The sequence below is a fragment of the Actinocrinis puniceicyclus genome, from assembly GCF_018283645.1.
Taxonomy (GTDB): Bacteria; Actinomycetota; Actinomycetes; order Streptomycetales; family Catenulisporaceae; genus Actinocrinis; species Actinocrinis puniceicyclus.
On sequence record NZ_JAGSXH010000044.1, the window covers coordinates 1 to 46,474 of the forward strand.

The following is a 46,474-nucleotide window of genomic DNA, read 5'->3' on the forward strand; positions in this document are numbered from 1 at the left end:
GGGCAGCCGAGGGTGGGAATCGCGGTGCTGGTGGTCACATGGAACAGCGCGAAGGTGATCGACGGTCTGCTGGAGTCGCTGCGCCCGGGACTGGACGGCCTGGACTGGCAGTTGATCGTCGCGGACAACGATTCCGCGGACGATACGGTCGCGCGCGTGGAGAGTTGGGCGGCGCGTAATTGCGACGCGGTTTGCCGGGTGGTGCACACCGGCGGAAATCTCGGTTACGCCGCCGGAATCAACGCGGCTTTGACGAAGGCTGATAAATACGACGCGGCTTTGGTACTGAACCCGGATATCCGGTTGCATGAGGGTTCTGTTCGAAGCATGTATGAATTCATCGACGACGGCGAAGGCACGGCGGGTGAACCGGGGCCGCGCACCGGGATCGTCGTCCCGCGCATCGTCGACGAGGAAGGCGCGCTGGCGTACTCGCTGCGCCGGGAGCCGACCCTGCTGCGCGCGCTGGGCGAGGCCACGCTGGGCGCCCGCGCCGGGCGTTTCGCCCCTCTCGGCGAACTGGTCATGGACGAGCAGGCGTATCAGCACCCTGTGGTGGCGGACTGGGCCACCGGCGCCGTCATGCTGATCTCCGCGGCCTGCCTGGCCGCATGCGGCCCGTGGGACGAGTCCTTCTTCCTGTATTCGGAGGAGACCGAGTTCTCGCTGCGGGCCCGCGACCGCGGTTTCCTGACCCGACTGGCGCCGCGGGCGGTGGCGACGCACATCGGCGGGGAGTCGAGGGTCTCGCCCGAACTGTGGACGCTGCTGATGAGCAACCGGGTCAAGCTCTACCGCCGCCGGCACGCGCTGGCGCCCTCGGTCGCGTACTGGGGTGCGGCGCTGCTGCGCGAGGCGCCCCGGGCCGCCCTCGGGCAGCAGCGCAGCCGCAGCGCCGTCAAAGCCCTGCTGAGCAGGAAGATGCTGGACTGAAAGGCCGGGTTCGCGCCGGGGCCGTGACGCCGATCCGGCGCTGCTTCCCAAACGCGGCCGAGCCGGTCGGGGCTCGCGGCTACGCGATGCGCCCTCGGGACGCCTCCAACAGGGCCGCGACTTCGAGCGGGTTGCCGTAGTCGCGCGATGAGACGATCAGCCCGTCGCGCACACGCGTGACCGTGATGTACGACAGCGAGAACGGCTGTCCGCCGTCGGTCACGCGCCCGGTGATCCGGTACTCGGCGACGATCACCTCCGGATCGGCGGTTTCGTGCAGCCGCACGTCCGAGACGGCGTCGAACTCGAACAGGGCCGCCGCGGCGTTCATCCGTGCCCGCATGCTCTCGCGGCCTTCGGTGACGGCTGCGATTCCGTTCGGAGCGAAGGGGATCTCGATCACCACGTCGGGCGCGTAGAGGTCGGCGATCTGGTCGCGGGTACCCTCCGCGGTGGTGCGCAGCAAGAGCTCGACCGTCTCGCGCGGGCCGCGGGGGTGAGCGGCGGCGGGCGACTTCGCGGACATGTTTGACTCCCGGATAGGATGGCGCGGCGCAGTAAGCGGAACGATGACCCCGCTTACCCGACTATACGGAACGCGCGCCCCGTTTGTCGACGCCGCGCGCGGAGGAAGGACGGCTCGTGACGCCGGAAGCCCAGGCCGGGCGCCCGCCGCGGGCGGATGCCCGACGCAACCGGGCCCGCGTGCTGGCGGCCGCCCATGCGGCCTTCGCGGCGCAGGGACTGGCGGTGCCGCTGGACGAGATCGCCCGCCGGGCCGGGGTCGGAGCCGGCACGGTGTACCGGCATTTCCCCACCAAGGAGGCGTTGTTCGAGGCGGTGATCGTGGCCAGGCTGGAGTCCCTGGCCGAGCAGGCGCAGGCCGCGCTCGAGGTGCCGGCGCGGCAAGCCGGCGCGGCGTTCTTCGACTTCCTGTACGTGATGCTGGCGGACGCGGACTCGAAGAAGGACCTGGCCGACGCGCTCGCCGGCGCCGGGATCGACCTGCGCGCGATCACCGTGGTCGCGGCCGCGCGGCTGAACGCGAGCCTGGCCGAGCTTCTCGCCCGTGCGCAGGCCGCCGGCGCAGTGCGTCATGGTATTGATGCATCCGATCTGCACGCGGTCATCGTCGGCGCCCTCGCGGCCGAGCGGCGCCGGGCGGATCCGCAACGCCCCGGCCGTATCGCGCGGATGGTCTGCGACGCGCTGCGCCCGGCCACACCGCTCAGCCGCTGAGTCACCGCACCGCTGGGCCGGCGGGCCGGCCGGTCACAGCGCAGCCAAATCAGCCTTCTTCGCCAATATCGGACATCAGTGCGAGACGCCGCGCCATACGTCTGCCACAGTGACGGGCATGAATACGATTCCCCGCCGGGCACGCGGTTTCAGGGTCACCACCATATCTGCGGCAACTACTGTAACAGTGTTGCTACTCACCGTGAGCGGTTGTAAGTCAGGCGTCATATCCACGCTCAGCGCCAGCGGTTCGCCGAGCGGCGCGGCCGGCGCGGCGCCGTCGATCCAGCCGCGCTCGGCCGGTCTGCTCGCGGTGCACGACCCGAAGCAGGTCACATACTCACTGAAGATCACCAGCTGTCACTTCCAGTCCGGCCCCAGGCCCGACCCGCACTGCACTCCCGGCTCGTTCGACCCGTCGGTGACCCAGGCGAACATCCACAGCACCATCTGCCGCAGCGGCTACACCGCCACCGTGCGCCCGGCGGTCAGCCAGACGAACGCGGCCAAGCACACCCTCTACGCCGACTACGGCGTGCCGAGCAGCACCACTTCGGAACTGGACCACCTGGTCTCCCTGGAGCTCGGCGGCTCCAACGACGTGGCCAACCTCTGGCCGGAGATCGGCAAGATACCCAATCCCAAGGACTCGGTGGAGAACCGCCTGCACGAGGCCGTGTGCACCGGAAAGGTGACGCTGGCCGCGGCGCAACAGGCGATCGCCACCGACTGGACCACCGCCGAGCAGCGCCTCGGCGTGAAGTGAGCCTTCAGAGGGACGTTTGGTTTGGTTCTGGGGTAGATCGTCACGACAGGTGGACGTTCGATTCGCCCGAGAAGTCGGGTACCCGACAGCGAATCGGCCAAGCGGCGGCGCTCGCAAGGCGCCGGAGCGTCCTCGCGGTGTTCGAATTCAACACAGTGGGTCGTCTGTGGGCGCTTCGGCAACGCAGCGAGCGTCGTCGATCGGCCGATTCGCCCCCAGAATCAGACCAAACGTCCGCTCAGCTCCCGCCCGCGATGGCCGCGGCGAGAAGCTCGCGCAACCGTCCGGGCGTGTGCCCGGTGTGTTCTCGCACGGTTCTGATGAAGTGCGCCTGGTCGGCGAAGCCGAGGTCCGCGGCCAATCCGGCGAGGTCGCGCTCGCCGGCCTCGATCCGCTCCAGCGCGCGGCTGACCCGGGCCCGATTGCGGTAGCGCGTCAGCGAAGTCCCGGTCTCCCGGCGAAAGACGCGGCTCAGGTGGTAGGGGGAGACCTCGAGCAGCCCGGCCAGAGTGGTCAGGCGGTCGGCGGCGGGGTGCCCGGCGGCGACCGCCTCCCGCGCGCCGTCGGCCAGAGCCCGCGCCGCATGGCTCGGCACCTGGGCGCGGCGTTGCGCCGCGCCCGACCCGAACACGGGCGCCGAGAGCGCGAGCACGTCCAGAAGCTGCTCGGGAACGGCGAAGCCGGTATCGCCGCCGGCGATGGCGCGCGCCAGCCGGCGATGCGCCAACTCCAGCCGCCCGTCGACGTGCAGCCACGGCCGCGACGGCCGCCCGCCGTCTCCGGCGAGCGACCTCCACCACCGGTCGCTGACGCCGATGGAAGTGCAGACGTCGCCCCCCGCGGGGTGCGCGAACCGCTGCTGCGCGCCGGGCAGCTGCAGGTAGCCGGTCGTGGGATCGACCACGCCTTCGCGCCCCATCGTGCGCAGCCGGAAGCGGCCGGATCTGACGAGCACGATGCGCCGGCCGGCGCCCGGTTCGGCCGGAGACCAGCCCGCGTGCTCGTCGCTGCACGTGACCACGCTGATCGCGAACCCGTCGCCTTCGATATGGGCCTTGACGTACCGCACGGGAACCACGGTACCGGGGGTCGCCGACACGGGCCGCGGGCAAGAATCTTCAATCCGGACCCTGGTGCGCGCGCCGACACTGGCCGGGTGGAAACGAGAGAACTGATCGGGAAGCGCCGAACCGGCACGGTCCCGAAGGCGCCGCCGCGCGGCCGCGCCCTGCTGGCGGTGCTGTTGGGCGGGCAGGCGATGGCGACCATGGACGCCTCCATCGTCAACGTCGCCGCGCCGAGCATCCGCACCGGTCTGCACGCCTCGGGCGGTGCGCTCCAGCTGATCGTGACGGGGTATGTCCTGTCCTTCGCCGTGGTGCTGGTCATCGGTGCGCGCCTGGGCGACCGGCGAGGGCACGCGCGGATGTTCCGCCTGGGGCTCGCCTCGTTCATGGCCGCATCGCTGGCCTGCGGACTGGCGCCGTCGGCCGCGGCGCTGACGGGGTTGCGGGTCGTGCAGGGCGCGGCGGCGGCGCTGCTCGTGCCGCAGGTTTTGTCGGTGATCCAGTTGCGCTTCGAGGGCCGGGCGCTGGCCCGGGCGATCGGCTGGTACTCGATGGTGCTGGCCCTCGGGGTCGCCGCCGGCCAGCTCGCCGGCGGCCTGATCGTCGGCGCCGACCTGCTGTCGGCGGGTTGGCGTCCGGTCTTCCTCGTCAACGTCCTCGTCGGTGCCGTCCTGCTGGCCGTGTGCTCGCGAGTACTGCCGATGGACCGCGGCACCGGTGCGGGGCGGCTCGACGCGCCCGGTTCGTCGCTGCTGGCGTTCGCGATGGTCGCGGTGGTGCTGCCGGCGGCTCTGGGGCGTGAGCACGGCTGGCCGCCGTGGACCTGGTGCTCGTTCGGCGCCGGCTGCGCCGCGATGGCCGGGTTCGGCTGGTGGGAGACCAGGCTGCAAAGGTCCGGCGCGGAGCCGCTGCTGGATCTCACGGTGCTCACACGGGTCGGCGTCCGGCCGGGCTTGGCCGCCTGCTGCGTCGTGATGGGGTGCTACGCGGCGGTGTTCTTCACCCTCACCCTGCACCTGCAGTCCGGCCTGGGTTTCACGCCGCTGCGCGCCGCGCTGACCTTGCTGCCTTACCCGGCCGGGTTCGCGGCGATGGGACTGACCTGGACCAGGATGCCCGTCCCGGTGCGATCGGCGTTGCCGGTCGCGGGGCCCGTCGCGTTCGCGGGCGCGTTTCTCGCGCTGGCCGCGCCGGGGTACGGCAGGTGGCCGGTCGTCGCGGCGGTGCCATTGCTCGCCGTCGCGGGCGCCGGCCACGCGGCCGGTTTCAGCCCGCTGCTTTCCAGGATCACCGAAGCCGCCGGTCCCGGCCGCGCCTCGGCCGTCTCCGCGCTGGCCAACACGGGTTCGCTGCTGGCCAACGTCCTGGGCGTGGCCGGCCTCGGCGGTCTCTATCTGTCCGCGGCCGGTCCCCGGGCGACGCAATCCGCTGACGCACTGACCCGTGTCGCCTGGTCCACCGCACTTCTGCTCGCCTTCGGTGCCGCCTGCGCGGCGCGGGCGCAGCGGGCACGGCACAGCCCGCATCCTGCCGTCGCACGGCACCGTGACCACGTGGGTTGTGGATGAACTCTGTCTCAGGTCCGGATGCCGAACTTCGACAGCCGCCGGTCGGCCAGCGCAGTACCGCCGGTCTGGCAGGTCGGGCAGTACTGCAACGACGAGTCGGAGAAGCTGACCTCGCGGATCGTGTCGCCGCACACCGGACACGGCTCCCCGGTGCGGCCGTGCACACGCAGCCCGGTCTTCTTCTCCGCCTTGAGGGTCGCGGCGCGCTGCCCCACGCAGCGCTCGACCGCGTCAGTGAGCACCGAGCGCATCGCCCCGTGAAGTCGCTCGACCTCCTGCGGGCTCAACCCCGTGGCGAGCTTGAACGGGGAGAGCTTGGCCGTGTGCAGAATCTCGTCGCTGTACGCGTTGCCGATGCCCGCGATCGCGCTCTGGTCGGTCAGCAGCCCCTTGATCTGCTTGCGCCGCTCGGCGAGCACGGCGCCGAGCGCCGCCGCGTCGAACCGGGGGTCGAGCGCGTCCGGGCCGAGCCGGGCGATACCCGGCACTTCTTCGAGATCCCGCACGACGTAGACGGCCAGCCGCTTCTGGGTTCCGGCCTCGGTCAGATCCCAGCCGCAGCCGCCCTCAAGGTGCACACGCAGCGCCAGCGGACCCTTGCCCGCCCGAGGGGGAGCGGACGGCAGCGTGTCGCGCCACTGCAACCAGCCCCCGCGGGACAGATGGCAGACCAGGTACGTGCCGTCGAGGTCGACCGTCAGGAACTTGCCGCGCCGCCCCGCCGCGCGCACGGCGGCCCCGGCCAGCGCCGAAACCGCCGGGTCGAAGGTCTTGAGCGCGCTGAACGCGACCACGTCGATCCGCAGGACCGTCAGCCCGCGCGCGCGTTCGGTCAGGAACGCGGCCAGTGCTTCGACTTCCGGCAGTTCGGGCACCAGTCCAGTCTGCGTGCGCGGCGGCGCCCGGTCCACTCGGCGCCGCCAAGGCACTGTCGGTGGATTGCGGAAGAATCTTGAAGCAGGAGTACAGCAGCACGTGAGTGATTGCGAGGGACCAACGTGGGTGTCATACCCGAGAGCGTGAGCGGAACCGTCGATGTGGGTGAGGTCGCGCTCGCGTACGACGAGACGGGCCGGGGCCCGGCCGTCGTCTACGCGCACGGCCTGACCGGCAGCCGCGCGAACGACCGCTATTACATGCTCAACGACTGGTCGCCGCTCGTCGCCGCGGGCCGCCGCCTGATCCGCTACGACGCGCGCGGCCACGGCGAGTCCGGCGGCCGGCCGCAGCACACCGACTACACGTGGCGGCATTTGGCGCAGGACCTGCTCGCGGTGCTCGACCGGCTGGCCGGGCCGCGACCGGCGGACGTGATCGGCGCCTCGATGGGGTGTGGCACGCTGCTGCACGCGGCGCTCTCCCGTCCCGATCGCTTCGCGCGCCTGGTGCTGCTCATCCCGCCGACCGCGTGGGACACCCGGCCCGAGGCCGCGCGCATCAACAACGAGCTCGCCGATCTGGTGGACCGCCGCGGGCTGGACTTCGTGCTGGCGGCCATCGAGGACGCTCCGCTGCCTCCGGTGCTGGCACAGGCACCGGACAAGCCCCGACCTGCGGCCATCGACGAGAGGCTGTATCCGCACGTGATGCGCGGGGCTGCGGCCTCCGATCTGCCGGCGCCGGAGGCGCTGCGCGCGCTCACCCACCCCACGCTGATCCTGACCTGGGTCGGGGACCCGACACACCCGCAGTCCACCGCCGAGAAGCTCAGCGAACTGCTACCGCACGCCCGCTTGCACGTCTCGTCCGACTACGCGGACGTGCTCACGTGGGGCGAGCGCGTGTCCGCGTTCCTCGACGACACCGAGCCGAGGCCGCTGTGAGCGCGGATCCCCGCCGGCCCGCAACCGGCCCGCAACCGGCCCGCAACCGGCCTAGGCGGTGTTGGGGAATGTATCAAGGCAACGATTCGACCGCCGCTTTGTCGGATTCGCCCCTTGAGGCATTCCCCAACACCGCCTAGAACTCGTAGGTTTCCAGCCGCCCGCACATCCCGAATCTGCGGTCCTCCGGCACCGGCGCCTGCTCGACCCGGGCCGCCGCGCGCAGCAGGTGGTCGATGTCGCCCAGCTTGAGCTGCGAGAGCTGCTCCCCGGTGCGCTGCGCGGCGAGCGCCGCCCCACCGCGCCACAGCTCCTCCCACTGTGCGAGCCGGTCCGCGCGCAAGGCGAGCGCCTGCCGATAGAACTCCTCCAGCGCGCCGACGTCGCCGGACTGCACGCGCTCGACCAGCACGCGGAACCCGGAGACGGCCAAGTCCCGGCGCCTTCTCGCGGCCTGCTCGCTGGACGCGTGCGAGGAGTGCGCGTCCAGCAGGGAGGCGGCCGCGGCATACGCGTCCGGGTCATCGAGCACCGGAGGCGGGAAAGTCAGCACGGCGTCCCCGGCCTCGGGTAGACCGCCGTTCTGCATCACGACCACGACGCGCAACGCGCCGTCACCGTTGACGGCCCGGTGGATCGTGCCGGGGCCGAACCACGCCACGGTGCCGGGCCGCAGCGGCAGCTCCTGGAATCCGTGCGCGGTCAGGGTCTGCAGCGAGCCCTCGCCGCCGACCACGACATAAGCCTCCGTGCATACCAGGTGCGCGTGCGGCGAGCCGCCGCAGCAGCCGTCCGCGGCCGGCCAGTCGTAAACCCGCAGCCCCGAGACGGCAGCGCCGCCGGGAAAGATCGGCGTCTGCGCGCCGTCCGGGGTCCCGAGCCCGTCAACAGTCATGACCCGCGCCTCACCAGGGATGAGCATTGATATACGACTCGATGCGTTCGTGGTCCCATCGCCCGTCGGCGACGACGACCCGGTAGCGGCGCCGCAGCGTCTCGCCGGCCGGCAGTTCGAGCCCTTCGAAGAAGGCGAGCGAGGGGTTCACCGCGGCGAACGGTTCGCTGCGCACGAACCAGACCGGTTCCCCTCCCGGGTTCTGCGGATCGGGCACGAACAGCAGCGTCGCGAAGCCGTCGCGCTCGTCGAACTCGCCGCCGAAGGCCAGCCAGGGCGAGGTGTGGCCCATCGCGGCGCTCTCCCCTTGCCGTCCCCCGGATGTAAGTACCCTGCCGCCCCGGAACGCGCGCGGGCCGCGCCAGAAGAAGCCGCAGTAGCCGGCCAGTTCCCGGCCGAACACGGTCGGGCTGCCGAAGTCGAGGCTCTGCCCGCGCACGTTGAGCAGTTCGGTGCCGAACTCCAGGGTCCAGCAGCCGGCCTCGACGTCCACGTCCCGCACGCCGATGGTGCGCTGCTCCCGGATCCACAGCTCACCGTCCGCGTTGATCCAGTCAAGCGTCTCGGCCACACCCGGCCGCGCGCCGTCCGCGTCGCCCTGCCCGATCGTCGCGAACCCGGTGTGGTCCATGCGGCCCACGTTCGGCAGGTCCTGGTAGCCGCCTCCCGCGGGCCCGGACACGTACGTGCCGCCGCCCCAGAAGTTCTGTCCGGACAGGTGCGACGCGGTCATCGCCAGGCCCTTGTGCCAGCGGTGGTCGTTGGGCCGGTTGTCCGTCACCACACCGCCGGAAAGGGTCCGCAACGGGTGGAAATAAGGGGACGGACACTCGAAGGGGTCGAGTTCGGGCCGGTAGTGATAGCGCAGCAGTTCCCGGCCGGCCGCCGCCGCGGTCAGCTCCGAGACGTCCTCGTGCCGGGTCAGCCGCGGCGCCGCCGCGGCCTTGCCGGGCGCCGCGGCCGTGGCACCCGGTGCCCAGCCGGGCACGTCGCCGTGCAGCCGGTGGTAGAACGGATCGCGCGGCCCGATCTGCCCGCGCAGCACCGGCGCTCCCGTCAACGCCGAGCGGTAGAGCGCCGTGACCAGCTCCAGCGTCTCGCGTCCCGCCGGGCCACTCGTCGGCGGCCGTTCGCCGCGCTCCATCGCGTCCAGGACGTAAGGCAGCTGAGCCGTGTGCGAGCTGCCCACGCCGCCGCCCGCCGCCGCCGGCCCGTCCCCGGTCCAGCCCGCGATCCGTTCCCCGTCCTGGGCCACGTGCGGAGCCGGCGTGTAGACCCAGTCAGAGTCCGAATATCCGTAGAGGTGTTTGACCTCGACCGTCGCGTCGGTGAAGTCGAAACGCAGCCGGCTCTCCTCGCGCGGCGACAGGATGCTGTTGACGATGGTGGCCAGCGCGCCGGAAGTGAAGCGCACCAGCGCCATGGACACGTCCTCGGGCTCCATCCGGCGCTCGAGCCGCCCGGCCATCGCCCGCACCTCGGCCCAGTCGCCGAGCACCGCCAGCAGCAGATCCATCTGATGGATGCCGTGCCCCATCGTCGGGCCGCCGCCCTCGGTGGCCCACTTTCCGCGCCATGGCACGTCGAAGTACGCCTGCGGGCGGAACCAGCTGGTGTCGCACTGCGCGACCAGGGCCCGTCCCAGTTCGCCCGAGGCGGCCTGGCGGGCCAGGCGCAGCGCGCCCGAACCGAAGCGGTGCTGGAAGACGACGCTCGCGTACGGGCCGCCCTCCCGCTCGGCCTGCTCGATCCGGTCGAACTCGGCCAGCGACAGCACCGGGGGCTTCTCCACCAGCGCCCAGGCGCCGGATTCGAGGATCCGCACGACCGCGTCGGCGTGCGCGGCCGGCGGCGTGCACACGTGGACCAGGTCAGGCCGCTGCTCGGCGAGCATCGCGTCCAGCGACGTGTAGCCCGCCGGGATCTCGTGCTTACTCTGGAAGTTTTCAAGCCGTTCCGGGTCGATATCGACGGCGGCGATGACCTCGACTCGGTGGGATTGTGATCGTAGAGCGGGGAGATGGGCGATCTCGGCGATACCCCCGGTGCCGAGGATCGCGGCCCGGAAGCGACGGGAAACGCTCAACGCGACGCCTTCTTTCGAAAGTCTCTGAAATTCTTTCGAACTGTCTCCGGAACGCTACGGCCGCGGGGCAGCCCCGTCAACGCCTTTCGCCCGCCGCGCGGCGGGCGAAAGGCCTCAGCTCATCGTCGCGGCCGGGGGCGCGGTGCTGCTGCGCTCGACCAGGCGCGTGGCCAGATCCGCGCGCAGCGCGTTCGGCCGCTTGCCCCGGCTCAGGTCGATCACCAGGCGCGCGGCGGCCTCGGCCATCTCGGTCAACGGCTGGCGCACCGTGGTCAGCGGCGGCCCTATCCAGCGGGTGATCGGCAGGTCGTCGAAGCCGACCACGCTCAGGTCCCGCGGGATCACCAGGCCCAGCTCGCGCGCGGCCTCGTACAGCCCCAGCGCCTGAAGGTCGTTTCCGGTGAAGATCGCGCTCGGCCGGTCGCGCATCCGCAGCAGCTCAAGGCCCAGCGAGTAGCCGGACTCGTGGTGGAAGTCGCCCTCGCGGATCAGCTGCGGGTCGATGGGCAGGCCCGCGGTGTCCATCGCGGCGCGGTACCCGTCGATCCTGGCGCGGCTGCACATCATCCGGCCCGGCCCGCCGATCACGCCGATGCGCCGGTGGCCGAGCTCGATCAGGTGCCGGGTCGCGGCCAGCCCGCCGTGCCAGTTGGTCGCGCCGACCGAGGGCACGTCCTCGCCCGGGTCTCCCGCCGGGTCCATCACCACGAACGGGATGTCGCGGCTGGTCAGCTGCGCGCGCTGGCCCGGGTCGAGATTGCTGAGCACCAGGATCACGCCGGTGGGCCGCCGGGCGAGCACCCCGTCCACCCAGGTCTGCCCGGGACTGAGCCGCCCCGCGGATTCGGAGAGCACCACGTGCAGCCCGGTATCCCGCGCCACGTTCTCCACACCGCGGATCACTTCCATCGCCCACGGGCTCTCCAGCTCGTGGAAGACGAGGTCGAGCAGCGCGGACGGCTGCCCGCTGCCGCGGCGGCGGCTGTATCCGTGCTGGCGCAGCAGTTCCTCGACGCGCACACGTGTCGCGGGCGCGACGTCGGCGCGTCCGTTGAGCACTTTCGAAACTGTCGGAGTCGACACCCCCGCGGCGCGGGCGATCTCCGCGAGGGTCGCCGCGCCGTCGCCGGACGGGCCACCCTGCTGGGACGTGACCTCTGGTGGGCTCATGGCACGCATGGTAACGCCAACAGCGGCCGCGAGGGCCAGGCGGTGGGGTACTTGTGGCCCCTTGACGCCGATGATGGCGCACCGTAAGTTGGCGATAACATTCGAAGTGGATCCCGAATGTTGCGAAATATCCGGGAACCACTCAGTGCCCGAGGAGGGGCGCCGATCCGCACATCGGCCAGCCTCACGGCCGGGGCCGCAGAGCCCCGCCGAACCCGGGGTCCGGCCGGTTGGCGCGTCGTAGCCGCACTCTACGACGCGCCAGCTCGTCGGGATCAGGGATCGCCCGCCCCCGGCCGGGCGGCGAGAGTTGAATTCGAATACGAATCCCCCTCCATAAGTTCGTTGAGCTGCTGATAGCCGAGAGGCTCGCGGATCGACTCATATGTCCCCGCCGTGAAAGCTTCATGCGCGGCCCGCCGCACGAGCGCGTACGCGGCCGCGGCGATCGACGAGCCGAGACTGATCCGCGCGACGCCCAGGGCCGCCAGTTCGCGGATCGGGGCAGCGCCCGGCCCGGCCAGGATGTTGAGCGGCGCGTCGATTCCGTCGACGAGTGCTGACACCGTCTCCGGGTCGGTGACCGAGGGCACGAAGATCCCGCTCGCCCCCGCCGCGATGAAAGCCCTCGCGCGGTCAAGTGTCGCGTCGAGCCGCGTGGCGGGCTCGCCGGCGCCGTTGAGGTACGTGTCGATCCGCGCGTTGATGTAGAGGCGCACGCCGGCCGAAGAGGCCGCCTGCCGCGCCGCCGCGAGCCGCTGTGCCTGATCGTCCACGGGCCGCAGTTCGCGGCCCGAACCGGTCTTCGCATGGACGCTGTCCTCGATGTTCACACCCACGGCGCCGGCCGCCAGCACGCCGCGGATCGTCTCCGCGACCTGCGCGGGCGTCCTGCCGAAGCCCTCCTCGATGTCGGCCGTGACCGGGACGTCCATCACCCGCGCGATCCGCGCGATCACGGCCAGCGCGCCGGCGCGGTCCACCCGGTCGCCGTCCGGGTAACCCAGGCTCCACGCGACCGCGGCGCTCGTCGTCGCGATCGCTTTCGCCCCGGCATCCCGCACCACGCGCGCGCTGGCCACGTCCCAGGCGTTCGCCAGAATCACGGGCTCGCCGCGCCGGTGCAGCGCGTGGAAAAGCTCGGCGTTCTCGTTGATCGTCGTCATGCCGCCAGTCCATCAACCGGTGGCTTCGGTGTCCAGCGAAAGTCCGGCGCCGCGCCGGGCCACGCCCGACCGCCTGCCCGGCGCGGCGCGGTCCGGCCGTCAGAACGCCTCGCCGCGGGCGGCCTTCTCACGCAGCAGGCGCGGCGGCCGGAAGCGCTCGCCGTACAGGTCGGCCAGGTAGTCGGCGCGCGCTGCGAACTCCTCGACGCCGTATGCGTTCACGAACTGCACCGTGCCGCCGGTCCACACCGGGAATCCGATGCCGAAGACGGAACCCAGGTTCGCGTCCCGGATCGAAGTCAGCACGTTCTCCTCCAAGCAGCGGATCGTCTCCAGCGACTGGATGAACAGCAGCCGGTCGCGCAGATCCCGCTCCCCGACCCCGCCGCCGTCCGGGCGCGCGTAACGCTGGGCCAGTCCCGGCCACAGGCGCTTGGGACCGTCGGCCGGGTAGTCGTAGAACCCCGCGCCGCCCGCCTTCCCCGGCCTGCCGTGCTCCCGGATGAGCTCCTCGATGATCCGGAACGCCGGGTCGTCCTCCAGCTGCTTGATCCTCGCCGCCGTCTGCTCGGTCGGCGGCGAGGCGGCCAGATCGGCGAGGGCCTGGTCGCGCACCTTCAGCGACAGGGTCAGCGTCACCTCGTCGTGCACGGCCAGCGGGCCGACCGGCATGCCCGCCTTCTTCGCCACGTTCTCGATCAGCGCCGCGGGCACGCCCTCGGCCAGCAGCCTGACCCCCTCGCCGATGTAAGTGCCGAAGGTGCGCGAGGTGTAGAAACCGCGCGAGTCGTTGACCACGATCGGGCTCTTGCCGATCTGCTGCACGTAGTCGTAGGCGCGCGCGAGCGTCGCGTCCGAGGTCTTCGCGCCGCGGATGATCTCGACCAGCTTCATCTTCGCCACGGGGGAGAAGAAGTGCAGCCCGATGAACCGGCCCTGGTCCGTCACCGCCTCGGCCAGGCCGGTGATCGGCAGCGTCGAGGTGTTCGACGCGATCACCGCGTCCGGGCGCGCGGCGGCCTCGGCCGCGGCGTTCACCTCGTTCTTCACCGCGCGCTGCTCGAATACGGCCTCGATGACCAGGTCGCAGCCTTCGAGGTCGGCGTACCGGCTCGTGGTGGCGATCCTGGCGAGCGCGGCGTCGCGCTGCCGCTCGGTCAGCCGGCCGCGGGCCACCTGCGCGTCGAGCTGCTCGGCGACCGCGGCCCTGCCCTTCTCGGCGGCCTGCGCGTCCACGTCCTTGAGCACGACATCGATGCCTGCGACCGCGCTGACCTGAGCGATGCCCGAGCCCATCATCCCGGCCCCCAGCACGCCCACCTTCGTGGTCTGATGTTTCTCCTGCCCGGAGGGCCGCGACCCGCCGGCCTTGATCTCGTTCAACTGGAAGAAGAACGTGCCGATCAGGTTCTTGGCGATCTGCCCGGTGGCCAGTTCGGTGAAGTACCTGCCCTCCACCTGCAGTGCCGTGTCGAAGTCCACCAGCGCGCCCTCGACCATGGCGGCCAGGGCCTTCTCCGGCGCGGGCAGCGTGCCGTGGGTCTGCTTGCGCAGCGCGGCGGGCGCCGCGGCCAGCAGGCCGTAGGAGGCCGGGTCGAGGGGTTTGAGGTCCTTGACACCGACGGCCCCCGGCGCGGCGTCCCACGGCTGCCGCGCGTCCGGGTGCGCCAGGGCCCACGCTCGCGCCTTCGCCAGCAGTTCCCCGCCGTCCGAGGCCAGCTCGTCCGCCCAGCCGGCCTTCAGCGCCGCGGCCGGGCGCAACCGCCTGCCCTCCGTGATCAGCGGCAGCGCGGCCTGCACGCCCATCATCCGCACCGTGCGCACGATTCCGCCCGCTCCGGGGATCAGCCCGAGCGTGACCTCGGGGAAGCCGAGCCGCACGTCCGTCTGGTCCAGCACGACGCGGTGGTGGCAGGCCAGCGCGATCTCCAGGCCGCCGCCCAGCGCGCTGCCGTTGACCGCCGCCACGACCGGACGGCCGAGCCGCTCAAGCCGGCGCTGACAGGTCTTGACCTGCTCCACCTCGGCCGCGAACGCCTCGGCGTCGGCCTTGGACACCGCCACCAGTTCGCGCAGGTCCGCGCCCGCGAAGAAGGTCTTCTTGGCCGAGGTGACGATCACCGCGCGGATCGAGTCGCGCTGCGCCTCAAGGCGGTCCACGGCGGCGGCGAACGCCGCGCGGAACCCGGCGTTCATGGTGTTGACCGGGCCGTCCTGATCGATCGTCAGCGTCACCACGCCCTCGGCGTCGAGGCTGTAGCGGATGCCGCCGGGCAGGTCGGCGCGCTCCTCGGCGCACTGGTTCACGCCGCCCGCCTCCTTCGTGTCGCGGTCCTGTCGCATCGCTTCCTGACTCACAGTCACACCCGCTCGATGATCGTCGCCACGCCCATGCCGCCGCCGACGCACAGCGTCGCCAGCCCCCGCCGCAGATCGCGGCGTTCCAGCTCGTCCAACAGGGTGCCCAGGATGACCGCCCCGGTCGCGCCGAGCGGATGCCCGAGCGCGATCGCCCCGCCGTTGACGTTGACCCGCTCCTCGTCCACGCCCAGGTCGCGGCAGAACTTCAGCACCACGGCCGCGAACGCCTCGTTCACCTCGAACAGGTCGATCTCGTCCACCGAGAGCCCGGCGCGGTCCAGCGCCTTGCGCGCCGACGGACCCGGGCCGGTGAGCATGATCGTCGGTTCGGTGCCGACCGAGGCGGCCGCGACGATCCGGGCCCGCGGCCGCAGGCCCAGGCGCCGGCCGGCCTGCGCCGAGCCGATCAGGATCGCGGCCGCCCCGTCCACGATCTGCGAGGAGTTGCCGGCGTGGTGCACGTGCTCGATCCGCTCGACGTGCGGGTAGCGGTCGATCGCGACCGCGTCGAAACCGAACTGCCCGGGCGCGGTGAACGAGGGCTTGAGCGCCGCCAGCCCGGACAGCGTCGTCTCCGGCCGGATCGTCTCGTCCGCGGCCAGCAGCACCCGGCCGTTGCGGTCCGCCACCGGCACTACCGAGCGCTCGAAGTAACCCTTTTCGCGCGCGTTCGCCGCCTTCTGATGGCTGCGCACCGCGAACTCGTCCACGTCGGTGCGGCTGAAGCCCTCCAGCGTCGCGATCAGGTCCGCGGACACGCCCTGCGGCACGAAACTCACCGCGAGGCTCGTCTCCGGGTCGGCCATCCACGCCCCGCCGTCCGAGCCCATCGGCACCCGCGACATCGACTCGACCCCGCCCGCCACGACGAGGTCCTCGAACCCGCAGCCCACCTTCGCGGCGGCCGTGTTGACCGCTTCGAGGCCGGAGGCGCAGAACCGGTTGAGCTGCACGCCGGCCACGCTCTGGTCCCAGCCCGCGGCGAGCACGGCGATGCGGGCGATGTCCGCGCCCTGTTCGCCGACGGGGGAGACGACGCCGAACACAACGTCGTCCACGGCCGAGGTGTCGAGGTCGGTGCGCTCGGCCAGCGCCCGCAGCAAGCCGGAGGCGAGAGACACCGGCTTGACGCTGTGCAGCGAGCCGCGCTTGCCCCTGCCGCGCGGTGTACGTACCGCATCGAAGATCAGTGCATCGGTCATACCTGCCACGTTAGGCGCGGCCACGTCGAAAGTCGCATGACCGGGGCGCTCAGTGTTCTTGACCGCAACGCTGCGCGGCAGCCGGCGGGCCGCAACCGCGCGTGGCTCTTCGTCACGCGGAACGCGATGCCTGGCGGCCGGACGCGGTCGCGTCTCGATTCGCCTCTTGATAGGAGCCCTGGTAGGAGCGCGGCGTCGCTCCGGTCCACCGGCGAAACGCCCGGTGGAACGCGCTCGGTTCGGAGAAACCGAGCCGCGCCGACAGCTCCTCGATCGACGTGTCGCCGCGCGCCAGCGCCGAGACCGCCACGTCGCGGCGCAACTGGTCGCGCACCTGCTGGAAACTGGTGCGTTCCGCGGACAGCCGGCGACGCAGCGTCTGCGGGCTGACGGCCAGCCGGGCCGCGACCTGCTCCGGGCCGGGCAGCGGCGCTTCGGCGCCTGCGCCAAGGGCCTGGTTCAGCAGTCTGCGTACCTGCGCGGAGACCTCCTGGCCGTAGTCCATCCGGGCCAGGATGTCCCAGGGCGCGCGCCGCAGGAACGCGCGCAGCGCGGCCTCGTCCTGCACCACCGGTTGGTCCAGGAGCGCGCGGTCGAAGCTCACCGCGGTGGCGGCGGCGCCGAAACGGCAGGTCGTGCCGTACAGCAGCCCGTACTCGAGCGCATGCGGGGGAGCGGGATACCCGAGCTCCACCTCGTCCAACCCGATCCGGCGGCGGATCAGCCAGGACGCGGAGCGGTGCCAGACGATCAGCAGCGACTCGGCCGCGAACCGGTCCGGATCGTCGTAGTCGGACAGGTCGAACTCCACGCGCGCGACCGAGTCCCGCTCGGTCAATGAGAACCGAGGGCCGGCCGGGAACAGTCGGTAGAACCGGTCCGCGCGGCGCACCGCGGTACGCAGGTCCGGGCTGCAATGCACCACCGCGTGCGTCATCATCGCGAAGGTGCCGAGCCGCAGCGGCGCCGAACACAGGCCGAGCAGTTCGTCGTCGAGGGCGCTCCACAGCGCCTTGGTCAGTGCCACGAACTGCGCAGCGGGCACCCTTCCGTGCTCATCGGCCAGCGCGTGCTCCTCAATGCCTGCGCGTTCCAGCAGCGGCGCGACGTCCACACCCCGCCGCCGCGCGCCGACCAGCGCGGCACGCACGTGGTGCGCGGCGGCCCACCGGGTGAACCCCATCGGCTCCGTCACAGTCCGCATCGTACGTAACCCGCGGCCGCCGGGCTTCAGCGCGTGCAAGACCTGGCCAGGCCTCACGGCATGACGACACTTAAGCTCACAGCGTGACGACACTTGGGCGCGACGACGACGCATATGACAACCCAGGCGATGCGTACACCGCACATGCCGCTGCCGGTCCGCTGTCCGGCATTCGCGTGCTGGAGTTCGCGTCCCTGGCACCGGCACCTTTCGCGTGCACGCTGCTGTGCGATCTCGGCGCCGACGTGCTGCGGATCGTGAACCCGGCGGACCGGGGACCGACCGCCCGGCCGCATCCCGGAGATCCGCTGGACCGCGGCCGGGCGGTCGCGGCGCTCGACCTCAAGCAGCCGGGCGCCGCGAGCACCGCCCTCGACCTGGCCGCGCGGGCGGATGTGCTGGTGGAGGGCCTGCGGCCCGGGGTCATGGAACGGCTGGGGCTCGGCCCGCAGGTGTGCCTGGAACACAACCCGCGGCTGGTTTACGCGCGGATGACCGGCTGGGGGCAGGACGGGCCGCTGTCCGCGCGGGCCGGACACGACCTGAACTATCTGGCGCTCTCCGGGGCGCTGGAACACCTCGGGCCGTTCGACGGGCCGCCCGCACCGCCGCTCAACTATGTCGCGGACTTCGGCGGCGGCGGGATGCTGCTCGCGGTCGGTGTGCTCGCGGCGCTCGTCGAACGGGAGCGCTCCGGGCGCGGGCAGGTCGTGGACGCGGCGATGAGCGACGGCGCCGCGCTGCTCGGCGGCGTCGTGCACGGCTTGCGGGCGCGCGGCCTGTGGGGTGAGCAGCGCGGCGGAAACCTGCTCGATGGATCAGCGCCCTTCTACACGACGTATACGTGCGCGGACGGCCGGTTCGTCGCGGTCGGGGCGATCGAGCCGCAGTTCTACGCGCAGCTGATCGACTTGCTGGGCCTGGGGGATCGGATCGATCCGGCGGGCCAGCACGACCGCGGCGCCTGGCCGGAGACGAGGCGGCTGCTCGCGCGGACCTTCGCCACGCGCCCCCGCGACGAGTGGAGCTGGCTGTTCGCGGGTTCAGACGCCTGCGTCACGCCGGTGCTGACGCCGTGGGAGGCGCCGGACCATCCGCACAACGAGGCCCGCGGCACGTTCACGACCGTGGCAGGGTATGTACAGCCGTCGCCCGCGCCGCGCTTCTCCCGCACCCCGGCGGCCGTGCCGCTGCCGCCGCACACGGTGGATCCGGACGAACACTGGCCGCGCACCGGGTCCGCGGGCGCGTCCGGGTCGCCTTCGGTCGGGTAAACCACCCCCGGCACGGCGGTCACGGCCCCCGGCCGGCCCGGCCGCGCGTCAACTCGGGTCGGGCGCTTCCACCTCGACGTCCGCGTCGTCGCCCGCAGGTTCGGAACGCAGTTCGCGCACCACGGACCAGGCGATCGAGACCATCGGGACCGCCACGACCGCGCCCACCACGCCCGCGACGATGCTGCCCGCGATCACCGAGACCGCGACCATCACCGGGTGCAGCCGGACCGCCCAGCCCATGACCAGCGGTTGCAGCACGTGGCCCTCGATCTGCCCGAAGACCACGATCAGCACCAGCACGATCAGCGCGGTGACCACGCCCCGCCCGGCCAGCGCCACGACCGTGGCCACCGCCATCGCCACGGGCGAGCCGACCAGCGGCACGAAGGAGGCGATGAACTCCAGGATCGTCAGCGGCAGCGCCAGCGGGACCTTGAGCAAGTACAGCGAGATGCCGACCATCACCGCGTTCGTGCCCGCGACGATGATCACACCGCGGGTGTAGCCGGAGAAGGTGCTCCACGCCGCACGCCCGGCCCGATCCCAGGTGGAGCCCGAGTCGCCCGGCAACTGCGTGGTGAACCAGCGCCACATCTGATCGCCCGACTTCGTGAAGAAGATCGAGCAGAACACCGCCAGCGCCACCACCGTCAGGACCTCCACCGCCCGGCTGGCTCCGCTCAGCGCCTGGCTGATCAGGGTGGAGCGGTGGCTGGCGACGAAGGAGCTGACCTTGCCCTGCAAACCCGAGAGCGTCGAGGGGCTCACGTGGAAAGGCGAGCCCTCCAGCCACTGCTCGATGCGGCCGAGCCCGCCGCTGAACTCCTTGCCCAGTTCGCCGCTCTCGTTCGCGACCGTCGTGCCGACCAGGGTGAACACCCCGCCGATCACGGCGATGCTGCCGAGCATGGACACCAGCACGGCCAGCGGGCGCGGCATCCGCCGGGACAACACGTTCACCGGCGGCCGCAGCAGCGCGGTGAAGACCAGGGCGAGGAACAGCGCGATGCCGACCAGCTCGAACCGCAGCAGCAGCAGGTAAGCGACGTAGACGGCCGCGCCGACGATCAGGATCCGCCAGGAGTAGGCGGCGGCCATGCGCAGCCGCAGATTCACCAGGGCGTCCGCGTTGTTCTCGGCCAGCGCCCGCTGCCGGGCCAGGCCGCTGCGCGTGCCGGCCAGCGAACCGGCCGCCCGGGACTTGGAACCCGCCGTACCGGAGACCCGCCCGTTGCTCGGCGGGGAGGCCGCAGCCGTACCCGAGTCAGGGGGTTGCGGCGCGCCGCCGCGCCGCGGGCGAAGAGGCCGGCTACTCAACCTGCGCACCGCCACTTCGCCACTCGCGTGATCCGTCCGGATAGCCGTCTCGATCGTTTCGCGGCGAGTATCCCCGCCGGACCTGTTCAAACAACCGCGCGCGCGCAGCGCGCCGCCCGGTCACGGCCCGAAGGAGATCGAGCCGACGTCCCGGGCCTGCACGACGTTCCCGCTCACGGTCGCGCCGCCGGTGATCACATTGGTCGTGGTCCCGCCGTCGACGGCGGCCGCCGCGGCCCCGCTCAGCCACTGCCGCAGCGCCGCCTCGAACTGCGCGTCGCCGCGCGCCAGGGTCACCAGCTCGGCACTCAGGTCGATCACAGAGCCCTCATCGTCTCGGCCGCCCGCGCTCAACTGCTCGACGGCCCGCGCGGCGGCGGCCCGCTGCGGGAAGGCCGAGCGCACCAGCTTCACCAGGGCGGCCCAGGCGCTCTTTCCGGCATCGGCGGCGGCGGCACCGAGGGCGGAGTCGATCGCCGTCGCGACGGCCGATACCGTCAACGGATCCATCGCCCACTCCTGCCCGCTCGCCGCACCCTCTTGCGCCAGGATAACCAGCGCGCCACGTAAGCGGCGGGAACACGCGAGACATCCCGCCGGAAAGCCGTGGAGGGGCGATCGCCGAGGCTCGAGTCCCGGCGGCGCCTCGGCCCGGCGAACCGGGGCTCACAAAGCACGCCGGAACAGCACGCCGGATTCCGGAGAACCTGTGCTACACGCTCAGCCGCAGCGCGTAGTAGCAGAGTTCTGCCGTTGTGCGCACGCGGCGCAAGCCGTTCTTCTCCAGCACGCGCTGTGAGCCGATGTCGGCCGGGTCGGTGTCGGCATTGACCGCCGTCACCCCGCCGTGCGCGCGGCAGATGTCGATCAGCCCGGCCACGGCCTCGGTGCCGTAGCCCTTGCCCCACTCCGGTTCGACCATGCCGTAGCCGATGGTCACCTCGCCGGATGCGTCCGGGGGGCCGTGGAAGCCGGCTGTGCCGATCGTGCGCCCGTGTGCCAGCGGCACGATCCGGTAGACCCCGAACGCGCCGAGGTCCTGTGCGGCCTGCGCAAGCCTGGCGCATGGAGCGCGGTCCTCATCACGCGGAAAGCCCACGGCCCACCTGTCGCCGTGGCCCGGTTCTCCGCCGGCGACCGCGGTTGCCTCGGATCTGGTGAGCGGCAGCAGGTCGATGGTGCGGGCAGGCCAGTTCCCCATAGTGCGGACGATCGAAGCAGATCCCTTCCGCCCGTGCCACCGAGTTTTCGCCGGCCGGTACGAGCGCCTCATCGCGTCCGCCGCCCGCGCGACGGCGAACCATGAAAAGCCCGCACGTCGCAAGAAAGCTGGCTGCCTGGCCGTCGCATCGTCACAACTCTGTGAAAGGCACATGTGATGGCATTGACGAGCGTGTCAGCCAGGATTCGACGAGGTGCCGGCGTACGCCTCGCTGCCGTTCTCGCAGCCGGCTCCCTCAGCGCCGCCGTGTTCCCGCTCACCCCTGCGCCGCCGCGTCGGGTGGGGAGTGTGTCCGGGCCGAGTGGTCTACACCTCCCCGGCGCGGGACACTAGGGGCTGTTCGGGGTTCGGATCATGATCAGCCCCTAGGCGGTGTTGGGGAATGCCTCAAGGGGCGAATCCGGTGATTGACTTCGCCTGGACGCACGGCCGAAACGTCCACAGACGACCGCTGTGTTGAATCATGAACGCGCGAGGACGCTCCGGCCGCGCGCCCATGCTCGTCGCTGACCGGATTCGCCATGACGATTCCGACAAAGCGGCGGTCGAATCGTTGCCTTGATACATTCCCCAACACCGCCTAGCCGACGCCGGGGCGCGGGAATGCCTCGGCGGCGACCAGGCCGTCGCGCACCGCCTCGCGCTGCACCGCGTGAACCGTGCGGCCGTGCAGGTCGGAGATGCGCTGCCAGCCGAAGCCCGAGCCGACCTCGTCCGCCAGGCGCCCGCGCTCCTCCGGCGACCAGCGGGTGTGCGAGTTCGGGTACTGCTTGCGTCGCGCGCGCAGCCACTCGCCGAAGGTCGGCCGGTCCACGAACCAGGTCAAAGCACTGAAATAGCGGCGGTCCAGCCGGAAGACCACCTCTTCGGCGCACAGGAACACCAACTGCTCCTCATCCACCGCCACCCGGTCGGCGCGCAGCACCAGTTCGCCCTCGGTCAGGGAAACCCCGCGCGGCCCGCTCGTCGTCTCCACCGGTGCGGTCAGCCGCACCCGCACCCACCCGGCCTTCTGTGCCGTCGCGCGTCCACTGTCCCCGAAATCCTTGCCGGTCACGGAAGCTACCTCCCCGACGGTTCCGTTCGCTGACTCCTGATACCTACCCGGCACGGTTTCGAACAAACGTTCTCGGGCGCGAAAAACGGGGTTTGGCCTGCGGAAATCAACGCGCGGACAGCCCGCGCGGCGCCAGTTCCACACCGCTTCGTGGGCCGGCTCGACCGGCTCGCCGGTCCGTACGCCCGTACCCGCCGGATGCGTCGCTTCGCCGGCCTGTGTACGGAAACGGAAAGGAGCCCCGCCGCCCGAAGGCCGCGGGGCTCCCGTCCTCACGTCGGCCGCTTTTCGCGGCCGGGGTTCATCCTCAGCTCGCGCGCCGCCGGTCGGTGCGATCCTGCTCCGGGCGCTTGTAGCCCTGGTGCCGGCTGTCGCGGCCGAACCGCTCGGCGCCGCGGTTGCGGTCGAAACCGCCGCGCTCGCCGTGCCGATCGTCGCGCCGCGCGAAGCCGCCGCGCTCCTCGGAACGGCGCCCGTCGGCGCCGCCCGTCTCGGTGCCCGGCTGGCGCGGGCCCGCCGCGGCCGGGCGCTGGAAACCGCCTTCGCGCCGCTCGCCGCGCCCGAAACGGTCCGCGTCGCGTCCGCCTTCGAAGCGCCGGCCCTGATAACCGTCGCGCTTCCCGTCGCGCCACTCGCCGCGGTCCCGGCCGCCCGTCTCGGGCCGGTCGGACCGTGTCGTGGCGCCGACGCCACCGGGCGCCCCGTCGCGCGTGCCGCCTCCAAAGCGGTCGCGCCCGTACCGCTCGTTGCCGTACCGCTCGTTGTCGGATCGCTCGGTGCCGGGCCGGTCAGTGCTGGGCCGGTCAGTGCTGGGCCGCTGCGCGCCGAACCGCTCCGTCGCGGGCCGGTCCGTGCCGGGCCGATCGGCGCCCCGTCGGTCGAAATCGCGTCCGCGCCGCTCGAACGAGCCCGTGCGGTACTCGCGTCCGGGCCGCGCGTACCGGTCGCCACGGTCCCGGTTCCAGTCACGCCCATCGCGCGGCCGCGCGACACGCTCGCGCACCGGCAGCGTGAACACCGGCACGTCGCCGGGCTCCGGAACCTCGCGGGCCCCGGTCAGGTCGGCGAGCGCGACGCCCGCGGCCTCCCACCTGCCCCCGGAACCCAGCGGGGCGGTGTCCAGCTCCTCGGCGGTGACCCCGGCCTCGTTCATCAGCCGCTGCGCCTGCTTGCGCTGCTTCGGCAGGATCAACGACGCGACCACACCGGCCTGTCCCGCGCGCGCCGTACGGCCCGCCCGGTGCAGGTAGTCCTTCGAGTCGCGCGGCGGGTCGAGATGCACCACCAGGTCGATGCCGTTCACGTGGATGCCCCTCGCCGCCACGTCGGTGGCGACCAGGACCGGGGTGAGGCCCTCCTTGAAGTCCTCCAGCGTCTTCGTGCGCGCCACCTGCGTCATCCCGCCGTGCAACCCGGCGGCCGGCAGCCCGCGCTCGCGCAGCTGCTCGGTGACCCGGTCCACCGCCATCTGCGTGCGCACGAAGAAGAGCGAACGGGACTCGCCGGGCTTCTCGGCCGCGTGCCGCCCCGCGATCTGCGCCGCGACCTTCGCCTTGTGCTGCGGGGCGACCATCAGCAGGTGGTGGCTCATCGTGGAGACCGCGCCCGCGTGCGGGTCCACCTCATGCAGCGCCGGGTCGTTCATGTACTTCTTGACGATCTCGTCGACCGCGCCGTCGAGCGTGGCCGAGAACAACAGCCGCTGGCCGCCCTCGGCGACCTGGTCCATCAGCTCGCAGACATGCGGCAGGAAACCCATGTCGCACATCTGGTCGGCCTCGTCGAGGATCGCGATGTCCACCTGGCCGAGCTCGCACTCGCCCTGCTCGATCAGGTCGGACAGGCGGCCGGGGGTGGCCACCAGCATCTCGACGCCGTACCGCAGGTTCTCGATCTGCTTACGCATCGGAGCGCCGCCGTAGACCGAGCGGATCCGCAGACGCAGCGCTCTGGCATACGGCCGCAGCGCCTCCTCGACCTGCATCGCCAGTTCCCGCGTGGGCACCAGCACCAGCGCGAGCGGCTTGCGCGACTGGGCGCGCAACCCCTCGAGCCGGGCGAGCGTCGGCAACCCGAACGCGAGCGTTTTGCCGGAGCCGGTGCGCCCGCGGCCGAGCACGTCCCGGCCGATCAGCGCGTCCGGGATGGTGGCAGCCTGGATGGGGAACGCGGTGGTGAGGCCGGCTTCGGCGAGCACGCCCAGAAGCGGGGTCGGCAGTTCGAGCGAGGCGAAGGTCACCTCGGTGCCGGTGTCGAGCACGGCCGCGGTCTCGGGCGCGGCTTCGGGAGTCGTGGTGGTGTCCACGGACATGGTGGTACTGACCTCCTGGTCGGAACGGCACGTGCCAAGGAGGCTTCAGGGAACGCGGGAGCGCGCCGCCGAGCCAATCACAAGTACGGGCCCTACATCGGGGCAATGCCGCGCCTGTGTTGGCCTCTGATCCCCAGTCAGCCGACCGCTGTACGCGGTCGTCCTGTGATCGTGAGCCGGAGGTCTTCCCTCCGTGGGGTGCGGGCCGGATTCCCGCCACGCGGGCGGCATCCAGGCGCCGAATAGCGCGCGGGCATCACATGAGTACCTGGTCAGTGTAACCGGGCTGCCCGTGTGGCACGAAACCGGCAGGCCAGCGGGGGAGAAATGGCCGTCGCGCAGCCGTGTTCGTCAGCATTCGGCCATCCGAGCACCGCGGCCGCGAGTAAGCTTTGAGGCACACAGGGGGAACGTACATACCTCCGGGAATCGACCGAGTGGCCGGTATCCGACCGTGGCGCCGCTCGTTGACCCAGGGCGGTCCCTTCATCCGGGGTGTGGCGGGAAGGAGGCGGGCCGAGCATGACAGCGACAGGCGCCGACAGAGCGGTGTCCCGCGGCCGGATTCCCGGGATGCGCCGCAAACGCGAGGAACCGGACCTGGTGGCGGCTTTCGTCGCGCGCGGACTCGCGGTGGTCCCGGCCGCCGCGCCGCTGGGCCCGGGCTGCTCCTGCAGCCGTGTCGGCTGTCCCGACCCCGGTGCCCACCCGCTCTCGTACGGCTGGCAGACCGAGGCCAGCGCCGACCCCGCCCAGCTGCGCCGCTGGCGCTCGCGGTTGCCGGACGTGAACTTCGCCAGCCCCACCGGCCGCACCCACGACGTGCTCGACGTCCCGATCGGCGCCGGCCGGATCGCCTTCCGCTCGCTGACCGCCGCCGGTGTGCAGCTCGGCCCCGTAGCCGTGTCCGCGCAGGGAGACCGCTGCCTGTTCTTCACCACTGCCCGCCCGGGCGGCCAGGAGGAACGCGCCGGCGACGAGTGGTGGCACTGCGACCTGGATGCGGCCCCGGAGACGGGGCTGGGCGGCCCCGGCCTGCGCTGGCACACCCGCGGCTCCTATGTGCTCGTGCCGCCCGCCCGTGCCCTCAACGGCGGGCGCGCCCGCTGGATCCACGCGCTGGACGCGCCGCTGCCGGACCCGCTGCGACTGCTGGGCGCCCTCGCCGACGCCTGCGAAGCCGTCGCCGCGACGGGCGAGATCGCACAGTGGTAACGACAGGGGCTGCGGCGATAGCGAGGGGCTGCGCGGTCGGCAGGGCTGCGCGGCGTTGTTGAGCGGTTCCGCACGGTGAGGCGGTATCGCCTGTGCGACGGCGCCGGCGGAAAGATCAGGCGACGGTGAGCAGCTGCGCGCCCTCGTCCGTGACCACCATCGTGTGCTCGAACTGAGCCGTCAGCTTCCCGTCCGCCGTCACCGCGGTCCAGTTGTCGTCCCACATCCGGTGCTCGATCGTGCCGAGCGTCAGCATCGGCTCGATCGTGAACGTCATCCCCGGCTCAAGCAGCTTCGTCCCCCGCGGATCGTCATAATGCGGGATGATCAGTCCGCTGTGGAACGCGGTGGCGATGCCGTGCCCGGTGAACACGCGCACCACCCCGTACCCGAAGCGCTTCGCGTACGACTCGATGACCCGCCCGATCACGTTGATCTGACGACCCGGCCGCACAGCCTTGACCGCGCGGTTCAGCGCCTCGCGGGTGCGCTCGACCAGCAGGTGCGCCTCCTCGGAGACCTCCCCGACCTCGAAGGTCGCGTTCGTGTCCCCGTGCACGCCGTTGATGAACGCGGTGATGTCGACGTTGACGATGTCGCCCTCGTTCAGCACCGTGGAGTCCGGGATGCCGTGGCAGATCACCTCGTTGATCGACGTGCACAGCGACTTCGGGTAGCCCTTGTAGCCCAGCGTGGAGGGGTAGGCTCCGTGGTCGCACAGGAACTCGTGCCCGACCCGGTCCAACTCGTCCGTGGTGACCCCGGCCTTGACCGCGTTGCCGACCTCGGTGAGTGCCTGCGCCGCGATGCGTCCCGCGATCCGCATCTTCTCGATCGTCTCGGCGCTCTGCACGTCCGGACCGTTGTACGGCTTAGGTCGCGGTTTGCCGACGTATTCCGGTCGGGCGATGTGTGCGGGGACGGACCGTGTCGGGGACAGAACGCCGGGAACAAGGGAAGGCATGCGCACGAGTCTAAGACGTCGATGCGGGGAAGTAGCCCTCTGCCTATCGCCAGCGGCCCCATGGCTGAAGTCCCGAAAGGAACGCGGATGACCGACGAGGAGCCTCAGTGGTTCTACTGCATCAAGCATCACACCGTCGAAGGTCCGGTCGGATGCAGGGCCCAGGACCGGCTCGGCCCGTACCACACGCGTGAGGAAGCGGAACAGGCGCTGGAAAAGGTGAAGGAACGCAACCAGGCATGGGGTGATGATCGCGCCTGAGTTCCGGGGCCGCGCCTACCAGCGCTCCACCCGAGGTCCGCTGACCGCCTCGATCCAGCGGCCCAGCCGCGCTCGCAAACCGCCCGGCGCCGCTTCCCGCGTCGCGGCGGCCAGCGAGACGAGGTGCTGCGCGCTGTCGAAGGTCAGCGGGCCCGGTCCGGACGGAACGATCAGCTTCTCGTGCGCCAGGGACCGCAACTGGCCGGCGCTCTGATCGACGGTCAGGATCCGCGCCCCGCGCCGTCGCGCGTCGTCCACCCGCTCCAGCAGTTGATCGGCGGGATCCCGCTGCGCCACGACCAGCAGGGCCTCGCCGCGGCCGGTCGATTCCAGCCGCCGCAGGCCGGCTGCCAGGTGCGGAGGAGCGTCCGGCGGCGGATCGTGCCGCAGCAGCACCGGCGCCAGCTGCGGCAGGTTGGCCCACTGCGACTCATCGGTCAGGTGCGCCGCGAGGTGCCACGGCTCGTCGTCCGCGGGCCCGGCCAGCAGCAGCCCGCCGGCCCGGTGCGGTGCCCGGCGCAGCGCGCAGCCGAACTCGTCGCTGGCCTCGAGCCAGTCCGCGCTGCCGCCGGTGGCGTCCAGCAGGTCGCGCAGGGCGGCCGCCTGCACTCTGTCCATGGACACCATCGTGCCAGCTGAATGCCTGGGTCGTGGCATCTTGCGCAAAACGGACGGTTCGGAGGGCGTTCAGTCCCGTTTCGGACTTACAGACGGTTACGTTAGGGCCTGCACTCCTGCGTCTCAGGCACCGCAGGACGAGGACCCGGCCGGATCTGCGGCCGGGCCCTCATCATCGGCTCAGTGGAACGTGTGCTCCGGGGCCGGGAAGGCCCCGCTGACCACGTCCGCGGCGTAGGCGCGGGCGGCGTCGCCGAGAACGGCGCGCATATCGGCGTACTTCTTCGCGAAGCGCGGCGCTTGTCCGGCCGTCATCCCCGCCATGTCCGTCCACACCAGCACCTGCGCGTCGGTGCCCGGGCCGGCGCCTATGCCGATCGTCGGGATGTTCAGCAGCTCGGTGACCCGCGTGGCCAGTTCCCCGGGCACCAGTTCCAGGACCACCGCGAAGGCCCCGGCGGCCTCCAGCGACTTGGCGTCCGCGAGCAGCCGCTCCGCCTCCTCGTCGCCGCGTCCCTGCACCCGGTAGCCGCCGAGCACGTTGACGGACTGCGGAGTGAGCCCGACGTGCGCCATCACCGGGATTCCGGCCTGGACCAGCGCCTCGACCTGGGGCACGACCCGGCGGCCGCCTTCCAGCTTGACCGCGCCGGCCCCCGCCTCCTTCAGGAACCGGGTACCGGTCGCCAGCGCCTGAGTCGCCGAAGCCTGGTACGAGCCGAACGGCATGTCGGCCACGATCAGCGACCGTTTCGTGCCGCGGACCACGGCCGCGGTCAACGTGATCAGTTCGTCCACCGTCACGGGCACCGTGTTCGGGTAGCCGAGATGATTGTCCGCCGCCGAGTCTCCGACCAGCAGCACCGGGATCCCGGCCTCGTCGAACACGCCGGCGGTCAGCGCGTCATAGGCGGTGAGCATCGGCCAGCGCTCGCCGCGGCGTTTGGCCAGCGCGAGATCGCGTACGGTGACCCGGCGGCCCACGCCGTCCGAGCCGCCGTAGAGCGTCAGCCTGGACTCGGCGGCGGGTTTGGGTTCCACCTGCGCCGCCGGGGCTCCTTGCGCGCAGGCGGCGGCGGGCTCGGGTTGCGGAGACATGCCTGGGACTGACATGAAAGTGCGACTCCTCGGAAAAAAGATCTCGTGGCGCCCTGCGGGCGTCCCCGGACTGAGAGGGATCGTCTCACCTCCGGCGCGCCGCCGCCAGGGTGCGGCTGCGCCCCGACGCCGCGCGGTCAGTGCTGCCAGAACATGAACGCGTCGCGGCCCTGGCCCGGTCCGTAGTAGGGCTGGCCGAACGTGCTCATGATCGACTCGACCGCGTGCGAGAAGCCGTCGCGCACCGGCGGGAAGGCGACCAGCAACAGCAGCACCAGCAGGATTCCGTAGGGCCTGATCGGCTCCAGCCCGCGGCGGGTCTCCGGGCGCAGATACGGCTCGATGATCCCGAAGCCGTCGAGCCCGGGAACCGGGATCAGGTTCAGCAGCGCCACGGCGACCTGGATGTAGGCGAAGAAGGAAACGCCCTGCCAGAAAACCTGATGCGGCCCGAAGATCGCCGACCCGCCCACGATGAACGGGGCGCCCACGGTCGGCGCGGCCAGCGCGATGGCCACCATGGCGATCACCGCGAACTGGATGTTGAACAGCGGCCCGCTCGCCGAGATCATGGCGGCCTGCCAGCGTTTGCGCGCCACCGTGCGGTCGACGAGCACCGCGCCGCCGGGCAGCGGAAGGCCGCCGAGCGCCAGGTAGATCGCCGGGAGCAGCAGGCTGAGTACCGGATTGAGGTAGCGCAGGGGGTTGAGGTCGAGATAGCCGCGCGCGGCCACCCCGCTGTCCCCGGCCAGGTGCGCGGCGTATGCGTGCCCGAACTCGTGCAGGCACAGCACGACGAAGTAGGCGCCGAAGACGAACACGAACACCGCGAACTTCGCGTCGCCGTAACCGGTCCAGGACGCCACCGCCCCGGTCACCGTCACCGCCACGATGGCCAGGAAGACCGAGCTCACCTTGATTCTCTCGCGCCGCTTCCACGGCGCCGCGGTGCGCCTCGGCACCCCCGTGCGCTGGCCGAAAACACCCATGTTCGCTGAGCACTCGCTTCTGCAGGTCGGGTGCCCGGCGCCGGACCGGTCGGCCGGGACGGGCGGTGGTCAGAGGTGCCGGTCGGCGCCTCGCCGCCCATGGTATGGCCCGATACTGAGCGTGCGATGTGAACGCCCGCGATGGTGGGAGCAGCTCATGAGCTTATGGGCCGGTTTTGGTGCGTAACGCAATATCGGCCCGGCTGTGGAACGCCGCGTTCTGAGGCCGGTGGAACTGAGGGCTGCGGCCGTATGCCCCGCTCCGGCACACAACGGGCCGGCCTGCGGTTCGCACCCGCAAGCGGCCGGAAGACCCTCGTTCAGAAGACCGCGTGCGCGTTCTGCTCCGGCATGGCCGGCTGTTCCTCTTCTTCGCCGGCGACGATCAGCTCGCCGACCCGGTCCGCCAGCGCGGTCCGCCCGTCCTGCCCGAGGCCCGAATCGGTCACCAACGCCGCGGCGCCCTCCAACCCGGCGATCGCGCACAGGCCGACCACGCCCCACTTGGTGTGGTCCGCCAGCACTATCAGCCGCCGCGCCGTCGACATCAGCGCGCGGTTGGTCTCGGCCTCCATCAGGTTCGGCGAGGTGAACCCGGCGACCTCATCCATGCCGTGCACGCCCATGAACACGCAGTCCAGATGCAGGGCACGGATAGACTGGATGGCGACCGGCCCTACCAGAGCATCTGACGGTGTCCGCACCCCGCCGGTGAGAATCACCGTCTGACTCGCGACGGCGTGCGTATGCAGCACCTCGGCGACACGTAGGGAATTGGTGACGACGGTCACGTCCGGAACCCTCGCCATCGCACGGGCGAACGCGTGCGTCGTCGTTCCCGCAGTGACCCCGATCGCGGTTCCGGGCCGGACCAGTTCCGCCGCGCGCCGGGCGATGGCGTCCTTGGCCGCGCGTTCCCTGCCGACCTTCGCCTCGAAACCCGGTTCGTCCGTCGAGCCGGGGTGGCGGGCCGTCGCGCCGCCGTGCACCTTCTCGATCAATCCCTTGCGGGCGAGGGTGTCGAGGTCCCGGCGCACGGTCATGTCCGAGACGCCGAGCGCCTGGGTCAGATCACTGACCCGTACCCCGCCGATGCGGCGGACCTCCTCCAGGATCCAACTTTGCCGCTGCGCCGCCAACATCTCCGGGCTCCTTCTCGCCGAGGACGGCCCGCTGCGCGCAACCGTCCCGCACACCGTTGCGCAGCGAACCACCAGCCGACACAGAAACACACTCGATCCAACACGGACCGGCCTTACGTGGGTGGGAAGAACCCAGAACGCAACAGTAACGACAGCGCGGCTGGCACACCAGCCCCAACAACAGCCGGTATGGATGTTTCATTTTGAGCAAGAACCCTTGACATCAGTGCCGATACGGCGGTTTGCTCTGCGCCAGATTGTTTGTTCACGTTCGATTGGGGTCAGTTAGCGTTCCTCTTCGCTCGCGACTCCACACCAGTAAGGTTCTCCCTGCTCCACTGACGTCTCACATGGAGGTGCGATGTCCCCAGAGTCCCCCAGGGTGTTCCATGGCCCTGATGTCGACCGGCGGATCATGCTCAAGGGCTTGCTCGGGGCGGCCGGCGTCGCCGCGCTGCCGACCCTCGCGGCGTGCAGCTCGTCGAACAAGTCGTCCTCCTCGACGCCCGGCGCCGCGGCCGGCACCGTCACGCTCGGCTCAAACGCCTCCGACGCGGTCCCGAAGAAGGCGTTCCAGGCCGTCTACGACGCGTTCCAGGCGAAGAACACCGGCATCAAGGTGCAGGTCAACACCAAGGACCACGACACCTTCCAGGAGCAGATCAACAGTTACCTCCAGGCCACACCGGACGACGTGTTCACCTGGTTCGCCGGCTACCGCATGCAGTTCTTCGCGGCCAAGGGCCTGTCAAACAAGATCAACGACGTCTGGGACAAGATCGGCAACAACTTCCCGCAGTCGGTCCACGATCTGTCCAAGGGCCAGGACGGCAACTACTACTTCGTGCCGATCTACTACTATCCGTGGGCGGTCTTCTACCGCAAGAGCGTGTTCGCGGCGCACAACTACCAGGTCCCCACCGACTGGAACAGCTTCGTCTCGCTGTGCGAGAAGATGAAGTCCGACGGTCTGAACCCGATCGCCTTCGCGGACGCCGACAAGTGGCCCGCCATGGGCACCTTCGACCAACTGAACATGCGCACCAACGGCTACCAGTTCCACATGGACCTGATGCACGGCAAGGCCGCCTGGACCGACGCGAAGGTGAAGAAGGCCTTCGACTACTGGACCCAGATCCTGCCTTACCACCAGGCCGGATACATCGGCCGCAAGTGGCAGGACGCCGCGCAGTCGCTGTTGCAGAAGAAGTCTGGCATGTACCTGCTCGGCACCTTCGTCGCCCAGCAGTTCACCAACCCGGACGACCTGGCCGACCTGGACTTCTTCGCCTTTCCCGCGATCGACCCGCAGTGGGGCCAGGACAGCGTCGAGGCCCCGGTCGACGGCTTCATGCTCAGTAAGAACCCGAAGAACCGCGCCGCCGCGGTCAAGCTGCTCGAGTTCATCGGGTCGGCTGACGGCGAGGGCGCGTACCTGAAGGTGGACAACAGCTACGACGCGCTGGTCAATGGATACGACACCTCCGGGTACAACGCGATCCAGAAGAAGTCCGCGCAACTGTTCGGCTCGGCCCAGCACGTCTCGCAGTTCATGGACCGCGACGCCAACCCGGCGTTCACGTCCACGGTGATGCAGCCGCAGCTTCAGGCGTACCTGCAGAACCCGGGCAGCATCGGCAGCATCCTGAGTGGGATCGAGCAGCAGAAGCAGTCCATCTACAACTCCTGACCGGCCACGCCGGAGACGGCGAAGCCACCGGAACGAGGAACTCCGATGACCGTCGGAACCAGCGCCGACGCCGTCGAGACCGGGCGCGCAGCGGATCTTCCCCGCGCGCCCGGGCGGCTGCGACGGCTGACCGGCCGAGACAAGACTGTCCTGACCCTGATGACCGGCGTGCCCACGGCACTGATGGTGGTGTTCGTCTGGATCCCGGCGCTGGCCTCGATCCTGCTGTCCTTCACCTCCTGGGACGGGATCGGCCTGGACTCGATCAAGTGGATCGGGTTGCGCAACTACCAGCAGATCTTCACCATCTACCCGTCCTTCTGGCCGGCTGTGGAGCACAACGTCCTCTGGCTGGTGGTACTCGCGCTCCTCCCGACGCCGTTCGGCCTGTTCCTGGCCTACCAGCTGGACAAGAAGATCAGGTTCAGCCGGTTCTACCAGAGCGCGTTCTTCCTGCCGGTCGTGGTGTCCAGCGCCGTGATCGGGTTCGTCTGGGAGCTGATCTACAACCCGGACCACGGCCTGATCAACAGCCTGTTCCACACGAACAACCCGAACGGCACCTACCTGGACTGGGTCGGCAACCCGAAGCTGAACATCTGGGCGGTGCTGGTCGCCGCGTCCTGGCGGCACGCGGGTTACATGATGATCCTCTACCTGGCCGGCCTCAAGAGCGTCGATCCCTCGCTCAAGGACGCCGCCGCGGTCGACGGCGCCAACGAGTGGCAGGCGTTCCGGCATGTGGTCTTCCCCGCGCTGCGCCCGATCAACGTGGTCGTCGCGGTCGTCACGGTGATCGAGGCGCTGCGCGCCTTCGACATCGTCTACGTGTTCAACAAGGGAGAGCACGGCACCGAACTGCTCTCGATCCTGATCACGCAGAACATCATCGGCGAGGCCAGCCGGATCGGCTACGGCTCGGCACTGGCGGTGATCCTGCTGGTCGTCTCGCTCGCGGCGATCATCCCGTACCTGATCGTCACCTTCCGGAAGGAGCGGCGCACGTGACCGCCACGGCCCTCGCCTCAGACACCGCGCGGCCGAGCGGCGCCCATCCGGTCGCCGGCAAGCGCCGGGTTCGACCCGCGCGCGTAGTGCTGCACGTCTTCCTGGCTTGTACCGCGCTCGCCTGGCTCGTGCCGATGCTGTGGGCGATCTACACCTCGCTGCGGCCCTACTCGGAGACCCAGTCCAAGGGCTACCTGTCCCTGCCCAGCACGCTGAACTTCCAGAACTACATCGACGCCTGGAACCAGTCCGGGATGCCGCACTACTTCTGGAACACGGTCATGATCGCGGTTCCGGCCGTGCTGCTCACCCTGCTGCTCTCCTCGTTCGTGGCGTTCACGGTCACACAGTACAACTTGAAGATCAACCTGCTGCTGCTGATGGTCTTCACGGCGGGCAACCTGCTCCCGCAGCAGGTCATCATCACCCCGCTGTACCGGCTCTACCTGCTGATCAGTCTGCCGTCGCAGGTCAGCGACTCGGGCAAGATGTACGACACGATCATCGGACTGGTCGTGATCCACGTGGCCTTCCAGTCGGGCTTCTGCACGTTCGTGCTGTCCAACTACATGAAGACCATCCCGACGGGCCTGCGCGAGGCCGCGGTCGTGGACGGCGCCACGGTCTGGCAGATCTACAGCCGGATCATCCTGCCGCTGCTCAAGCCCGCGGTGGCCGCGTTGGCCACGCTGCTGTCGATCTGGATCTACAACGACTTCTTCTGGGCGATCGTGCTGATCTCCAGCGGCGACAAGATGCCGATCACCTCCTCGCTGGCCAATCTGTCCGGCACCTTCTTCACCAACGACAACCTGGTCGCCGCCGGTGCGCTGCTGACCGCGGTCCCGACCCTGCTCGTCTACTTCCTGCTCCAGCGCCAGTTCGTCTCGGGCCTGACCCTGGGCGCCGAGAAGGGCTGAGTCCAAGCCGCGCCGCAGCCCGCCGCTCCTGGTCCGGCGGCGGCTGCGGCGCCTGAACGCGGCGCCGCCCGGACACGCCGCCGCCCGGACACGCCGCCGCCCGGACATGGCGCCGCCCGGACGCGGCGCGAATTGGCCTATACCAATTCCGCGGATGCGGTACCCCGGCGCCGCGCCGTGCAGTAGCGTGCCGATCATCGCGCGGACAACCGCGCAGATCACCGGACCGCCGCACCCAGGGGAGCACTCGTGCCCGTCGACACCGCCTCGTTCCTCGGCAAGGTCCGCGAGCAACTCGACCGGATCGAGTCGACCCAGGGCCCCGCGATCGAGCGGGCCGCCGACCTGATCGCCGCCTGCCTGGCCGACGGCGGCGTGCTGCAGGTCTTCGGCACCGGCCACTCCGAGGCGCTGGCCATGGAGCTGTGCGGACGGGCCGGGGGACTGATCCCGACCAACAAACTCGCCCTGCGCGACCTGGTCATCCTCGGCGGCGAGGACGCGGCCGCGCTGGCCGATCCGAAGGCCGAGCGCGACCCGGACCTGGCCGGCCGGGTCTGGAAGCTGGCCCCGATCGCTCCCGCGGACGTCGTGGTCATCGCCTCGCAGTCCGGCGGCAACGGCTCGACCGTGCAACTGGCGCAGATCGCCCGCGAGCAGGGGCACCCGGTCATCGCGATCACCTCGCTGGAGCACTCGCGCCGCATCACCTCCCGGCACCCCTCCGGCAAACGGCTGTTCGAGCTCGCCGACGTCGTCGTCGACAATGCCGCGCCCCACGGCGACGCGGTGCTCGAACTGCCCGGCGGCGGCAGGGCCTGCGCGATCTCGTCGATCGGCAACGCGGTCATCGCGCAGCTCCTCGTCGCCGCGGTCACGATGCGCCTGCTCGCGCGCGACGTGGAGCCGCCGATCTACCAGTCGGCGAACATAGCCGGGGGAGACGCGCACAACGACGCATGGGAGGCGCGGTACACGGGCCGGATCCGGCGCAGCGCCTGCCTGTAAGGGTCCTGTCACCGCGGCGGCTCGTCCGACGCGGACGCATCCCGCGAGGTGCCGCGGTGGCGCGAGACCTGGCGCGGAACGGCGACGGCCGGCCGGGCGTGGGCGAGGGCGCCGGACGCGTGCGGAAACCCGGCGGCGGCGGGTAGAGCGCTCGCGGCACGCACCGCCGCGCGCGGATCGGCTCCGCGGTCGCCGGGGACGCAACGCTGCGCCAAGCGATATTCCAGGACCAGGGCGTCGTAGAGCGGAGTCGCGGTCGGCGCCGTTTCAGGGCCGGGATCCGACAGCGGAACCCGGGGATCGAGTTGTGGTGCGTTCACAACCGGCTCAACGAGGCGGCGCCTCGGCGTGCCGGGATGTTCGGCCGATCGAGTGATCAGCCGGACCGGTGGGACTACCTGACTTCGGGGATCAACTCCGCGACGGACTTCACGATCCGCGACGGCCGGTAGGGGAACCGGTCGACGTCGGCGAGCTGGGTGATGCCGGTCATCACCAGGATCGTCTCCAGTCCGGCCTCGATGCCGCACTTGATGTCGGTGTCCATCCGGTCGCCGATCATCGCGGTGGTCTCCGAGTGCGCCGCGATCTTGTTCAGGCCCTCGCGCATCATCACCGGGTTCGGCTTGCCCACGAAGTAGGGCTCGACGCCGGTGGCCCGCGTGATCAGCGCGGCGACCGAGCCGCAGGCCGGCAGCGCGCCCTCCAGGGACGGGCCGGTCGCGTCCGGGTTGGTGGCGATGAAGCGCGCCCCGTCGTCGATCAACCGGATCGCCCGCGTGATCGCCTCGAAGCTGTAGGTCCTGGTTTCGCCGAGTACCACGTAGTCTGGCCGGTTCTCGGAGAGGGTGTACCCGGCCTCGTGCAGCGCGGTGGTCAACCCCGCCTCGCCGATGACGTAGGCCGAGCCACCGGGCCGCTGCGAGTGCAGGAAGTTGGCGGTGGCCAGCGCGGAGGTCCAGATGTTCTCCTCCGGCAGGTCGATGCCGGTGGACACCAGCCGGGCGCGCAGGTCGCGCGGGGTGTAGATCGAGTTGTTGGTCAGCACCAGGAACGGCGTCCCGCAGTCGCGCAGCCTGCGGATGAACTCGTCCGCGCCGGGGATCATGTTGCCCTCGTGGATGAGGACTCCGTCCATGTCCGTCAGCCAGGTGGTCACCGGCTTGCGGTCTTTCAATTCCAGCTCCTTCCGGGCCGCCGGGCGGATCCCGGCGGGCAGATGCGCGACGCGGAGGGACGCGTGTTGCCTCAGCGCCCATCATCTCGTGTCCGGCCGCACCGGAGCGCAGTGCGGTTCACATGCCGGAACGACATCGGCCGCGCCGCCGCAGAGCGGGGCACGGCCGATGGGGTTGATTGACGCCGGTACGCGTGTCGCCTCTCGGCGAGTGGCACAGCGCGGCTCCAGCCTGACGGTATTCCGCGCCGGCTATTGGTGAGGCCCGGGGACATCGTACGTACCGGCCCAACGAGGCTAACACAACGCGGCGGCCGACCGCCGCTCCCGCGCCTCACCAGCGCGCTCGTGTCACAAAGCCACTGTTCGACGTGCCCTTTTCAGCGTGGGCCCCCGGGCGCTGGGCCGTCTTTGACAAGCAGCTTGACGCTACGTCTCAAACAGGGCACAGCAACGGCCTGGTGTCCGCAGGACACTAGCGAGCCGAGCCGCGGGACGTGGCGGCGTTCGCCTCGATCATCTGATCCGCGATGACGTCGGCCTCGATCGCCCGCTCGACGTCGTCCGAGATGGCTGCCCTTGCGGTGCCCCTCGGTGCCGCGTCGAGGAGAACGGCGCGGACCTGCTCGACCTGCGTCTGCGTGCATTCGTGCGGCTCGTCGGGATGCCCGCACGCGGCCAGCGTGAGCTGCTTGACGGCCTCCGCCTCGCTCTCCACCTCGCGCTCGATCGCCTTCTCGATCCCGCGCAGGGTGAAGTGCGCGTGATCGTCGTGGTGGAAGTAGGGGGCCCAGCGCCTCGCGTCCAGCAACCGGAACACCGGCAGATGCCTGATTTCCAGGCTGAGGAAGACGGCACCGGCGGCGATCACGGCGAGCCACACGTGGCCGACGCCGGCCGCGGCGCCGATCGCGGCGGCGCAGAAGATCGAGGCCGCGGTGGTGACCCCGTGCAGGATCTCCCTGTCCTGGGCAGCCTGCCGGAAGCACAGGCCGCCGCCGATGAACCCGATCCCGGTCACCGCGCCGCCGAGCACCGAAGGCGAGGACAGCGAGAGCGCCCCGATCAGCGCGGTTCCGGCGCCGACCAAGGAGAAGGTCCGATCGCCGGCCGGCGCGCCGCGCACCGCCCGCTCGAAGCCGAGCACGAAGGTCAAGCCCCATCCGACCAGTACCCGGGTCACCAACTCCAGCTCGCTGATATGCACCGCGTCTCGCCTCCCCAAACCGCCGATGGCGCAGCCGATCTGCCCGGCGCTGCGCGCCGGTCTCGTGGTGCAGCAGTCTAGGGTCTGCCCGTCGCCGATAAGCCGGGTCCCCGCGCCGCAATCGGTTACGTTTCAACAGAGATCGTGGCGACAGCCCCTCGATGCGCGGACACCCGTGTTGCCTCACGTCGAGGCGGATCGCCTACCGTGTCGGGCATGGTGAAGCGACGGTGGTGGTACCGGCTCGGCAACCGGGCCGTGCTGGCGGTCTGGCGCAGGATCGGCGACGCCGGTCGGATCACCGCCGCGAGCGCGGCCGGCAGGCGCTTCGCCGCCTTCGGCGAGGGCTCGGCGATCGCGTTCCCGCCGGGTACCCTCCTGGGCGAGCGGTGGATCTCGATCGGGCACTTCACCCTGGTCGGTCCACACGTCACGCTGAGCGCGGGCTTCGTTCCCGAACGAGACCTGGGGCCGGGACCGATCGTGCGGATCGGCAGCGGCGTGGTGCTCGGACGGGGCAGCCACGTGATCGGGCATCAGTCGATTGATATCGGCGACGATGTGTACACCGGGCCGTATGTGTACATCACCGATCAGAACCACGGCTACTGCGACCCGCAGGTGCCGATCGGAAAGCAGTGGCCGGTCAACGCCCCGGTCTCGATCGGCGCCGGCTCCTGGCTCGGCACCGGCGCGATCATCCTGCCCGGCGCCGTGATCGGCCGCAACGTCGTCGTCGCGGCAGGGTCCGTCGTGCGCGGCTGCGTCCCCGACCACTGCGTCGTCGGCGGCGTGCCTGCCCGGATACTGCGGCGCTACAGCGGTGACGGCGCCTGGGTACCCGCGCACGAGGCGGCACGGGAAGAACGCGCCGGGCTGCCGCTGGAGACCGGTTCGCCCGCTGACCGGTAGACTGCTGTCACGTGCGCTTCCTGAATGATTCGACTCCCCAGCACGACCTCACCTACGACGACGTCTTCATGGTTCCGGCGCGGTCCGACGTCGGATCGAGACTCGGCGTCGACCTCAGGACGCCTGACGGCTGCGGCGCCACCATCCCGCTGGTCGTCGCGAACATGACCGCCGTGGCCGGCCGCCGGATGGCGGAGACCGTGGCCCGCCGCGGCGCCCTGGCCGTCATCCCGCAGGACATCCCGATCGACGTGGTCGTCGAGGTTGTCGATTGGGTCAAGGCGCGGCACACCGTCTACGACACGCCTATCACCGTGCGTCCTACCGACACCGTCGGCGATCTGCTCAACCTGTTGCCGAAGCGCGCGCACGGCGCGGCCGTTGTCGTCGAGCGGGGCCGGCCGGTCGGCGTCGTGACCGAGGCCGACTGCGCCGCCGTCGACCGCTTCACCCAGCTGAGCCAGGTGATGTCGCGCGATCCGCTGACCCTGCGGGACGGGATCGAGCCGGAGGAGGCATTCAATCGGCTCAGCGAAGGCCACCACCGGCTCGCCCCGGTCGTGGACGAGCGCGGCCTGGTGACCGGCCTGCTCACCCGGCAGGCGGCACTTCGCGCGACGCTTTACGAGCCCGCCCTCGACGCCGGCGGCCGGCTGCGCGTCTCCGCGGCGGTCGGTATCAACGGCGACGCCGTAGGGCGCGCGAAGGCGCTACTCGACGCCGGCATCGACGTGCTGGTCGTGGACACCGCCCACGGGCACCAGGAGAAGATGATCTCCGTTCTTTCGGCGGTGCGGGCTCTGCGCCCCAGCGTCCCCGTCGTCGCGGGCAACGTCGTCTCCGCGGAGGGCGTGCGGGATCTGGTCGCCGCGGGCGCCGACATCGTGAAGGTGGGTGTCGGGCCGGGCGCCATGTGCACGACCCGGATGATGACCGGTGTCGGGCGGCCGCAATTCTCCGCGGTGCTTGAGTGCGCGGTCGAGGCCAGGAAGCTCGGCAAGCACGTGTGGGCCGACGGCGGAGTGCGCCACCCCCGGGACGTCGCCCTCGCCTTGGCTGCCGGCGCGTCGAACGTGATGGTCGGCTCGTGGTTCGCCGGGACGTACGAGTCCCCGGGCGACCTCCAGCACGACGGCGAGGGACGGCCGTACAAGGTGAACTTCGGCATGGCCTCTGCGCGGGCGGTGCGGCTACGCACCGCCGAGGACTCCGCCTTCGAGCAGGCGCGAAAGGCCCTGTTCGAAGAGGGCATCTCCGCCTCGCGCATGTACCTCGACCCGCAGCGGCCGGGCGTCGAGGACCTGCTCGACTCGATCGTCGCCGGCGTGCGTTCCGCGTGCACCTACGCCGGGGCGCGGTCCCTCGACGAATTTCACGACCGGGCCGTGATCGGGGTGCAGAGCGCCGCCGGATACAGCGAGGGCAAACCGCTGCACACCAGTTGGTGAACTGGTTCGCGCCGTGCGCGGCGAGCGATCGTCCCGCCGCGCACAGGCGCGCCCAGTAACGGCCGCGGCGCCCATGTTCCCCGTTGAACGCGCGGTTGCCGCGGTGCGCGGACACTCGTACTAGGCCAGGCCCAGGAGCCCACTGAAGATCGTGCTTCGGCCGTCCAGCCCGCCCTGGTTCGCGGTCAGATGTCGATCGGGGCCATGGCAAAGGCAGGCGCGGTTTTCAAGGCGTTCAGCGGGCTTCCGGTTCGGCTTCTAGCTCACCGCGAACGTGACGGGAGACGACTCGCTCGGGCTGTAGTGCTGGTCGCCGCTGTAGGTGGCGGAGGCGGTGTGCTCGCCCGGCGTCAGCGTCAGCTTCTCAAGCGCGCGGCCGTGCGAGATGCGCACGGGCGCGAGCTTCTTGCCGTCCACCGTGAACACGACGGAGCCGGTCTCCGACGTGCGGCGGTGCCCCTTTCCGCCCTTGCCCTTCTTGCCGTGCCCCCGGCCCCCCTTGCCCTTGCCGCTCTTGGCGGCCTTGCCCTCCGGTTGCGGGTCGGTGGTCGGCGCAGTGGGCCCCTTCGCCAGGCTCACCCGGGCCGACAACAGGAAATCCGCGCCGCTCTGCGCGTGCTTGGGCGCGAGCACCCGCGTCACGGTCGGCGCGTGCGGAGAGGACCCGCCACCGCCGGCGGCGTAGGCGAGCGACGGCGCGACGCCCAGGCCGCCGATCGTCGACAGAACCAGGGCGCGAGTGAACGCTCGGGACATAGTTGAACCTCCTCGTTGGAGTCGTCGCTGTCACGGGCGGCTCCCGTGAGGTTCAGCGCGACGTGATCAACGATGGCAGGAAACGGCCGCGGGCGAATCCGTAAAAGAGCGTATCTTTTCTACGCACAAGAGACGGGGCTTTTCGAGTGATTCGAATGCCCACCGCTGATTATTTTACGATTATTCTTGCGTATATTGGAGCGGGCGCCGCAGGATCAGGAAGCCCCGTTTTCAGGGGAGGACGCGCCGAATCGGTGGGCGAACCGCGGATCGGTCTCCCACCAGGGCCGCAGGTGTCCTTCCGGCAGCGCTTCTTCGCCGGGGTTCTGCGCCGCGTCGGCGTGTTCGACGATCTCCAGTGCGTCCAGCAACGTGTCGACGGCCGCGGCCTCGTGCTTGTCCTCGCGGAACATCCGCCGCCACAGCGCTCCGATGAACGGCAGCCCGGCGAGGTCGCCGACCACCCAGATCGCCCCGCCGCCGATCAACTGGTCCTGATGGAAAGACATGCCCCATGGACGAGCCAGAGCCGTGTAGTAGTCCAGCGCGACGGTGTAGCTGCCCCACATCAGGATGATGCCGAGCGCCCCGTCGGTGACCGCTTCGGCGAAAGTGATCCAGACCGAAACCATGTGCGGATACTCATGCGGCACCGGATCGACGCGCAACCGCATCCAGTAGTAGTAATAACCGACGCCGACCAGCGTGAATCGCAGGAGTTCGTTCTGGAAGTCGCTGCGCATCGCCGCCTCGAACCACGGCGTCAGATACACCAGGAACGGCGTGCTGAGAAAGACGGCCGATACCGTGGCCGGGAATCCGAGTAGATAGGCCGGGCGGCTGCGCAGTACCCGCTCGATGCGAAGACGGCCGCCCTCGGAGCAGTTCTCCATCATCAGGGACAGCGGTGAGCCGAGTGCCAGCAGCATCGGCACGACCATCATCAGCAACGTGTTCTGCACGGCCCGCGGCCAGAAGAGGATGCGCTCGTACGATCCGAGGAACGACATGCAGACGAAAGCGAAAAGGCCGAGACCGCCGAAGAAGAGCACCGTGCGTGAGCGTTCCCACCGGCTGCCACGCGCCTTCACCCGCTTGACGCCGGCCAGGTAGAGCGCCCCGCTGACGACGACGACCGCAAGCACCCAGGGATTGAGCGTCCACTGGGTCAGGTAGGCGGAGTTCTGCAGGTTCGGCGGCCCCGAATAGGCGCTGAACAGCGTGTGCGGGCCCGCTCCGGGCAGTCCGGTCGTCATGCGCGCATCACCTCGTGACTTCGCCTGTACCCGCACATGGTAGGCAACCGGGTGTACCCGCCAGGACACCGGGGCCGAGATCAGGTCGGCAGGTGACGGCGGCGCCCTTCGCGCCGCCACCACCGGTTATGGCTGGATTGCCGACTCGGAGTGCGCGCGGACGTGTCATCAACCGTCCGGTGTGGTGTCACGATCCGCGCGGGACACTAGGCCACTCTGTCGTCCGAGTTCTTTGATTTTGAGGCAAGTTTTTCTGGCCTGGTCAGCTTGCCGCAGCCTTCGCTTCAGAGGGGGCGCAGCAGGCGGTGGAACCGTCGCAGGCGCCGGTCGTTCCCGACGCTACGTCGACTTTGCCGAGCGTGTCGGTGTCCGCCTTGACGACGTACACCTCCCACGGCTCCTTGCCGGGGCCGGTCACCCATACCTTGTCCTGCAGCGCGTAGCAGCAGGAGGTGTCGTTCTCCTCGAAGGTCGCCAGGCCGGCCGCGCTCAGCCGCGCGGTGGCTTCGTTCACCTCGGTGGCGGTCTCGACCTCTACGCCGAGGTGGTCGAGCGTGGTGGGCTCGTCGCCCCCGCCCTCGCCCTCGATGAGGACGAGCTTGAGCGGCGGCTGGGCGATGGCGAAGTTCGCGTAGCCGGGCCGCCGCTTGGCCGGTTCGGCGCCGAACAGCTTGCTGTAGAAGGCGATCGAGCCTTCCAGGTCCGAGACGCGCAGTGCGAGTTGGACACGGGCCATGAGGGTGCCTTTCTGATTAGACATCCGTCTATGTACGACCCAGGTTGCCCGCCATATCGATGACTGTCAACATAGACCTATGTCGAAGAAGGAACTGCCGCTGTTGCAGCCGGCCGACCCGGCAGCCCCGTGCTGCTCGCCGCTTGCCCGCGAGCCGCTGAGCGGGGCGGAAGCGGCTACCCTGGCGCCGGTGTTCAAGGCGCTGGCCGACCCGGTACGCCTGCGGCTGTTCTCGCTCATCGCCTCGTCCGCCGGAGGGCAGGCGTGCGTATGCGACCTGACCGTCGCGTTCGAGGTCTCCCAGCCCACCATCAGCCACCATCTGCGTGTCCTGCGCGAAGCGGGGCTCGTCGATTGCGAGCGGCGGGGCACGTGGGTTTACTACTGGTTGCTGCCGAACGCTCTGGCCCGGCTGTCCGCCCTGCTCACGCCGGCCGCAGCCGCGGCGTAGGGCAGACAGGCCGGTCTCGCGCTCGGCGTGTCCGTACACAACGCAGGGCGTTGTCTCCCGCAAGGGTGGATCCATGAACACGGTGTATGCATGAAAACGAGCGCAGGGGCTCCGCCGCGCGTCGCTGCGATGCTGCCTGAGCACGCCGAGCAAGTTCTGGCGATCTACCAGGCAGGGATCGACGAAGGTCAGGCCACCTTCGAGACCACGGCGCCGGATTGGGCGTCCTTCGACAAGTCCAAGCTGCCGGGACAGCGGCACGTCGCTCTTGCCCTCGACGGCAGTGTCCTCGGCTGGGTGGCCGCCGGCGCGGTATCCGACCGCTGTGTCTACTCCGGCGTCGTGGAGCACTCCGTCTACGTCCGCTCTCAAGCCCGCGGCCGAGGTGTCGGCGGGGCACTGCTGCGCGCTCTGATCGAGTCCACCGAGGCCGCCGGCATCTGGACCATCCAGTCCGGAATCTTCCCGGAGAACGCCGCGAGCCTCGCCCTGCACCGTCGCGCCGGCTTCCGTGAGGTCGGGCTGCGCGAGCGACTGGGACAACACCGCGGCGTCTGGCGCGACGTGATTCTCGTCGAGCGGCGCAGCCGGGCGTTGTGAGAGGGGCCGATCAAGCCGCCCTGTGAAACCGAAGCCGGGCCGGCTGCGCGGTTCCGTCTTCCCTCCTTCGGCGGCTAGGATTCGAACTATCGTTCTAGAGCTGTGGCGTGCGCAGTGCCGTGCGACCGGGTTTGCCTGGATTTCCGGTATTTGCGCCCCCTCGGGCCCGAGGACGTGAAACAGTGACTTCATAAGCGGTGGCCGCGGGATCCCGGGACCACCGCGGCGGGTACGCCTCGCGGAGTCGGCGACGTTGTCGGTGGCGGCCGGTAGCGTTTTTGCCGCAACTCCAACCGGCGGCCCCAGACCGCGGAACCAACACACGAAGGCGAGAGAACCATGGCGGCGTCCACCGATCGGGAGAAGGCGATCGACGCGGCCCTCGCGCAGATCGAGCGGCAGTTCGGCAAGGGCTCGTTGATGCGCATGGGCGATCAGGCGCGCGCGCCGATCGACGTCATCCCGACCGGGGCGATCGCGCTCGATGTGGCCCTGGGAGTCGGCGGCCTGCCGCGCGGCCGCGTCGTCGAGATCTACGGCCCGGAATCCAGCGGAAAGACCACGGTGGCCCTGCACGCGGTGGCCAACGCGCAGCGGGCCGGCGGCCTGGCCGCGTTCATCGACGCCGAGCACGCCCTGGACCCGGTCTATGCGAAGGCCCTGGGCGTCGACACGGAGAACCTGTACATCTCGCAGCCGGACAACGGCGAACAGGCCCTGGAGATCGCCGACACGCTGATCCGCTCCGGCGCGCTCGACATCATCGTGATCGACTCGGTGGCCGCGCTGGTGCCGCGCGCCGAGATCGAGGGCGAGATGGGCGACTCCCACGTCGGTCTGCAGGCCCGGCTGATGAGCCAGGCGCTGCGGAAGATCACCGGCGCGCTGAGCCACTCGAAGACCACCGCGGTCTTCATCAACCAGCTGCGCGAGAAGGTCGGGGTGATGTTCGGCTCCCCGGAGACGACGACCGGCGGCCGGGCGCTGAAGTTCTACGCATCCGTGCGTCTGGACGTGCGCCGCATCGAGACCCTGAAGGACGGCCAGGACGCGGTCGCCAACCGCACCCGGGTCAAGGTGGTGAAGAACAAGGTGGCCCCGCCGTTCCGGCAGGCCGAGTTCGACATCGTCTACGGCCACGGCATCAGCCGCGAGGGCGGCCTCATCGACCTCGGTGTCGAGCACGGTTTCGTGCGCAAGTCCGGGGCCTGGTACACCTACGAGAACGGGCAGCTCGGACAGGGCAAGGAGAACGCGCGCACCTACCTGAAGGAGAACCCGGACATCGCCGACGAGATCGAGAAGAAGATCAAGGAGAAGCTGGGCGTCGGCCCGCAGCTGGACGCGCCCGCCGCACCGGCCGCCGTGGCCGAGCCGGAGGCCGCGGCCCCGGCCGCGGCCGCGGCCAAGCCCACGCGCTCGCGCGCCAAGGCGGCGAACGCCGACGCAGCCGGGCTGTGAGCGTCCCCGGGAGCGGGCAGGGCGCCGCGCACCGGCCGGGCTGGGTGGCACGGGCCGAGGCGGCGGCGGACCGCGGCTGCGGCGAAATGGCACGCGGGTATCAGCCCGACGTGTCGCTGAGCACACACGTGCGGCCCGAACGCGAGGCCGCGTCGCCAGCGCGGCGGGAAGCGGAACCTCGGCCGGCCGGCGGCGCAGAGGCCGAGGCTCGCCGGCTCGCGTTGGACGCGCTCTCCCGAGCGGCTCGCACCCGCGGCCAGTTGGCGAGCCTGCTGCAGCGCAAGGGCGTCGCCCCGCAGGCGGCCGACGCGGTACTCGACCGATTCGAGGAAGTGGGCCTGGTCGACGACGTCGGCTACGCCGAGTCCTTCGTCGAGTCCCGGCACCGCGTCCGCGGGCAGGGCGGCCGTGCTCTGTCCGCTGAACTGCGGCGCCGCGGCGTGGCCGACGAGGTCGTCGCGGACGCGGTCGCCGCGCTCGACCCGGAGCGGGAGTACGAGACCGCGTGCCGGATCGCCCGAGCTCGCTACGCGCGCATGCCGTCGGTGCCACCGGAGGTGAAGCTGCGCCGGCTGGCCGGTTTCCTGGCCCGCAAGGGCTATAGCGGTGCCATCGTGTCCCGCGCGGTGCGCCAGGTCGTCCAAGACGCGGCGGCCGAGGAGCGGGAAGCGGTCGAAGCCGCGGCGCAGGCCCTTGACGCGTTCGGCACCGAGAGCCCGGCAGCCGATGGCGAATGCTGATAACTGGTCTGATAAGCGAGCTGGTTAGGGCTCGTCGCTAAATTATCTTTACATGTCCTGATTGTCCTGCCAGGATTCTGCTATGGCTGTGGTCATGGAGATCGACGAGCGGGTGCTGGCGGCGAAGTTCGAGGCGATCCTGCCGCATCTTGA

At 70.6% G+C, this 46,474-nt stretch carries 44 protein-coding genes; 18 read left to right on the forward strand and 26 right to left on the reverse strand.

The annotated features are described in order from the left end of the window. Positions 1 to 30: 30 nt before the first annotated feature. Entirely contained in the window at positions 31 to 933 is a 903-nt protein-coding gene (locus KGA66_RS14085; RefSeq protein WP_438822043.1) for a glycosyltransferase, read from the forward strand. Between the two features lie 79 nt (positions 934 to 1,012). Here the strand turns inward: KGA66_RS14085 and KGA66_RS14090 are convergent, their stop codons facing one another. Further along, positions 1,013 to 1,459: a nuclear transport factor 2 family protein gene (locus tag KGA66_RS14090; protein ID WP_211468549.1), complete on the reverse strand. Its 447-nt coding sequence runs from the start codon at positions 1,457 to 1,459 to the stop codon at positions 1,013 to 1,015. A 116-nt stretch (positions 1,460 to 1,575) separates the two neighbouring features. Between KGA66_RS14090 and KGA66_RS14095 the strand changes: the two genes are divergently transcribed. Continuing rightward, positions 1,576 to 2,172: a TetR/AcrR family transcriptional regulator gene (locus KGA66_RS14095; RefSeq protein WP_211468550.1), complete on the forward strand. Its 597-nt coding sequence runs from the start codon at positions 1,576 to 1,578 to the stop codon at positions 2,170 to 2,172. Between the two features lie 202 nt (positions 2,173 to 2,374). Next, positions 2,375 to 2,938: a hypothetical protein gene (locus KGA66_RS14100; RefSeq protein WP_211468551.1), complete on the forward strand. Its 564-nt coding sequence runs from the start codon at positions 2,375 to 2,377 to the stop codon at positions 2,936 to 2,938. A gap of 238 nt (positions 2,939 to 3,176) precedes the next feature. Here the strand turns inward: KGA66_RS14100 and KGA66_RS14105 are convergent, their stop codons facing one another. Then, on the reverse strand, positions 3,177 to 4,007 hold the full coding sequence (locus KGA66_RS14105; protein WP_211468552.1) for a helix-turn-helix transcriptional regulator: 831 nt from the start codon (positions 4,005 to 4,007) through the stop codon (positions 3,177 to 3,179). Between the two features lie 87 nt (positions 4,008 to 4,094). Between KGA66_RS14105 and KGA66_RS14110 the strand changes: the two genes are divergently transcribed. Beyond that, the gene (locus KGA66_RS14110) at positions 4,095 to 5,573 is read left to right on the forward strand and encodes an MFS transporter (RefSeq protein WP_211468553.1); all 1,479 of its coding nucleotides are present in this window, start codon (positions 4,095 to 4,097) and stop codon (positions 5,571 to 5,573) included. Positions 5,574 to 5,581: 8 nt separating this feature from the next. Here the strand turns inward: KGA66_RS14110 and KGA66_RS14115 are convergent, their stop codons facing one another. Further along, a complete protein-coding gene (locus KGA66_RS14115; protein ID WP_211468554.1) occupies positions 5,582 to 6,448 on the reverse strand; it encodes an Fpg/Nei family DNA glycosylase in 867 nt (288 codons plus the stop codon). A gap of 144 nt (positions 6,449 to 6,592) precedes the next feature. Here KGA66_RS14115 and KGA66_RS14120 point away from each other — a divergent pair, with 144 nt between their 5' ends. Then, positions 6,593 to 7,396, forward strand: coding sequence for an alpha/beta fold hydrolase (locus KGA66_RS14120; protein WP_211468555.1), 804 nt, complete (start codon positions 6,593 to 6,595; stop codon positions 7,394 to 7,396). Between the two features lie 136 nt (positions 7,397 to 7,532). Here KGA66_RS14120 and KGA66_RS14125 read toward each other — a convergent pair whose 3' ends face one another. The 7 genes from KGA66_RS14125 to KGA66_RS14155 form a co-directional block, all read right to left on the reverse strand. Then, positions 7,533 to 8,291, reverse strand: a complete 759-nt coding sequence (locus KGA66_RS14125; protein ID WP_211468556.1) for a cupin domain-containing protein — start codon at positions 8,289 to 8,291, stop codon at positions 7,533 to 7,535. Positions 8,292 to 8,301: 10 nt separating this feature from the next. Further along, complete coding sequence (locus KGA66_RS14130) at positions 8,302 to 10,377, reverse strand: DUF6807 family protein (protein ID WP_211468557.1); 2,076 nt, start codon at positions 10,375 to 10,377, stop codon at positions 8,302 to 8,304. Positions 10,378 to 10,491: 114 nt separating this feature from the next. Further along, on the reverse strand, positions 10,492 to 11,547 hold the full coding sequence (locus KGA66_RS14135; protein ID WP_211468558.1) for a LacI family DNA-binding transcriptional regulator: 1,056 nt from the start codon (positions 11,545 to 11,547) through the stop codon (positions 10,492 to 10,494). A 275-nt stretch (positions 11,548 to 11,822) separates the two neighbouring features. After that, entirely contained in the window at positions 11,823 to 12,713 is an 891-nt protein-coding gene (locus KGA66_RS14140; protein ID WP_211468559.1) for an isocitrate lyase/PEP mutase family protein, read from the reverse strand. A gap of 99 nt (positions 12,714 to 12,812) precedes the next feature. Beyond that, positions 12,813 to 14,990, reverse strand: a complete 2,178-nt coding sequence (locus tag KGA66_RS14145) for a 3-hydroxyacyl-CoA dehydrogenase NAD-binding domain-containing protein (protein ID WP_438822044.1) — start codon at positions 14,988 to 14,990, stop codon at positions 12,813 to 12,815. A gap of 83 nt (positions 14,991 to 15,073) precedes the next feature. Further along, positions 15,074 to 16,276 carry an acetyl-CoA C-acetyltransferase gene (locus KGA66_RS14150; RefSeq protein WP_211468560.1) on the reverse strand — a complete coding sequence of 401 codons (1,203 nt, stop codon included), beginning with the start codon at positions 16,274 to 16,276 and terminating at the stop codon, positions 15,074 to 15,076. A gap of 112 nt (positions 16,277 to 16,388) precedes the next feature. Next, the gene (locus KGA66_RS14155) at positions 16,389 to 17,480 is read right to left on the reverse strand and encodes an AraC family transcriptional regulator (protein ID WP_438822042.1); all 1,092 of its coding nucleotides are present in this window, start codon (positions 17,478 to 17,480) and stop codon (positions 16,389 to 16,391) included. A 161-nt stretch (positions 17,481 to 17,641) separates the two neighbouring features. Here KGA66_RS14155 and KGA66_RS14160 point away from each other — a divergent pair, with 161 nt between their 5' ends. Further along, on the forward strand, positions 17,642 to 18,754 hold the full coding sequence (locus KGA66_RS14160) for a CaiB/BaiF CoA transferase family protein (protein ID WP_246507808.1): 1,113 nt from the start codon (positions 17,642 to 17,644) through the stop codon (positions 18,752 to 18,754). Between the two features lie 48 nt (positions 18,755 to 18,802). Here KGA66_RS14160 and KGA66_RS14165 read toward each other — a convergent pair whose 3' ends face one another. The 5 genes from KGA66_RS14165 to KGA66_RS14185 form a co-directional block, all read right to left on the reverse strand. Continuing rightward, positions 18,803 to 20,074, reverse strand: coding sequence for an AI-2E family transporter (locus KGA66_RS14165; RefSeq protein ID WP_211468563.1), 1,272 nt, complete (start codon positions 20,072 to 20,074; stop codon positions 18,803 to 18,805). Between the two features lie 120 nt (positions 20,075 to 20,194). After that, entirely contained in the window at positions 20,195 to 20,584 is a 390-nt protein-coding gene (locus KGA66_RS14170) for a hypothetical protein (RefSeq protein ID WP_211468564.1), read from the reverse strand. Between the two features lie 202 nt (positions 20,585 to 20,786). Beyond that, complete coding sequence (locus KGA66_RS14175; protein WP_211468565.1) at positions 20,787 to 21,275, reverse strand: GNAT family N-acetyltransferase; 489 nt, start codon at positions 21,273 to 21,275, stop codon at positions 20,787 to 20,789. A 601-nt stretch (positions 21,276 to 21,876) separates the two neighbouring features. Next, entirely contained in the window at positions 21,877 to 22,353 is a 477-nt protein-coding gene (locus KGA66_RS14180) for a hypothetical protein (RefSeq protein ID WP_211468566.1), read from the reverse strand. A 307-nt stretch (positions 22,354 to 22,660) separates the two neighbouring features. Then, positions 22,661 to 24,664, reverse strand: a complete 2,004-nt coding sequence (locus KGA66_RS14185) for a DEAD/DEAH box helicase (protein ID WP_211468567.1) — start codon at positions 24,662 to 24,664, stop codon at positions 22,661 to 22,663. 522 nt (positions 24,665 to 25,186) lie between these two features. Here KGA66_RS14185 and KGA66_RS14190 point away from each other — a divergent pair. Continuing rightward, entirely contained in the window at positions 25,187 to 25,879 is a 693-nt protein-coding gene (locus KGA66_RS14190) for a bifunctional DNA primase/polymerase (protein WP_211468568.1), read from the forward strand. A 115-nt stretch (positions 25,880 to 25,994) separates the two neighbouring features. Here KGA66_RS14190 and map read toward each other — a convergent pair whose 3' ends face one another. Continuing rightward, positions 25,995 to 26,843 carry a type I methionyl aminopeptidase gene (gene map / locus KGA66_RS14195; protein WP_211468569.1) on the reverse strand — a complete coding sequence of 283 codons (849 nt, stop codon included), beginning with the start codon at positions 26,841 to 26,843 and terminating at the stop codon, positions 25,995 to 25,997. A gap of 87 nt (positions 26,844 to 26,930) precedes the next feature. Between map and KGA66_RS14200 the strand changes: the two genes are divergently transcribed. Next, a complete protein-coding gene (locus KGA66_RS14200) occupies positions 26,931 to 27,104 on the forward strand; it encodes an SPOR domain-containing protein (protein WP_211468570.1) in 174 nt (57 codons plus the stop codon). Between the two features lie 15 nt (positions 27,105 to 27,119). Here KGA66_RS14200 and KGA66_RS14205 read toward each other — a convergent pair whose 3' ends face one another. The 4 genes from KGA66_RS14205 to KGA66_RS14220 all read right to left on the reverse strand — a co-directional run bounded on the left by KGA66_RS14205 (position 27,120) and on the right by KGA66_RS14220 (position 30,951). Beyond that, positions 27,120 to 27,722 carry a hypothetical protein gene (locus KGA66_RS14205; RefSeq protein WP_211468571.1) on the reverse strand — a complete coding sequence of 201 codons (603 nt, stop codon included), beginning with the start codon at positions 27,720 to 27,722 and terminating at the stop codon, positions 27,120 to 27,122. 180 nt (positions 27,723 to 27,902) lie between these two features. Further along, a complete protein-coding gene (panB, locus tag KGA66_RS14210; RefSeq protein WP_246507794.1) occupies positions 27,903 to 28,835 on the reverse strand; it encodes a 3-methyl-2-oxobutanoate hydroxymethyltransferase in 933 nt (310 codons plus the stop codon). 122 nt (positions 28,836 to 28,957) lie between these two features. Next, the gene (locus tag KGA66_RS14215; RefSeq protein ID WP_211468572.1) at positions 28,958 to 29,734 is read right to left on the reverse strand and encodes a site-2 protease family protein; all 777 of its coding nucleotides are present in this window, start codon (positions 29,732 to 29,734) and stop codon (positions 28,958 to 28,960) included. A 395-nt stretch (positions 29,735 to 30,129) separates the two neighbouring features. Continuing rightward, positions 30,130 to 30,951: a DeoR/GlpR family DNA-binding transcription regulator gene (locus KGA66_RS14220; protein ID WP_211468573.1), complete on the reverse strand. Its 822-nt coding sequence runs from the start codon at positions 30,949 to 30,951 to the stop codon at positions 30,130 to 30,132. A 361-nt stretch (positions 30,952 to 31,312) separates the two neighbouring features. On the opposite strand from KGA66_RS14220, the gene KGA66_RS14225 reads away from it, so the two are divergent. The 4 genes from KGA66_RS14225 (at position 31,313) to KGA66_RS14240 (ending at position 35,577) form a co-directional block, all read left to right on the forward strand. Beyond that, complete coding sequence (locus KGA66_RS14225; RefSeq protein ID WP_211468574.1) at positions 31,313 to 32,641, forward strand: ABC transporter substrate-binding protein; 1,329 nt, start codon at positions 31,313 to 31,315, stop codon at positions 32,639 to 32,641. Between the two features lie 45 nt (positions 32,642 to 32,686). Next, positions 32,687 to 33,649 (forward strand): carbohydrate ABC transporter permease, encoded by a 963-nt coding sequence (locus KGA66_RS14230; RefSeq protein WP_211468575.1) that lies wholly within the window; start codon positions 32,687 to 32,689, stop codon positions 33,647 to 33,649. After that, positions 33,646 to 34,569 (forward strand): carbohydrate ABC transporter permease, encoded by a 924-nt coding sequence (locus KGA66_RS14235; RefSeq protein WP_312886912.1) that lies wholly within the window; start codon positions 33,646 to 33,648, stop codon positions 34,567 to 34,569. The genes KGA66_RS14230 and KGA66_RS14235 overlap by 4 nt, the downstream gene beginning before the upstream one ends. A 249-nt stretch (positions 34,570 to 34,818) precedes the next feature. After that, the gene (locus tag KGA66_RS14240) at positions 34,819 to 35,577 is read left to right on the forward strand and encodes a sugar isomerase domain-containing protein (RefSeq protein WP_211468576.1); all 759 of its coding nucleotides are present in this window, start codon (positions 34,819 to 34,821) and stop codon (positions 35,575 to 35,577) included. Positions 35,578 to 35,585: 8 nt separating this feature from the next. Here the strand turns inward: KGA66_RS14240 and KGA66_RS14245 are convergent, their stop codons facing one another. The 3 genes from KGA66_RS14245 to KGA66_RS14255 all read right to left on the reverse strand — a co-directional run bounded on the left by KGA66_RS14245 (position 35,586) and on the right by KGA66_RS14255 (position 37,961). Further along, the gene (locus tag KGA66_RS14245) at positions 35,586 to 35,897 is read right to left on the reverse strand and encodes a hypothetical protein (protein WP_211468577.1); all 312 of its coding nucleotides are present in this window, start codon (positions 35,895 to 35,897) and stop codon (positions 35,586 to 35,588) included. Positions 35,898 to 35,971: 74 nt separating this feature from the next. Continuing rightward, positions 35,972 to 36,754 carry an HAD-IIA family hydrolase gene (locus KGA66_RS14250; protein ID WP_246507795.1) on the reverse strand — a complete coding sequence of 261 codons (783 nt, stop codon included), beginning with the start codon at positions 36,752 to 36,754 and terminating at the stop codon, positions 35,972 to 35,974. Between the two features lie 475 nt (positions 36,755 to 37,229). After that, positions 37,230 to 37,961: an MgtC/SapB family protein gene (locus tag KGA66_RS14255; protein ID WP_211468578.1), complete on the reverse strand. Its 732-nt coding sequence runs from the start codon at positions 37,959 to 37,961 to the stop codon at positions 37,230 to 37,232. A gap of 216 nt (positions 37,962 to 38,177) precedes the next feature. Between KGA66_RS14255 and KGA66_RS31010 the strand changes: the two genes are divergently transcribed. Further along, the gene (locus KGA66_RS31010) at positions 38,178 to 38,873 is read left to right on the forward strand and encodes an acyltransferase (protein ID WP_211468579.1); all 696 of its coding nucleotides are present in this window, start codon (positions 38,178 to 38,180) and stop codon (positions 38,871 to 38,873) included. An 11-nt stretch (positions 38,874 to 38,884) separates the two neighbouring features. Next, positions 38,885 to 40,321, forward strand: a complete 1,437-nt coding sequence (locus tag KGA66_RS14265; RefSeq protein WP_211468580.1) for a GuaB1 family IMP dehydrogenase-related protein — start codon at positions 38,885 to 38,887, stop codon at positions 40,319 to 40,321. A 258-nt stretch (positions 40,322 to 40,579) separates the two neighbouring features. Here the strand turns inward: KGA66_RS14265 and KGA66_RS14270 are convergent, their stop codons facing one another. The 3 genes from KGA66_RS14270 to KGA66_RS14280 form a co-directional block, all read right to left on the reverse strand. Next, positions 40,580 to 41,077, reverse strand: coding sequence for an Ig-like domain-containing protein (locus tag KGA66_RS14270; protein WP_211468581.1), 498 nt, complete (start codon positions 41,075 to 41,077; stop codon positions 40,580 to 40,582). A gap of 215 nt (positions 41,078 to 41,292) precedes the next feature. After that, the gene (locus KGA66_RS14275; RefSeq protein WP_211468582.1) at positions 41,293 to 42,333 is read right to left on the reverse strand and encodes a cytochrome c oxidase assembly protein; all 1,041 of its coding nucleotides are present in this window, start codon (positions 42,331 to 42,333) and stop codon (positions 41,293 to 41,295) included. A gap of 262 nt (positions 42,334 to 42,595) precedes the next feature. Then, positions 42,596 to 43,069, reverse strand: coding sequence for an ArsI/CadI family heavy metal resistance metalloenzyme (locus KGA66_RS14280; RefSeq protein ID WP_211468583.1), 474 nt, complete (start codon positions 43,067 to 43,069; stop codon positions 42,596 to 42,598). A 79-nt stretch (positions 43,070 to 43,148) separates the two neighbouring features. Between KGA66_RS14280 and KGA66_RS14285 the strand changes: the two genes are divergently transcribed. The 4 genes from KGA66_RS14285 (at position 43,149) to KGA66_RS14300 (ending at position 46,321) form a co-directional block, all read left to right on the forward strand. Continuing rightward, positions 43,149 to 43,520, forward strand: a complete 372-nt coding sequence (locus tag KGA66_RS14285; protein WP_211468584.1) for an ArsR/SmtB family transcription factor — start codon at positions 43,149 to 43,151, stop codon at positions 43,518 to 43,520. 90 nt (positions 43,521 to 43,610) lie between these two features. Continuing rightward, positions 43,611 to 44,120: a GNAT family N-acetyltransferase gene (locus KGA66_RS14290; RefSeq protein ID WP_246507796.1), complete on the forward strand. Its 510-nt coding sequence runs from the start codon at positions 43,611 to 43,613 to the stop codon at positions 44,118 to 44,120. Positions 44,121 to 44,459: 339 nt separating this feature from the next. After that, positions 44,460 to 45,581, forward strand: a complete 1,122-nt coding sequence (recA, locus tag KGA66_RS14295) for a recombinase RecA (RefSeq protein ID WP_211468585.1) — start codon at positions 44,460 to 44,462, stop codon at positions 45,579 to 45,581. Then, positions 45,578 to 46,321: a regulatory protein RecX gene (locus KGA66_RS14300; protein ID WP_211468586.1), complete on the forward strand. Its 744-nt coding sequence runs from the start codon at positions 45,578 to 45,580 to the stop codon at positions 46,319 to 46,321. The genes recA and KGA66_RS14300 overlap by 4 nt, the downstream gene beginning before the upstream one ends. The last annotated feature ends 153 nt before the right edge of the window (positions 46,322 to 46,474 follow it).

What these genes read in the sequence shown, in the direction of transcription:
- KGA66_RS14090 (WP_211468549.1), bottom strand. Translation starts at nt 1,459, where the DNA reads ATGTCCGCGAAGTCGCCCGCCGCCGCTCACCCCCGCGGCCCGCGCGAG.
- KGA66_RS14125 (WP_211468556.1), bottom strand. Translation starts at nt 8,291, where the DNA reads ATGACTGTTGACGGGCTCGGGACCCCGGACGGCGCGCAGACGCCGATC.
- KGA66_RS14135 (WP_211468558.1), bottom strand. Translation starts at nt 11,547, where the DNA reads ATGAGCCCACCAGAGGTCACGTCCCAGCAGGGTGGCCCGTCCGGCGAC.
- KGA66_RS14140 (WP_211468559.1), bottom strand. Translation starts at nt 12,713, where the DNA reads ATGACGACGATCAACGAGAACGCCGAGCTTTTCCACGCGCTGCACCGG.
- KGA66_RS14150 (WP_211468560.1), bottom strand. Translation starts at nt 16,276, where the DNA reads ATGACCGATGCACTGATCTTCGATGCGGTACGTACACCGCGCGGCAGG.
- KGA66_RS14155 (WP_438822042.1), bottom strand. Translation starts at nt 17,480, where the DNA reads ATGCGGACTGTGACGGAGCCGATGGGGTTCACCCGGTGGGCCGCCGCG.
- KGA66_RS14170 (WP_211468564.1), bottom strand. Translation starts at nt 20,584, where the DNA reads ATGGATCCGTTGACGGTATCGGCCGTCGCGACGGCGATCGACTCCGCC.
- KGA66_RS14175 (WP_211468565.1), bottom strand. Translation starts at nt 21,275, where the DNA reads ATGGGGAACTGGCCTGCCCGCACCATCGACCTGCTGCCGCTCACCAGA.
- KGA66_RS14185 (WP_211468567.1), bottom strand. Translation starts at nt 24,664, where the DNA reads ATGTCCGTGGACACCACCACGACTCCCGAAGCCGCGCCCGAGACCGCG.
- KGA66_RS14190 (WP_211468568.1), top strand. Translation starts at nt 25,187, where the DNA reads ATGACAGCGACAGGCGCCGACAGAGCGGTGTCCCGCGGCCGGATTCCC.
- map (WP_211468569.1), bottom strand. Translation starts at nt 26,843, where the DNA reads ATGCCTTCCCTTGTTCCCGGCGTTCTGTCCCCGACACGGTCCGTCCCC.
- KGA66_RS14200 (WP_211468570.1), top strand. Translation starts at nt 26,931, where the DNA reads ATGACCGACGAGGAGCCTCAGTGGTTCTACTGCATCAAGCATCACACC.
- KGA66_RS14205 (WP_211468571.1), bottom strand. Translation starts at nt 27,722, where the DNA reads ATGGACAGAGTGCAGGCGGCCGCCCTGCGCGACCTGCTGGACGCCACC.
- panB (WP_246507794.1), bottom strand. Translation starts at nt 28,835, where the DNA reads ATGTCAGTCCCAGGCATGTCTCCGCAACCCGAGCCCGCCGCCGCCTGC.
- KGA66_RS14220 (WP_211468573.1), bottom strand. Translation starts at nt 30,951, where the DNA reads ATGTTGGCGGCGCAGCGGCAAAGTTGGATCCTGGAGGAGGTCCGCCGC.
- KGA66_RS14225 (WP_211468574.1), top strand. Translation starts at nt 31,313, where the DNA reads ATGTCCCCAGAGTCCCCCAGGGTGTTCCATGGCCCTGATGTCGACCGG.
- KGA66_RS14230 (WP_211468575.1), top strand. Translation starts at nt 32,687, where the DNA reads ATGACCGTCGGAACCAGCGCCGACGCCGTCGAGACCGGGCGCGCAGCG.
- KGA66_RS31010 (WP_211468579.1), top strand. Translation starts at nt 38,178, where the DNA reads ATGGTGAAGCGACGGTGGTGGTACCGGCTCGGCAACCGGGCCGTGCTG.
- KGA66_RS14270 (WP_211468581.1), bottom strand. Translation starts at nt 41,077, where the DNA reads ATGTCCCGAGCGTTCACTCGCGCCCTGGTTCTGTCGACGATCGGCGGC.
- KGA66_RS14275 (WP_211468582.1), bottom strand. Translation starts at nt 42,333, where the DNA reads ATGACGACCGGACTGCCCGGAGCGGGCCCGCACACGCTGTTCAGCGCC.
- KGA66_RS14280 (WP_211468583.1), bottom strand. Translation starts at nt 43,069, where the DNA reads ATGGCCCGTGTCCAACTCGCACTGCGCGTCTCGGACCTGGAAGGCTCG.
- KGA66_RS14285 (WP_211468584.1), top strand. Translation starts at nt 43,149, where the DNA reads ATGTCGAAGAAGGAACTGCCGCTGTTGCAGCCGGCCGACCCGGCAGCC.
- KGA66_RS14290 (WP_246507796.1), top strand. Translation starts at nt 43,611, where the DNA reads ATGAAAACGAGCGCAGGGGCTCCGCCGCGCGTCGCTGCGATGCTGCCT.
- recA (WP_211468585.1), top strand. Translation starts at nt 44,460, where the DNA reads ATGGCGGCGTCCACCGATCGGGAGAAGGCGATCGACGCGGCCCTCGCG.